Annotated in this window: 46 protein-coding genes and 3 tRNA genes (2 of these 49 cut by a window edge); 25 read left to right on the forward strand and 24 right to left on the reverse strand. The window is 46.9% G+C overall.

All coding sequences use genetic code 11. The annotated features are described in order from the left end of the window. From P3T48_RS04405 to P3T48_RS04460, 12 genes are all read left to right on the forward strand, one after another. On the forward strand, positions 1–653 hold the 3' portion of the coding sequence (locus P3T48_RS04405) for a hypothetical protein (RefSeq protein ID WP_276505790.1). Its footprint begins 547 nt before the window's first position; only the last 653 of its 1,200 coding nucleotides appear in the window; the start codon falls outside the window, past its left edge; its stop codon occupies positions 651–653. A gap of 180 nt (positions 654–833) precedes the next feature. Next, the gene (ileS, locus tag P3T48_RS04410; RefSeq protein WP_276505791.1) at positions 834–4,445 is read left to right on the forward strand and encodes an isoleucine--tRNA ligase; all 3,612 of its coding nucleotides are present in this window, start codon (positions 834–836) and stop codon (positions 4,443–4,445) included. A gap of 34 nt (positions 4,446–4,479) precedes the next feature. Further along, complete coding sequence (locus P3T48_RS04415) at positions 4,480–4,863, forward strand: TraR/DksA family transcriptional regulator (RefSeq protein ID WP_022251627.1); 384 nt, start codon at positions 4,480–4,482, stop codon at positions 4,861–4,863. 172 nt (positions 4,864–5,035) lie between these two features. Beyond that, the gene (locus P3T48_RS04420; protein WP_276505792.1) at positions 5,036–5,740 is read left to right on the forward strand and encodes a lipoprotein signal peptidase; all 705 of its coding nucleotides are present in this window, start codon (positions 5,036–5,038) and stop codon (positions 5,738–5,740) included. Then, positions 5,737–6,771, forward strand: a complete 1,035-nt coding sequence (locus tag P3T48_RS04425; RefSeq protein WP_276505793.1) for a DUF4296 domain-containing protein — start codon at positions 5,737–5,739, stop codon at positions 6,769–6,771. Before P3T48_RS04420 ends, P3T48_RS04425 begins: the two co-directional genes overlap by 4 nt. A gap of 41 nt (positions 6,772–6,812) precedes the next feature. Beyond that, a complete protein-coding gene (locus tag P3T48_RS04430; RefSeq protein ID WP_276505794.1) occupies positions 6,813–7,028 on the forward strand; it encodes a hypothetical protein in 216 nt (71 codons plus the stop codon). 79 nt (positions 7,029–7,107) lie between these two features. Further along, the gene (gene nadC / locus P3T48_RS04435) at positions 7,108–7,959 is read left to right on the forward strand and encodes a carboxylating nicotinate-nucleotide diphosphorylase (protein ID WP_276505795.1); all 852 of its coding nucleotides are present in this window, start codon (positions 7,108–7,110) and stop codon (positions 7,957–7,959) included. A gap of 135 nt (positions 7,960–8,094) precedes the next feature. Continuing rightward, complete coding sequence (locus P3T48_RS04440; RefSeq protein WP_276505796.1) at positions 8,095–9,747, forward strand: dipeptidase; 1,653 nt, start codon at positions 8,095–8,097, stop codon at positions 9,745–9,747. 201 nt (positions 9,748–9,948) lie between these two features. Then, the gene (locus tag P3T48_RS04445; protein ID WP_276505797.1) at positions 9,949–11,238 is read left to right on the forward strand and encodes a serpin family protein; all 1,290 of its coding nucleotides are present in this window, start codon (positions 9,949–9,951) and stop codon (positions 11,236–11,238) included. Between the two features lie 108 nt (positions 11,239–11,346). Next, positions 11,347–11,434: transfer RNA gene (locus P3T48_RS04450), tRNA-Ser, on the forward strand. Positions 11,435–11,461: 27 nt separating this feature from the next. Next, positions 11,462–11,533 (forward strand) — tRNA-Glu (locus P3T48_RS04455). Positions 11,534–11,594: 61 nt separating this feature from the next. Continuing rightward, positions 11,595–11,666: transfer RNA gene (locus P3T48_RS04460), tRNA-Glu, on the forward strand. Positions 11,667–11,714: 48 nt separating this feature from the next. Here P3T48_RS04460 and P3T48_RS04465 read toward each other — a convergent pair. The 18 genes from P3T48_RS04465 to P3T48_RS04550 all read right to left on the reverse strand — a co-directional run bounded on the left by P3T48_RS04465 (position 11,715) and on the right by P3T48_RS04550 (position 36,084). After that, positions 11,715–13,703: a fructose-1,6-bisphosphatase gene (locus P3T48_RS04465; RefSeq protein WP_276505798.1), complete on the reverse strand. Its 1,989-nt coding sequence runs from the start codon at positions 13,701–13,703 to the stop codon at positions 11,715–11,717. A 228-nt stretch (positions 13,704–13,931) separates the two neighbouring features. After that, on the reverse strand, positions 13,932–14,735 hold the full coding sequence (locus tag P3T48_RS04470) for a hypothetical protein (RefSeq protein WP_276505799.1): 804 nt from the start codon (positions 14,733–14,735) through the stop codon (positions 13,932–13,934). An 18-nt stretch (positions 14,736–14,753) separates the two neighbouring features. Beyond that, a complete protein-coding gene (locus tag P3T48_RS04475; protein ID WP_276505800.1) occupies positions 14,754–15,533 on the reverse strand; it encodes a porin family protein in 780 nt (259 codons plus the stop codon). A 4-nt stretch (positions 15,534–15,537) separates the two neighbouring features. Continuing rightward, positions 15,538–16,695 carry a PCMD domain-containing protein gene (locus P3T48_RS04480; protein WP_276505801.1) on the reverse strand — a complete coding sequence of 386 codons (1,158 nt, stop codon included), beginning with the start codon at positions 16,693–16,695 and terminating at the stop codon, positions 15,538–15,540. 180 nt (positions 16,696–16,875) lie between these two features. Beyond that, positions 16,876–18,357 (reverse strand): hypothetical protein, encoded by a 1,482-nt coding sequence (locus P3T48_RS04485; RefSeq protein ID WP_276505802.1) that lies wholly within the window; start codon positions 18,355–18,357, stop codon positions 16,876–16,878. 574 nt (positions 18,358–18,931) lie between these two features. Then, on the reverse strand, positions 18,932–20,716 hold the full coding sequence (gene rpsA / locus P3T48_RS04490; RefSeq protein WP_022252750.1) for a 30S ribosomal protein S1: 1,785 nt from the start codon (positions 20,714–20,716) through the stop codon (positions 18,932–18,934). 216 nt (positions 20,717–20,932) lie between these two features. Continuing rightward, positions 20,933–22,495 carry an endonuclease gene (locus P3T48_RS04495; protein ID WP_276505803.1) on the reverse strand — a complete coding sequence of 521 codons (1,563 nt, stop codon included), beginning with the start codon at positions 22,493–22,495 and terminating at the stop codon, positions 20,933–20,935. A gap of 246 nt (positions 22,496–22,741) precedes the next feature. Next, positions 22,742–23,185 carry a ribose 5-phosphate isomerase B gene (gene rpiB / locus P3T48_RS04500; protein WP_022252752.1) on the reverse strand — a complete coding sequence of 148 codons (444 nt, stop codon included), beginning with the start codon at positions 23,183–23,185 and terminating at the stop codon, positions 22,742–22,744. 21 nt (positions 23,186–23,206) lie between these two features. After that, positions 23,207–25,225 (reverse strand): transketolase family protein, encoded by a 2,019-nt coding sequence (locus P3T48_RS04505; RefSeq protein WP_276505804.1) that lies wholly within the window; start codon positions 25,223–25,225, stop codon positions 23,207–23,209. Positions 25,226–25,403: 178 nt separating this feature from the next. Continuing rightward, the gene (locus P3T48_RS04510) at positions 25,404–26,111 is read right to left on the reverse strand and encodes an L-ribulose-5-phosphate 4-epimerase (protein ID WP_276505805.1); all 708 of its coding nucleotides are present in this window, start codon (positions 26,109–26,111) and stop codon (positions 25,404–25,406) included. A gap of 100 nt (positions 26,112–26,211) precedes the next feature. Continuing rightward, positions 26,212–26,892, reverse strand: coding sequence for an NUDIX hydrolase (locus P3T48_RS04515; protein WP_276505807.1), 681 nt, complete (start codon positions 26,890–26,892; stop codon positions 26,212–26,214). Positions 26,893–27,208: 316 nt separating this feature from the next. Continuing rightward, positions 27,209–28,369 carry a galactokinase gene (galK, locus tag P3T48_RS04520; RefSeq protein WP_022252757.1) on the reverse strand — a complete coding sequence of 387 codons (1,161 nt, stop codon included), beginning with the start codon at positions 28,367–28,369 and terminating at the stop codon, positions 27,209–27,211. Positions 28,370–28,466: 97 nt separating this feature from the next. Beyond that, positions 28,467–29,792 (reverse strand): MFS transporter, encoded by a 1,326-nt coding sequence (locus tag P3T48_RS04525; protein ID WP_276505808.1) that lies wholly within the window; start codon positions 29,790–29,792, stop codon positions 28,467–28,469. A 206-nt stretch (positions 29,793–29,998) separates the two neighbouring features. Then, a complete protein-coding gene (locus P3T48_RS04530; RefSeq protein WP_022252759.1) occupies positions 29,999–31,084 on the reverse strand; it encodes an aldose epimerase family protein in 1,086 nt (361 codons plus the stop codon). 119 nt (positions 31,085–31,203) lie between these two features. Further along, positions 31,204–32,484: a bifunctional folylpolyglutamate synthase/dihydrofolate synthase gene (locus P3T48_RS04535; RefSeq protein WP_276505809.1), complete on the reverse strand. Its 1,281-nt coding sequence runs from the start codon at positions 32,482–32,484 to the stop codon at positions 31,204–31,206. Positions 32,485–32,587: 103 nt separating this feature from the next. Beyond that, on the reverse strand, positions 32,588–33,736 hold the full coding sequence (gene dnaJ, locus P3T48_RS04540) for a molecular chaperone DnaJ (protein WP_158463967.1): 1,149 nt from the start codon (positions 33,734–33,736) through the stop codon (positions 32,588–32,590). A gap of 40 nt (positions 33,737–33,776) precedes the next feature. Then, positions 33,777–34,367, reverse strand: coding sequence for a nucleotide exchange factor GrpE (locus P3T48_RS04545; RefSeq protein WP_443217168.1), 591 nt, complete (start codon positions 34,365–34,367; stop codon positions 33,777–33,779). 100 nt (positions 34,368–34,467) lie between these two features. Further along, positions 34,468–36,084 (reverse strand): ABC-F family ATP-binding cassette domain-containing protein, encoded by a 1,617-nt coding sequence (locus P3T48_RS04550; protein WP_276505811.1) that lies wholly within the window; start codon positions 36,082–36,084, stop codon positions 34,468–34,470. 177 nt (positions 36,085–36,261) lie between these two features. Here P3T48_RS04550 and P3T48_RS04555 point away from each other — a divergent pair, with 177 nt between their 5' ends. Together P3T48_RS04555 and P3T48_RS04560 are read left to right on the forward strand one after the other, a co-directional pair. After that, positions 36,262–37,194, forward strand: a complete 933-nt coding sequence (locus P3T48_RS04555; RefSeq protein WP_276505812.1) for an RluA family pseudouridine synthase — start codon at positions 36,262–36,264, stop codon at positions 37,192–37,194. Between the two features lie 16 nt (positions 37,195–37,210). Beyond that, complete coding sequence (locus P3T48_RS04560; protein WP_276505813.1) at positions 37,211–37,360, forward strand: sulfate transporter; 150 nt, start codon at positions 37,211–37,213, stop codon at positions 37,358–37,360. Positions 37,361–37,464: 104 nt separating this feature from the next. Here the strand turns inward: P3T48_RS04560 and P3T48_RS04565 are convergent, their stop codons facing one another. Continuing rightward, entirely contained in the window at positions 37,465–38,382 is a 918-nt protein-coding gene (locus P3T48_RS04565) for a DMT family transporter (protein ID WP_276505814.1), read from the reverse strand. A gap of 33 nt (positions 38,383–38,415) precedes the next feature. Beyond that, complete coding sequence (gene truA, locus P3T48_RS04570) at positions 38,416–39,153, reverse strand: tRNA pseudouridine(38-40) synthase TruA (protein ID WP_276505815.1); 738 nt, start codon at positions 39,151–39,153, stop codon at positions 38,416–38,418. A 191-nt stretch (positions 39,154–39,344) separates the two neighbouring features. On the opposite strand from truA, the gene dapA reads away from it, so the two are divergent. After that, entirely contained in the window at positions 39,345–40,232 is an 888-nt protein-coding gene (dapA, locus tag P3T48_RS04575) for a 4-hydroxy-tetrahydrodipicolinate synthase (RefSeq protein WP_022252768.1), read from the forward strand. Positions 40,233–40,358: 126 nt separating this feature from the next. Next, positions 40,359–41,246, forward strand: coding sequence for an AraC family transcriptional regulator (locus tag P3T48_RS04580; protein WP_276505816.1), 888 nt, complete (start codon positions 40,359–40,361; stop codon positions 41,244–41,246). A 268-nt stretch (positions 41,247–41,514) separates the two neighbouring features. On the opposite strand, the gene uxaC is transcribed toward P3T48_RS04580, so the two are convergent. Both uxaC and P3T48_RS04590 read right to left on the reverse strand, forming a co-directional pair. Beyond that, positions 41,515–42,918 (reverse strand): glucuronate isomerase, encoded by a 1,404-nt coding sequence (gene uxaC / locus P3T48_RS04585; RefSeq protein ID WP_022252770.1) that lies wholly within the window; start codon positions 42,916–42,918, stop codon positions 41,515–41,517. A 566-nt stretch (positions 42,919–43,484) separates the two neighbouring features. Beyond that, positions 43,485–44,597 (reverse strand): DegT/DnrJ/EryC1/StrS family aminotransferase, encoded by a 1,113-nt coding sequence (locus P3T48_RS04590; RefSeq protein ID WP_276505817.1) that lies wholly within the window; start codon positions 44,595–44,597, stop codon positions 43,485–43,487. 175 nt (positions 44,598–44,772) lie between these two features. Here P3T48_RS04590 and P3T48_RS04595 point away from each other — a divergent pair, with 175 nt between their 5' ends. After that, positions 44,773–46,005 (forward strand): type IX secretion system plug protein, encoded by a 1,233-nt coding sequence (locus P3T48_RS04595; RefSeq protein WP_276505876.1) that lies wholly within the window; start codon positions 44,773–44,775, stop codon positions 46,003–46,005. Positions 46,006–46,071: 66 nt separating this feature from the next. On the opposite strand, the gene P3T48_RS04600 is transcribed toward P3T48_RS04595, so the two are convergent. Together P3T48_RS04600 and P3T48_RS04605 are read right to left on the reverse strand one after the other, a co-directional pair. Continuing rightward, complete coding sequence (locus P3T48_RS04600) at positions 46,072–47,436, reverse strand: PFL family protein (RefSeq protein WP_022252773.1); 1,365 nt, start codon at positions 47,434–47,436, stop codon at positions 46,072–46,074. A gap of 117 nt (positions 47,437–47,553) precedes the next feature. Continuing rightward, a complete protein-coding gene (locus tag P3T48_RS04605) occupies positions 47,554–47,826 on the reverse strand; it encodes an ACT domain-containing protein (RefSeq protein WP_276505818.1) in 273 nt (90 codons plus the stop codon). A gap of 180 nt (positions 47,827–48,006) precedes the next feature. On the opposite strand from P3T48_RS04605, the gene P3T48_RS04610 reads away from it, so the two are divergent. The 8 genes from P3T48_RS04610 to P3T48_RS04645 form a co-directional block, all read left to right on the forward strand. Continuing rightward, positions 48,007–48,411 (forward strand): DUF6769 family protein, encoded by a 405-nt coding sequence (locus P3T48_RS04610; protein ID WP_276505819.1) that lies wholly within the window; start codon positions 48,007–48,009, stop codon positions 48,409–48,411. 126 nt (positions 48,412–48,537) lie between these two features. After that, positions 48,538–49,725, forward strand: a complete 1,188-nt coding sequence (locus tag P3T48_RS04615) for an efflux RND transporter periplasmic adaptor subunit (protein WP_276505820.1) — start codon at positions 48,538–48,540, stop codon at positions 49,723–49,725. 26 nt (positions 49,726–49,751) lie between these two features. Further along, positions 49,752–52,937: an efflux RND transporter permease subunit gene (locus tag P3T48_RS04620; RefSeq protein WP_276505821.1), complete on the forward strand. Its 3,186-nt coding sequence runs from the start codon at positions 49,752–49,754 to the stop codon at positions 52,935–52,937. Positions 52,938–52,985: 48 nt separating this feature from the next. Beyond that, positions 52,986–54,227, forward strand: coding sequence for a TolC family protein (locus P3T48_RS04625; RefSeq protein ID WP_158463981.1), 1,242 nt, complete (start codon positions 52,986–52,988; stop codon positions 54,225–54,227). Positions 54,228–54,415: 188 nt separating this feature from the next. Next, entirely contained in the window at positions 54,416–55,453 is a 1,038-nt protein-coding gene (galE, locus tag P3T48_RS04630; protein WP_158463982.1) for a UDP-glucose 4-epimerase GalE, read from the forward strand. 112 nt (positions 55,454–55,565) lie between these two features. Next, entirely contained in the window at positions 55,566–55,880 is a 315-nt protein-coding gene (locus tag P3T48_RS04635; RefSeq protein ID WP_217758149.1) for a T9SS type A sorting domain-containing protein, read from the forward strand. Next, positions 55,849–57,408, forward strand: coding sequence for a L,D-transpeptidase family protein (locus tag P3T48_RS04640; protein ID WP_276505822.1), 1,560 nt, complete (start codon positions 55,849–55,851; stop codon positions 57,406–57,408). The genes P3T48_RS04635 and P3T48_RS04640 overlap by 32 nt, the downstream gene beginning before the upstream one ends. A 15-nt stretch (positions 57,409–57,423) precedes the next feature. After that, positions 57,424–57,671 carry the 5' portion of an RNA polymerase sigma factor gene (locus P3T48_RS04645; RefSeq protein ID WP_443217165.1) on the forward strand. Its footprint extends 298 nt past the window's final position, so 248 of the gene's 546 nt are visible here — the first part of the coding sequence; it begins with the start codon at positions 57,424–57,426; its stop codon lies off the right edge, out of view.

A 57,671-nucleotide genomic window follows, 5' to 3' on the forward strand; every position in this document is an offset into this window, starting at 1 on the left:
TGGGTCAGGTGGCTCTCTTCGCCGCTCGTTATGCTTATCAGGCTAAGGACATCAAGCGCTGCGAGAAGTATTGCGACATCGCTATGAAGGATCCTGAGCAGGCTAAGGATGCTCTCAACCTGAAGCTCTACGTGATGAAAGACGCCTTGAAGAATCATGCTGACTCTCTGGCTTACGTCGAGAAGTTGAAGGCTCTCTATGTCAACGACGAGAATAATGATGTGATTCTGGACGGTCTGAACAGCATGTACTCTTCATTGAAGATGGAGAAGGAGCAGGTCGAGTTGCTCGACGGTGCTATCGCCAAGAATCCAAACAACTTCGTAGCTTTGGCCGACAAAGGTATGTATTATATCAGCAAGAACGATGCCGACAAGGCTATCGAATGCCTGAACAAGGCGCTTGCTGTACAGCCTGACAACGTGGTAGTGATGACTTATCTCGGTGCCTGCCTCAACGTGAAGGCTTCTAACCTTAGCAAGGAAGAGGGTAAGGCTGTTTACGAGGAGTCTATCAAGCACCTCGATAAGGCTAAGGAACTCGATCCAAACAAGGAGAAGGCCAACTGGGGCTACAACCGCTTCCAGGCTTATTATGGTCTCTACGGTCCTAACGACGCCAAGACAAAGGCTGCCGAGGAGGAGAGCCACTAAAAAATGACGAAAAAGCGATAAAATCGCTCTGAAACCGTGATATTTACCTCGCGTTATATCTTTTTGGGATATGGCGCGAGGTTTTGTTTTGTAAAAAAATCATATTAGATTTGGGAGGAACATATTTTTTTTGTAACTTTGCGCGCAAAAGAAAATAAACAATATAATATATAAGGTAATATGGCTAAGAAATTTGCCGAACACAATGGTCTCAACTTGACAAAGACCAACAATGACGTACTTGCAGAGTGGGAGAAGAATGATATCTTCCACAAGTCTATTGACGAGCGTGAAGGCTGCCCTCAGTTTATCTTCTTTGAGGGACCTCCATCTGCTAATGGCCACCCTGGTATTCACCACGTGCTGGCGCGTAGTATCAAGGATACGTTCAACAGATACAAGACGATGAAGGGATTCCAGGTTCACCGCAAGGCTGGATGGGATACTCACGGACTTCCTGTTGAGCTTGGTGTCGAGAAGGAACTCGGCATCACCAAGAAGGATATCGACAACAAGGCTTCTGAGAAGTATATCTCTACAGAGGACTATAACCATAAGTGTCGTGAGAATGTGATGAAGTTTACTGCCGAATGGCGTGAACTGACCGAGAAAATGGGTTACTTCGTGGATCTCGATCATCCTTACATCACTTACGATAACAAGTATATCGAGACACTTTGGTGGCTCCTCAAGCAGCTCTACAACAAGGGTCTGCTCTACAAGGGTTACACCATCCAGCCATACTCTCCAGGCGCAGGTACAGGTTTGAGTTCTCACGAGTTGAACCAGCCTGGTTGCTATCGCGATGTTAAGGACCTCACCACCACTGCTCAGTTCCTCATCAAGGATCCTAAGGCTGAGTGGACCAAGTGGGGCAAGCCATACTTCATCGCATGGACCACTACACCTTGGACTTTGCCATCAAACGTGGCTCTCTGTGTAGGTCCTAAGATCGACTATGTAGCTATCGAGACCTACAACCTCTACAATGGCGAGCCTATGACACTCGTGATGGCTGAGGCGCTGGTAGGTTCATATCTGAAGGCTGACCAGGAGTGCAAGGAGGGCAATCTCCTTCCATTCGACAAGGAGAAGAAGCAGTGCCCATGGCGTGTTATCGACCACATGAAGGGTACCGACCTCGAAGGCATGCACTATGAGCAGCTCCTGCCATGGGTAAAGCCATGCGAGAAGGTAGATGCTTTCGCTCCAGCTTTCGTTACAGAATATGCAGCAGCTCATCCTGAGAAAGTATTCGCTTCTGAGGATGGTCGCGATAAGTTCGTAGAGATGGATAGCGAGGCTTTCCGCGTGATCCTCGGCGACTACGTTACTACCGATGACGGTACAGGTATCGTTCACATCGCTCCTACATTTGGTGCTGATGATGCCAAGGTGGCTAAGGATGCCAACATCCCTGCGCTCTACCTTATTAATAAGAAAGGCGAGACCCGCCCTATGGTTGACCTCCAGGGTAAGTTCTATCTCATCGAAGACCTCGATGCCAACTTCGTAAGCGCTTGCGTCAACAAGGAGGCATACGCTCATCACGCAGGCGACTACGTGAAGAATGCCTACGATCCACAGTTTAATGTGGATGGTGTCTGGGATAAGAAGGCTTCTGATAAGGCTGAAGACCTGAATATCGTACTCTGCTACGAGTTGAAGCAGGAGGGCAAGGCATTCAAGAGCGAGAAGCACGTGCACAACTATCCTCACTGCTGGCGTACCGACAAGCCTATCCTCTACTACCCATTGGATAGCTGGTTTATCAAGGATACCGCCCGCAAGGAGCGCATGGTAGAACTCAACAAGACCATCAACTGGCAACCTGAGAGCACCGGTACCGGCCGTTTCGGCAACTGGCTCGAGAATCTGAACGACTGGAACCTTTCACGTTCCCGCTTCTGGGGTACTCCATTGCCTATCTGGCGTGATGAGAACCGTGGCGAGAAGTGCATCGGCAGCCTTGAGGAGCTCTATGCTGAAATCGAGAAGTCTGTGGCTGCCGGTATCATGCAGAGCAACCCATTGAAGGAGAATGGTTTCGTTCCTGGCGACTACAGTCAGGAGAACTATGATAAGATAGACCTCCACCGTCCATACGTTGACAAGATTGTATTGGTTAACGAGGAGGGCAAGCCAATGTATCGTGAGAGCGACCTCATCGATGTTTGGTTCGATTCTGGTTCAATGCCTTACGCCCAGCTACACTACCCATTCGAGGGAGAGATGGCCCGTGGCACAGAGGCTGACCGCGATGCACTCATCCACAGCACCTACGAGGGATATGCTATTCCTCCTAAGTTCTATCCTGCCGACTTCATCAACGAGGGCGTGGATCAGACCCGTGGATGGTTCTTCACCCTGCATGCCATCGCTACCATGGTATTCGACAGCGTAGCCTTCAAGAACGTCATCTCTTCTGGTCTCGTTCTCGATGCCAAGGGCAACAAGATGAGTAAGCACGTGGGCAACGTGACCAACCCATTCGAGATGATCGACAAGTATGGTGCCGACCCTGTTCGTTTCTATATGATGACCAACAGCGAGCCTTGGGACAACCTCAAGTTCGATCCTAATGGTGTGGACGAGACCCGTCGCAAGTTCTTCGGTACCTTATATAATACCTACAGCTTCTTCGCCCTCTATGCTAATGTAGATGGTTTCGATGCTGAGGCTGCTCAGGTGCCATTCGAGAAGCGCCCAGAGATTGACCGCTGGATTCTCTCTTCACTCAATACCCTCATCAAGGGCGTTGACAGAGAGTTGGCTGGTTACGATCCAACCCGTGCAGGACGTCTCATCGATGCTTTCGTCAACGATGACCTCTCCAACTGGTATGTTCGTCTGAACCGTAAACGTTTCTGGGGTAAGGAGATGAGCGAGGATAAGCTCAGCGCTTACCAGACTCTCTATACCTGTCTGATGACAGTGGCTAAGCTCTTGGCACCATTCGCTCCTTTCTATGCTGACGAGTTGTATCACGACTTGGGCGGCGAGTTGGAGAGTGTGCATCTCGACAAGTACCCTGTAGCCGATGAGGCTGCTATCGATGCCGACCTGGAGGAGCGTATGGCCATCGCCCAGAAGATTACTTCTATGGTATTGGCATTGCGCCGTAAGGTGAACATCAAGGTTCGTCAGCCACTGCAGCAGATCATGATTCCTGCCGTAGATGATGTACAGAAGGCACACATCGAGGCAGTAGCCGGACTGTTGAAAAACGAGGTGAACGTGAAGGAGGTTAACTTCATTGAGGGGCAGGGCATTCTCGTGAAGAAGGTGAAGTGTAACTTCAGAGTGATGGGTAAGAAGTTCGGCAAGCTGATGAAGGGTGTTGCAGCCCAGATGTCAGCGCTCGACCAGGACCAGATTGCAGCCTTCGAGAAGGCAGGCAACATCACACTGAACGTTGACGGACAGGAAGCCGTGGTAGAGGTAGCCGACGTGGAGATTATCTCAGAGGATATCCCAGGATGGCTCGTATCTAACGAGGGCAATCTGACCGTAGCGCTTGAGGTAGAGTTGGCCCCTGAATTGAAGAAGGAGGGTATGGCCCGTGAGCTGATCAACCGTATCCAGAACCTCCGCAAGGAGACAGGTCTTGAGATTACCGACCGCATCAAGGTGACTGTGGCTCCTAACGAGGAGACCAATGCTGCCATAGAGGCTTTCGGCGACTACATCAAGACACAGGTGTTGGCTGACTCTATCCTGATAGCAGAAAATAATGGATCAGAAACTGAGTTCGACGAGTTCAAGCTCAATATTCTGGTAGAGAAAAATTAATCATACATTTTTATTAACTTAATACTTAATATCTATGGCAAGCGAAAAGAAAAGATACAGTGATGAGGAGCTCGAGGAGTTCCGCGACATCATAAACGAGAAACTGAAAGTGGCACGAGCCAATTATGAGGAAATGATGGCACAGCTCAATCATTCAAACAGTAATGACATCATTGATACATCACCCACCTACAAGGCTTTGGAGGAGGGTAGTGAGGCTCAGAGCAAAGAGGAGATTATCCAGATGGCACAGCGCCAGCAGAAATTCATCTTGGGGTTGGAGGCCGCTCTCATTCGCATCAAGAACAAAACTTACGGTATAGACCGTGAGACAGGAGAGTTGATTCCTAAAGAGCGTCTCCGGGCTGTTCCGCATGCTACGTTGAGTGTCGCTTCTAAGCAAGCCAGAAAGCATTAACTCAACTTTCGCAAACAGGGAAGTAAAAAAAGTTAAAGGAGTTAGACAAATGCTTTAGAGCACTTGAAATAAAACATCAAGGCTATTGGCTATAACTTCTAACGATTGAAGGGAGTGATAACTTCTTTAACTTTTATAACTTCTGAACTTGCCAAAGTTCAATTATTAATAAATGAAGCAATGTAAAATTCATACAGGATGGCTCGTCACGGCAATGGTGGTGATATTGCTGGTTATTGACCAGATAATCAAGCTATATATCAAAACCCACTTTTACCTTGGTGAGTCTGTTCGTGTTACAGACTGGTTCTTTATAGATTTCGTGGAGAACAATGGTATGGCATGGGGCATGTCGTTTATCAACAAGCTCACGCTGAGTTTGGTTCGTACTGTTGCCATCATTGTCCTGCTGTGCTATCTGCGCAACATCATCAAGGCCGGAACCCATCGCCTGCTGTATATCTATATGGTGGCGCTGGTTACCACGGGTGCCATTGGCAATATGATAGACTCTATGTTCTATGGTCTCATATTCACTCCTTCCGAACCTTTCTATGTAGCCAAATTTGTACCTTTTGGTCAAGGTTACTCAGCATTTATGATGGGTAAGGTGGTCGATATGTTCCGTTTTCCTTTCTTCACCTTTACATGGCCTTCGTGGTTCCCGTTTTGTGGAGGAAGCGAGTTTACGTTCTTCGATCCGGTATTCAACTTTGCCGACGCTTGTGTCACGGTAGGTATCGTCTCTCTCTTGCTCTTCTGTCGTAAGGAGTTGGAGGCTTTAGGTAAGAAGGAGGAGGTTACGGACAAGAAGGAAGAAACTTCGGATAAGAATAAGGAGAATTTAGACACGAAGAATGAGGAGGAAAAGGCATGATGAAAATGAAGCAGACTCTGTGGGTATTGGCTCTCTTGATGTCGGCATGCTGTATGTCGCTTACGGGGTGTAAGCCCAGCCTGCCCGATGACGTATTGTCGCAGGGCAAGATGGAGGATATTCTTTATGACTATCATCTCGCCTTGGCCATGGTTCAGAATGAGGGTGGCGATGAGACGCAGCGCTTTATCTACAAGGATGCCGTGCTGCGAAAGCATGATGTGACATCGGCAGAGTTCGACTCTTCTATGGTTTACTACATGCGCCATACCGACAAGATGTACACCATCTACAAGAACCTTAGCGACCGGCTCAACGATGAGGCTGTGTCGTTGGGTGCAGATGCCAGCGACCAGAGCCGCTTTGGCGATTTGGCTTCTTCGGGCGACACTACCAACATCTGGCGTGGTGCGCAATCATTGGTGTTCATGACAGCCAAGCCACTCAACTATTATAATTTCGAGGTGAAGGCAGACACGTCTTTCCATAAGGGTGACTGTATCATGCTCGATTTTGAGTCGCATTTCATTTATCAGGATGGTATACGTGACGGACTGGCTGTTTTGGCGGTTCAGTTCAGTAACGACAGTATCGCCTCGCAGGTAGTTCATGTACAGAGTTCTCAGCATTACTCCATGCAGGTGGAGGATCGTGATACGCTTGGTATCAAGAGTGTCAAGGGATTCTTCTTGCTCAACAGTGGTGACTTCTCCAACGACTTCAGTTCGGCAACAACGCTCAAACTGATGTTTCTGGATCATATCCGCATGATCAAGATGCACAAGAAGCCAGTACAGCCCGTTAATGTATCATCGGGTAATGCCGACAGGTTTGACAAGGACAGTATGGGTAAGCCCGGCGTCAATACTCCGGCAGAAACTGTGAAACCGGCTGATGAGTCGGTTTCTTCAAAGACAGTTTCCCGCAAGGCCGACATGCCTCTGAAGCCAACTCCTGCTGTCAACAGAAAGCTTATCGCTCCTCGAGAACTAAAGAAAATAGAGAAGGTGGATGTCAAGGCTATCAAATAGGTAGCTGTTCAAATGTCAGCCAATCAAACGGAAGTGAGAGAATGAAGAGATATGCAGCTCATCAGATCGTCCTGGAAGATGGAACGGCCATAGAACAAGGAATCGTTGAGTTGTCCGACAGGGGTGTTGTGGCAAGGACTTTTCCCTTTTGGCACGAACAGCCCATGACAGAATGGCTTGGAGGCGTGATAGAAGTCAAGGCTGACGAAGCCGGACGCCTCAGAGCTTATCATCATGGACATCGATTGGGAGTATAGAGATTTCACTCCTTCACTCCTCTTATCCGGTAGTTCAATTATAAACAAAGAGTAATCAATAAAACTAAAACGATAGATTATGTTAAGCGTAGATCAGTTAGAAGACAAATTGATAGACTTGGCTTTCGCTGAGGATATTGGTGACGGTGACCATACCACTCTCTGCTGTATTCCAGAGGATGCTATGGGTAAGAGCCATCTGCTCATCAAGGAAGATGGCATCTTGGCAGGTGTGGAAGTAGCCAAGAAAGTGTTTGCACGTTTCGACCCAACCATGAAGGTGGAGGTGCTCATGCAGGACGGTACTCCTGTCAAGAAGGGTGATATCGCCATGGTGGTAGAGGGAAAAATCCGTTCTTTGCTTCAGACAGAGCGACTGATGCTCAACATCATGCAGCGCATGAGTGGTATTGCTACTATGACAGCCAAGTATGTGAAGCGTCTGGAGGGAACAAAGACACATGTTCTCGATACCCGTAAGACCACACCAGGTTTGCGTATGCTTGAGAAGCAGGCTGTGAAGATAGGTGGAGGAATGAATCATCGTATCGGTCTCTTCGATATGATACTTCTCAAGGATAATCATGTCGATTTCGCTGGTGGTATCGACAACGCTATCGACCGTTGTCATGCTTACTTGAAGGAGAAGGGACTCAACCTGAAGATAGAGATTGAGGTTCGCAGCTTCGACGAACTCGACCAGGTGTTGAAGCACGGTGGTGTCAACCGTATCATGCTCGACAACTTCTCTGTGCCTGATACCAAGAAGGCAGTGGACATCATCGCCGGCAAGTACGAGACGGAGTCATCAGGCGGCATTACTTACGACACCATCCGCGACTATGCCGAGCAGGGAGTTGACTTTATCTCTGTGGGTGCGCTTACCCATAGCGTGAAGGGATTGGACATGAGTTTCAAGGCCTGCGAGTAAGTAATTGAAGATTTAGAGTGAAGAAGAACGAAGAGGGAGGACTCTTTATGCTTTTCTTTTTGTTCTATAGTACAATATTCTTGAGGAGTTGGGAGTTTTTCCTAACTCCTTATATATATAATAAGGTGTAATTTTATGAATAAAATTTTTGCTTCGGCCTTGATGGCTGCAGCTTTGGTGGGCGGTGTCTCAGAGGCAGATGCCTGCACCAATTTCATTGTGGGCAAGAAGGCATCTGCAGATGGTTCTGTGCTCTGTTCTTACAGTGCTGACGATTATGGTATGTTCCAGAGCCTTTGTCATTATCCAGCTGCCAAGCATGCCAAGGGAACCATGCGCAAGGTGTACGACTGGGATACCAACAAGTATCATGGCGAAATACCAGAGGCGCCAGAGACCTATAATGTAATAGGTAATATCAATGAGTGGCAGGTTACCATTGGCGAGACTACCTATGGCGGTCGCGAGGAGATGGTCGACTCTACAGGTGTTCTCGATTATGGATCGCTTATCTATATTGCCTTGCAGCGTTCCAAGACAGCCCGCGAGGCTATCAAGGTGATGACTACATTGGCCAATACCTATGGTTACAACTCAGAGGGTGAGACCTTCACTATCTGCGATCCCAACGAAGCTTGGATCATGGAGATGATGGGCAAGGGAGCCGGCAGTAAGGGAGTAGTATGGGTGGCTCAGCGTATTCCTGATGATGCCATCTGTGCTCATGCCAACCAGAGTCGTATCGGTAAGTTCAACATGAAGGATAAGCATAATGTGATGTATGCCAAGGATGTGGTGGATTTTGCACGCAGCAAGGGCTGGTATAAAGGCAAGGATGCCGACTTCTCTTGGAAGATGGCTTATGCCAAGCCCGATTTCTCGGGTCGTCGCTTCTGTGATGCGCGTGCCTGGGCTTTCTTCAATCATTTCAAGGACATGAGCCGTTACCTGCCTTGGGCGCTTGGCAAGAATCCTCAGGCAGAGGACATGCCTCTCTGGATAGTACCCGACCGCAAGGTGAGTGTACAGGATATGGAGGCTTGCATGCGCGATCATTATGAGGGCACTCCGCTTTCGGTAGCCGATGGTGACGACTTGGGTGGCGGTATCTGGCAGATGCCTTATCGTCCTACACCACTTTCATTCAAGGTGGATGGCAAGCAGTGCTTCAACGAGCGTCCTACAAGCACACAGCAGAGTGGCTTCGTCTATGTAAGTCAGATGCGCTCTTGGTTGCCTCGCGAGATTGGCGGTGTGCTCTGGTTTGGCAACGATGATGCCAACATGGTGGCTTTCACACCTGTTTATTGCAGCTCTACCATTCAGCCAGAGTGCTACAACACACCTGGTGCCGACGCTGTTACCTTCAGTGACAAGAACGCCTATTGGGTTTGCAATATGACAAGCAATATGGTTTATCCTCGTTACAGCCAGCTGTTCCCTTCATTGAAGGAGGTGCGCGACAGTCTTGACAATAGTTATTTTGCCGCCCAGAAAGAGGTGGAGGCAAAGGCACAGGAACTCTATGCGCAGAATCCTCAGCAGGCAGTCAAGTATCTCAACGATTATGGCATCGAGAAGGCTCAGCAGATGCTGACACGTTGGAAGCAGCTCTTCCAATTCATGGTGGTGAAATACAACGACATGATCATCAAGCCTACCGACAAGGATGGTAACTTCGTACGTACCAAGGAGGGACTGGGTGCTCGTCCTGTACGCCCTGGCTATCCTGAGAAATATGCCAAGGAGCTCATCAAGCAGACTGGAGATAAGTTTGTTGAAAAGTAAAAAAGTAAAAAGGTAAAAAAGTAAAAAGGTAAAAAAGTGCCTTGCTGCCTTTTAAAGGTAAAAAAAAAGGTAAAAGAGTAGGAGGGTGGTGCTCATTCTTCTACTCTTTTTTGTTAATGTCGGTTAAAAGCCACGGGTGGCGTGCAATGATTTTGTCATAGTGGTGTTTAATCAGGTAAAAACAACAAATAAGAGATTATAATGATGAACAAGAAAATGACAACAGTGGCTCTCGCAGCTATGGCAATGGCGCTGACCACATCTTGCAGCACAAGCAAGAAAGCACAAAACCAGGTGCATGAAGGCACCACCAGTTTGGAAGCTTCTAAAGGTAACGCGGAGAATATGGATCCGGAATATCTCGTTCTTTCTGATGCTCAGGAGGCATTCGTCAAGAAGAACAATCAGTTTGCACTCAATTTCTTCTCGCAGGTGGCTGGTTTCGACTCCAAGGTCATCTCGCCGCTGAGTCTCACCTACCTCATGGGCATGCTTGCCAATGGTGCCGACGGACAGACACAGCAGGAGATACTGAAGGCTTTGGGATGTGAGGGTGATATGACTCTCGACGAGTTGAACGCTTTCAGTCGCAGCATGATGCAGTATGCTGCTAAGGCTGACCCTTCTACCACAGTCAATATTGCCAACTATATCGCGCTCAACAAGCATTATGTTTTGAAGAATGAGTTCGCCAAGACGGTGTCTGCCAACTATCAGGCAGGCATAGAGTCGCTTGACTTCAGTAGTAGCAAGACTACAGCCCATATCAACGACTGGTGTAAGAAGCATACCGACGGCATGATTCCTACTATTATCGATCAGGTGGACGCCAATGCCATCTCGTACATCATGAACGCCATCTACTTTAATGGCAGCTGGGAGAAGAAGTTCAAGAAGAGCGAAACCAAGCTGGAGAACTTCAGGGGCTATACTCGCGACATCAAGCGCGTGAACATGATGCACCGTGCGGGCAAGTATTTCTTTGCCGACAATCAACTGTTCTCGGCCATCAACCTTCCTTATGGCAATGGAGCCTATGCGATGACCGTCTTGCTGCCACATGAGGGCAAGTCTATCGACGAGATGATGAAATCGCTTGATGCAGAGAAACTGGCTGCTGTCAGCGGACAGATGGAAGAGTGTGTGGTAGACCTTAAGTTGCCACGTTTCACCACCGAACTGGAACTCCCGCTCAATGAGATCGTCAGCAACTTGGGTGCTCCAAGCATGTTTGATTCTGGTAAGGCCAACTTCAGTAAGTTTGCCGAGGGCAATGTCTTTGTATCCAAGATGCTCCAGAAGGCAAAGATTGAGGTGAGCGAAGAGGGAACCAAGGCTGCAGCCGTAACTGCTGCCACCGTCATGATGACTTCCTTGCAGCCCGAACCACGTAGAGTAGTGTTCCATGCTGACCATCCTTTCGTCTATATGATAACCGATGTTCGCAGCGGCTCTATCTACTTCATAGGCCAGTTTACAGGCGAAAATTAGAATATTTGAAAAATAATTGCCGAAAAATTTGGTGGAATGAAATAAAAGCGTTACCTTTGCACTCGCATTTGAGAAATGATGCTTGAGTTCGGTTAACGAGTCCGACAAGGAAGGTTGGGTGAGTGGCTGAAACCACCAGTTTGCTAAACTGACGTGCGGGTTTACCGTACCGGGGGTTCGAATCCCCCACCTTCCGCAAGCTGATTTTCGTGAGTGCAATTTTGGTCGATTCATCTAATGGTTAGGATACAAGATTCTCAATCTTGGCATAGGGGTTCGATTCCCCTATCGACTACAGTGTTTTTCATGGTATTCGCCTACATCAGTCGTGAGACCCGTGCAGGCTTTTTTATTGAGGTCGATTCATCTAATGGTTAGGATACAAGATTCTCAATCTTGGCATAGGGGTTCGATTCCCCTATCGACTACATAACAACAATCCGCTGCAAATCGATGATTTGCAGCGGATTTCTTTATTATTTCTTTCTTTCCGATTCTTTCACGAAGCCATGTCTATAGGCATACAGCAGTTCTTCCAGATCGGCAATTTGCTTGCGCAACTCCCTGCCTATGTCGGTATCTGCCACGAGCATGCGTCGGTTCGACATTTCCACAATCTGTGTGGTGCTCTTGATGTCGGTGCCTCGCAGGATGGCATCCTCTGTACTGGTGAAGGGTTCGTGCTGTACCAACTGGAAACCGCGGGAGTGATAAACCAAGGTGTAGCCGGCAATACCCGTCTCGTTGTGGTATGCTTTCGAGAAACCTCCGTCTATCACCATCAGCTTGCCATTGGCTTTGATGGGATTCTCGCCCTTGGTGGTGCGTACGGGCACGTGTCCGTTGATGATATGGCGGTTAGGACCAGTCACTCCAAAGGCATCCATGATATGGTCGATGACTTGCTCGTCGTCACGCAAGAGGAAGTAATAGCCTTTCTCCTCCTTATGGGTTTCTTTGTCGTTGATGAAGTAGCGCTCAAAGGTAGCCATCTTGCTCTTGTCGAAGAGAGGACTGTCAGGACCGCACCATAGGTAGATGAAGTAGTCGATGGCGTATTCGCGCTCTTTAGGGTCGGAGTCAGCCTGAAAGGCTGTGCGTATCTGCATGCCAGTCTGGTGCATGAGGTCGCGGCCTGCGAACTTCTTGCCAGGGAATATCTCTACCTCTTTCAGCGAACCGTCCTCATTGAGTGGGCACGATGCGTGGAAGAGCAGGTTGTCGTTGATGATGGTGTACATGCAGCCGTGCTGCAGCATTACCTTGATGTGCTTGTGCAGTTTTTCGCATACCATGAACGAGTGGTGCAACTTTGCCATCAGCAACTCTTCTTCTGACGAGAGTTCGTAGGGAGAGGCGGGGTTGATGGTAGGGAAGTGGCACGATGTCATGGGGTAGATCTTACCGTCTATCTCTATTTCCTTTTTCTCATAGTTGATGTGTTCGAAGAGTCGGCGCTTGTCCATCTTCCATTCGGGATGCTTTGCGATGAGTTGTCCCTCTATCTTAAACTGGATGATGGCAATGGCTTTGTGCATCTGGGATGTCAGGCGCTTGGTCTTCTCGTCTATGGCAGCTGCGCCACCACTCATCTTGGGCATAAATTCTGCACATTCATCATCCTTGTAGGCCTCCATGGCAAAAGTAGCCAGGGGGATAAGGTTGATGCCGTAGCCTTCTTCCAAGGTGGAGAGGTTGGCATAGCGCAGGCTCAGACGGATCACATTGCAAATGCAGGCATCATTACCTGCGGCAGCTCCCATCCAGAGTACATCGTGGTTGCCCCATTGTATATCCCAACTGTGATAGTGGCGCATCTTGTCGAGGATGATGTGGGCTCCAGGTCCACGGTCGTAGATATCGCCCAGGATGTGCAGCTGGTCTATGGCAAGCCGCTGTATCACATTGGCTATGGCGATGATGAAGTCGTCGGCACGTCCTGTCGATATGATGGTGTCGACGATGACGTTGACATAAGCTGTCTTGTCGTGGTCTTCGGTATGTTCGTGCAGGAGTTCCTGTATGATGTAAGAGAAGTCGCAGGGTAGCGACTTTCTCACCTTCGAGCGGGTGTATTTGCTCGACACATCACGACATACTGCCACCAACTGGTGCAGTGTGATGTGGTACCAGTCGTTGATGTCTGATTCGTTTTGCTTTACCAGTTCCAGTTTCTGCTCTGGGTAGTAGATGAGTGTGCAGAGTTCGCGTTTTTCAGCTTCGCGCAAGGTGTTGCCGAAGAGCTCGTTCACCTTTCGCTTGATGTTTCCCGATGCGTTTTTCAGTACATGTAGGAAAGCCTCGTATTCGCCGTGGATATCAGCCAGGAAGTGTTCTGTGCCTTTAGGAAGGTTGAGAATGGCTTGCAGGTTGATAATCTCTGTGCTGGCTTCTGCCACTGTCGGGAACGATTGTGCCAATAGTTGCAGATAACGCATATCTTTGTTTATGTCGTAATGTTTCATTCGCTGATAAAGTTTAGTTCTACATATCTTTTGCAAAGTTAGCTTAAAATTCAGACTTTACAAAGTTTTTACTGAAAAAAGTGTTTCTGACAATAGTTATGTAACTGAATTTTCGCAAGTTCTAAACTTGCTAAAGATCAAATCAGATTGATATATACAACAAACGGGAGACAAACGAAACCTGTTCGTTTGTCTCCCGCTATATTTATTTGAGAGTAGGGGATGTGATTACTGCATCAGTTCCAAGCCTGCCTCAAATTTTGTAGTCTTGTTCATAACGTCCTTTGCTGAATTTACAATAGCCTTGATCATTATAACAGTACTATTTGTTTCAGCATCAGTGTTGCCGAGGCGATCCAACATAGCCTTGAGTGTCTGGTTGTCTAACAAAGAAGTGGCGAATGTCTTATCAACGAAGAAGTATGCCTTGGTGTTGTTAGCACTCCAACGAATATTGACAGGAATACCGTCTTTGAATATTTTGAGTACTTCAGTGAGGGCTGCTTTCTCGTCAGCCTCCATACCTTCTGTTACCTTGGCTGTATTGAGGAAAACAAGAATCTTGTTGTTGTTTACCTTCTTGTAGGTAGCATAGTCTGATGCGGTCTTCCAACCATTGTTAGCAGTAGAAGTGGTTGCTGCATCCTTGTACACTGCTACAATCTGGCCATTAGACTTGAACTCTACGCTTTTGAGAACTGATGGCAAATTTGCGTTGCCCATATTCTCGGCAAGTTGCTTAATGGTGGCAACAGGAAGTTGCATTTTATTTTCGCCTTCACCCCACTCGAGGCTTGTTCCTTCAGGGCAATCCCAAGTTACCTGGACTGAGCCTGTGTATTTTACGGCATCGTCAGGGTTAGTGGTTACATTGCCTGACTCGTCATACATTACTGTAGGCTCAAGGCTCCATACGTGTTCCAACTCGGTGAAGCCACCATTTTCGCCATCACCATTGTCATCACTGCCACACGCTGTGAAACTTATTGTGCAGAGTGCTGCCAATAAGAAATAGAATAGATTTTTCTTCATTTTCTTCTAAGTTTAAAATTATTTTAATTGATAAATAATGCCTATAGTTCCGTAGATGGGGTAGAGAGGTTGTTCGATAACATCAAAGTCTTTTTTGAATATCTCCGAGAGACCCCATGTCAGTCCTACCGAAGCTCCCCATCGTTTGGTGATATACCAGTCGGCACCTGCATCGATACCAAACTGCCAGTTACGCATGTCTGTAGAGAAATCATAGTCACCACGCGAACCGTCGCCATTGCCAAGTTCTACTTTCTGTCCTGTTGGGTCGTCTTTAGGATGTCCATCCTCTCTTACACGGATGTAACCATTGTAGGCGTAACCGCTGAACTTGTGTGAGGTGACATACGAGAAGTAAGGACCTAACTTGACACGTACCTTTTTGCTGATATCGTAGGTGGCTTGTACGGGGATCGTAGCAAGACTTTGGTCTACTTTGGTTACTACACTTCCGGTAAACATACCTTCCAACTCCTCGTTGCCACGTGTTATCTTCATGTGGTAGTTCTTGACGGTAGCATCTGTTTTCATGCCTTTGTTCTCGAAATGAAGTCCAAACATGATTCCCCATTTGTCGGTAAAGGGATGATGGGCGTCTACACCAAGCGTGAAGTTGGGACGGATGCTGTAGCTGTCGAGTGAACGGATAGAAGCGGGCATGCCAACTGGTGCTGTTCCGCCCAGATTATAACCAAATCTGGCATAATAGTTATAGTTGTGCAACAGTTTGATAGCATTCCATGCATGGCTGTTTATGACAACCAGCAGGAAAAGAAATGATAATGTATATTTTTTCATTTGATTAGTTGGCATCTTCACATTTTACAATAATTTTGTCTACCCATAGTGTACTGCCTATTGCTCCTTGGAAAATGGCTCCGTCCACACTTGATGAGCATACAACGGCCAGACTATAACCGCCATTGGTAAGCTTCTCGGCATCTATATTTTTCTTGTAGTTGAATGGGATATTGAAGTATGTCCATTCTTCTGTCTTTCCGATGTTTGGCAAGATGGCAATGGCTACAATTTGTGGACTCGTCTGCACGTCATCACCATGCAGGACGACTGCCTTTCCATTCTTGTCGTGATTGTCGTATAAAACAGCATAGATGGTTCCTTCATCAATACGGTCTTTTATTTCCTTCATGCTGCGGTTGGTGAACTTTTCTCCAGGAAGATATTTGTAATAACCGCTAAAGTAGATGGGCTTGGTCTTAAAACTGAATGGCAAACCAAAGTGTGTGGCCTTCATTGCATCCTTAAGTGCATTGGAGGCATCGAATGTTCCTATGAAAAGGTTGCCTGCTGCTATTGGCATTTTTACCATGTCGGCAAGCGAACTGGTGCGACGGGTTGTCAACTTGACACAGTTCTTATGTTCTTCACCGTCTGAGGTAGGTACTGTTGGGTACTCGTCCCAATTAGCGCTGCCGTTGCTTATCTTAAAGCCAGGATTTCCTGTTGCCCAGTTGCGGAGTTCCTTTCCGTCTACCTTATCGTACCAAACGAAGTATTTGCTGTCATTGCTCAACTTGTAGTTGGAGAAATCGCATACTTTTGCTCCTTCTATTTCTTGCAACACGTCAAAATATACCTTGTAAGTACGGCTCCATTTTCCGTTTTCAGAAGTTACCGTGTACTCTACAGGATTGGAAGGGTCTGAAAAATCGTGTACACTGCCATTCTCTGGAGAGATGGTTGCTCCTTCGGTCAATTTGAATTGAGGAGCTATAGCTGTCAGGTCGGCACTGGAGCGCACGGTAAAGTGAATCTCTTTGTCGTCTGATGGTACATCTACTTGTGCATCAGAGGCATAGAAAAACATGGTTTTATAATCATCTGTGGTGATGTAAGCCTGTTCTATATCGCACTCAGCATTCTCGGGCTCATCTTTGAAACAAGAAGTAAGCGATATGCTGAGTAGCATGGAGGCTACTGCTAATTTGATTAATCTCATATAAATTAAACTTGTAATATATCGCGTGCAAAGTTACGATAAAAAAAGCTACTAACCAAATGTTTTCTAAAAATTTCTCAAAAATGAGGACTATAGATGAAAGTAAGTTTATTTATGCCTATATCGAACAAGGGATGCAAAGCTAATTGCATCCCTTGCTTCTCAAACGTATATGGTGTCTTATTTGTTGATGTACTTCTTACCATTCTTAATGATAATGCCCTTGTAGCTGTTGGAAACTTGCTGTCCTGCAAGATTGTACAGGGTAGATGATGTAGCGTTGCTGTCGCTTTTGATGTTGAAGATACCTGTAGCAGTCTTATCTGTGATGGCAACCTCGAAACAGTTGGATTTCTGCAAATCGTTAGAGGTAATGGTTATATACAGGGTTGACTTTCCTGTTTCGCTTTCGTTGGTTTTCAGAACCTTGCTGATGTATGCTCCCTCACCGTCTGAGGCGATGCTGAAGTCTGCTTCGTTTGCCTTACCCTCAATCTCGATAGCAGTTTTGTTGTCTGTAAACGAGAGGTTGGTATTCTTATACTGGGCTGATTTCAGACCTGAGTTGTATATCATTGCGATATCGTCTACATAGATAACATCCAGATTTTTCTTATCAGAACTTGCCTTACCTGCTTCTGCGTTGGTAGAAATCGTTACGAGCACACCCTTAGGGGTATTTTTGTTTGCGTATTCAAATGGGATGTTGAGTTCCTGCCATGCAAAATTATTGCTCTTAATCTGCGCGTTTGCTGCTCGTGCAATGACATTTTTCTTGTAATCATCTTTTTCTGGATCTTGTACTTTGTCATTTGCAAGAATTGCCTTCACAGTGGCGTTAGGGTAGTCTTTGACATTGCCTTTGAACTTCACCCATACCGTCATGGCATCTGGCTTGGTGGTGAAAATGGGGTAGAAGGGATCTCCATTGCCATCTTTGTCTGTTGCAGCAAAGTCCATCGTTGAGTTGTTGGCAGTATTGTTGGCTGTGGTGCTACCTGCATATAGGCGACCTGTCGTCATGGTTCCGTTGGCTGGTTGTTTGATAAAACCTAAAACACTTAATATGTCTGATTGTACCTTCACGCAATTAGTACCAGAATGCTTTTCTTTAGACTCTATAAAGGTATTGTTAGCTTTGCCAGCAGTACCACTTAGACTGCCTGTACAAGTCTTGAAAGAGTGCCATCCGTTAGGTTCTTTTGTACCTGACGCATCATGAAAGTTCTCGAACCCAGCATTTGGCAACTGTCCTAACTCGTCTGCTTTATCACCAATCATGGCGATATAGTTGTTGCCATTGATTGTCAAATTGAGAATGCCGCGGAATTTGCTGTTGCGTACCTCACCACGGAAGTTGGCAGCAACCTTTTCTCCTCCAATAGTGATATATTGTGGCTCTGAGGTGGCATAGACCATGGTGCCATCGCTATAGCCATTAATAACCTGAAGATTGGTAAGTTCTACATTGCCGAGGTCAGTGTTGTCGTATTTCAACCCATTGATAGAAAATGTATTTCCATTAATAAAGACAGTAGTATTACTCTTCTCAATGTTAGTACTGATGTTGGATTTGATGGCCATAGAACAATCTTTAAAATCTGTGGCCATGATGCTAAGAGATGATAGCATCAGTGAAACTATTGTATATAACTTTTTCATATTCTAAAATTGTATTTCTCTCAAATTTATGTTCCAAATTTTTCGCCTGCAAAGTTACGACAAAAACTGAGATTGTGCAAATGTTTTTCAAGAAAAAGATGCATTTGGAGTAAAAAGATCCATAAAATAGGAGTTTATTATATGTTTGATAATCAAATGGATAACAAGATTCTTGTTTAAAGGAAAAAGGATGTTTAAAGGAAAAAGGTAACTACTCAGCACACCCTATAGCCATAAAGTAGTAATTTTAATACTATTCAACTAAAATCGTTAAACCACACAACTAAAATCGTTAAACCACCTTAAAATCTCTGTTCAAAGCTTTTGAACAGAGATTTTATAGGCTAAAGAAAACATTTATATAGTATGTCTTGAATTTTAGCAAGCTCGGAAATTATAGTAGTTGGAGAAGTTTATCACTCTCTTCGGCATTGAAAGTGATGGTCAATAGCCTTAAAGGAATGAATATATGATTGGGATAAAAAAAAGGACCAGTTCTCGGAAGAGAACCGGTCCTTGGTATTTATAAGTGATATCTATTATGATTCAACTTATGCAGAAGACAGGCTGATGATTAAGCCTTGCCCTCCATCTGAGCCTTGAGCTTAGCAAGAGCATCGATGTCACCGAGAGAAGTACCAGCTGCTACGTTGTTGATAGCTGCTGCCTCGTTCTTGCGTGCACCACCGTTGTTGTGCTTGCGTGGAGCTGTTGTCTTAACATCGTCCTTGCCCTCCTCGAATGTACGAGAGTGAGAGAGGATGATACGCTTAGTCTCCTTAACGAATTCGATTACCTTGAAGTCGAGCTCCTCGCCCTTCTTAGCCTGGCTGCCGTCTTCCTTAACGAGGTGCTTTGGAGTAGCGAAGCCTTCACCACCCTCAGCGAGTGTGATAACGGCACCCTTGTCCATCAACTCTGTGATAGTACCCTTGTGTACAGAACCTGGAGTGTAGATTGCCTCATACTCATCCCATGGGTTCTTCTCCAACTGCTTGTGGCCGAGGCTCAAACGACGGTTCTCCTTGTCGATTTCGAGAACTACTACGTCGATAGGAGCACCTACTGTTGTGAACTCAGATGGGTGCTTAACCTTCTTGGTCCAAGAGAGGTCAGAGATGTGGATCAAACCATCAACACCTTCCTCGAGCTCTACGAAGATACCGAAGTTAGTGAAGTTGCGTACCTTAGCTGTGTGCTTGCTGCCTACAGGATATTTCACCTCGATGGTCTCCCATGGGTCTTCCTTCAGCTGCTTGATACCCAAGCTCATCTTACGCTCAGCGCGGTCGAGAGTCAAGATAACTGCCTCTACCTCGTCGCCAACCTTCATGAAGTCCTGAGCTGAACGCAAGTGCTGGCTCCAAGACATCTCAGATACGTGGATAAGACCCTCTACACCAGGAGCGATCTCTACGAAAGCACCGTAGTCAGCCATAACGACTACCTTACCCTTCACGTGGTCGCCCACCTTCAGGTTAGCATCGAGAGCATCCCATGGATGTGGAGTGAGCTGCTTCAGACCAAGAGCGATACGCTTCTTCTCCTCATCGAAGTCGAGGATAACAACGTTGATCTTCTGGTCGAGAGCTACAACCTCGTGTGGATCGCTTACGCGGCCCCAAGAGAGGTCTGTGATGTGGATCAATCCGTCTACGCCACCGAGGTCAACGAATACACCGTAAGAAGTGATGTTCTTAACGGTACCTTCGAGGATCTGACCCTTCTCGAGCTTGCTGATGATCTCTTTACGCTGTGCCTCCAACTCCTGCTCGATAAGAGCCTTGTGAGAAACAACAACGTTGCGGAACTCCTGGTTGATCTTTACAACCTTGAACTCCATTGTCTTGCCTACGAATACGTCGTAGTCGCGTATAGGGTGAACGTCGATCTGGCTTCCTGGCAAGAAAGCTTCGATACCGAAAACGTCAACAATCATGCCACCCTTAGTGCGGCACTTGATGTAACCCTGGATAACCTCCTCGTTGTCGAGAGCTGCGTTAACACGCTCCCAAGACTTGCTCAAGCGAGCCTTCTTGTGAGAAAGTACCAACTGACCCTTAGCGTCCTCCTGGTTCTCTACGTAAACCTCAACCTTGTCGCCTACCTTGAGGTCTGGGTTGTAACGGAACTCAGAAGCTGGGATGATACCGTCGCTCTTGTAACCGATGTTTACGATAACTTCCTTCTTGTCGGCAGCGATAACTGTACCTTCTACTACCTGGTGCTCGCTTACCTTGTTAAGGGTTTCGTCATAGGCCTTCTCGAGGTCCTCTTTGCTGACGTTTGCGTTGCCGCCATTCTCGAACTCGTCCCAATTGAAGTCGTCCAATGGCTTTACGTTCTTTAAATCTGACATAAAAATAATAATTAAATTTTAAATTAATAAAGTTAGACTTTATGTGAATAAATATAAATCGGGCGCAAAATTACTCATTTTCTGTGAATTAGAGCAATCTTGCGCCCGATATTGTTGTCGCTTTATGTTTTTTTAACTTCTTGTATGGAACCTTATGGTTCTTTTAGCCTTTATACCTTAATATATAATAAGGTGTAGCTGTCCTTAGCATCGAGTTTATCTGATTCTCATCTTTATCACCTTGCTGTTTTGGCGTATGATGACGATGCTGTTGGCATTGGTTTGCGAAGGAGTCAACTTTCTTCCGTCGATGCTGTAAACATCGTAAGGCTTAGAGAAGTCGATGAAGTCTTTTGGCTCTGTTGTCGTTTCCTTAATGCCTGTCGAATTCTTGGTTCCTGTGATGGTGGCCTTCTTGATTTCCCAGGTGCAGCACATATTGTCATCACTGGTGTAACGGAAGAATATTGTTGACTTTGTTCCACAGTAGTGGGACAGGTCGAATGTGAAATCATAGAATATCCAATAGTTTGATTCTTTAACCTTAAAGTCTGACAATGGCGAGATATCTACAGCACCATCTTCTGGTTCTACACTTCTTACTAAGATAGAGAGATAGTCCAGTGCTTTGCTGTCTGCAAAGTTGACAGCCTGACTGATGGTGAGCTTAGCATCATCATAGTCGGTTAAGTCTACCTCTGGTAGCGAAAGAGTTGCTTCTGCTTCGTATTTGCTACCATTATTATAAGCTGTTCCCTTCCATCCATATTGAGGGTCACATTTCCATATTTGAGGATTAGGACTGCTATTGCTTACGATGTTCTCCTTGCATCCGCCATCATTTGAGGTGAAGGTGGCTTGATAGACATTCACCTCGGTAGCGTCAGGGTTGGGGTCTGGGTCGATAGAGCCACCGCCTCCGCCTTCGCCATTCACGTAGCTTGAAGATTTGACTGTAGTCTCAGGATTGAAGGCTGTGTTGGTGCTGTCGCCCCATACATATTCCATCAAGTTAGGGAAGTCAACGTAAGGATTTCGGTTTTTCTGAATCTTAGCTACATCATTGTTGCGTTTGATCTCTAAAGCATCTGGCTTGTCGGCCTTAGCCCACTGGATATAGAGCTTGTATGCCCATTCTTTAAGAGTGGGGTAGGTGTTATTATATAGTGAGTTTTTGCCTTCAGAGGTCCATTTGTTGGCATAATCCTCGTAAGCTGTTACGATGTACATATATCCACGGGCAAAGTCTCCTTTCCATTCGTCGGCAGGCTCCCATAAAGATAGTCCATTAGCTCCGCTTCCTACTTTGGTAGCACCATTGGTGTTGGTCACTTTCGTAACCACACCCATGCCTCGGTTGCCCTTACTGGAGTTTATCCTTTGCTCGCAAGGCATAATATTGAATAAGTCCTTTTTTAGATTACAATCTCCTTTGCCCCACCAGCTTTGTGCAAAGGAGTGTTCTATATTCATACCACTGATACTGGAACCGCGTCTGCCGTATTTCTGCCAACTATTTCTGGGTGAATATCGGTCTATGCAATAGCCGTCATCAGTAACATCAGTAACATAGAATCCCCACCACGTACTTTGGTCGCCAGAACCATACTCAAGTACTTTGGCATTTTTGATGATTTTCCATATAGCCGTCTTCAGTTCAGCGCCTTTTTTGCCTTTGAGTGAACTGTAATAGCCTTCGGGAATCTGTGCCAGCATAGGGAGTGCCGGCATTACACTTACCAAGAAAGCAAGTGACAAACGTAGTAATTTTTTTCTCATATAATTAATCGTTATTATATTGTTTTGGCGCAAAGTTACAAAATCTTTTTATAAGTTCCAACTTTTTGCACAAGATTTTGATGGCGTATATGCTATTGTCATGATAATGTTATGGGTTGATAGTAAACTTGTAAAAAAGTCTGGCAACAAGAGCTGTACCTCGAAGGGATGATAAACAAAAAAATGATGCATAAGCCACCATGTGACTCATACATCATTTTCTAAATTCATTTCTCTGTTCAGAGGTTATTTCTGCAGAGGTATTTTCTTGACGCGACGCTCGTGACGGCCACCCTCAAAGGTAGCTTTGAAGAACTCGTCGAGGATAGCCTCGGCAGTCTTGTTGTCAATGAAACGTCCAGGAAGCACGATGACATTGGCATCATTGTGCTGGCGGATAAGTTGGGCGATATCCTTGTTCCAAGCCAAGCCCGCACGTACACCTTGGTGCTTGTTAAGAGTCATAGCCATACCTTCACCGCTGCCGCAGATACCGATACCAGGATAGACATCTCCATTCTCAATGCCTTCTGCCAAAGCATGGGCAAAATCAGGATAGTCTACGCTTTCGTCGCTATATGTGCCATAATCCTTAACAGGATAACCCTTCTTTTCTAAATACTGCAAAACGAATTGCTTCATTGGAAAACCTGCGTGGTCGCTGGCCAATCCTACTGTCTTTACTTCCATAATCATTACGTTTTAAGTTATTTACTCTGCCAAGAATGCCTTCACTTGCTTGTAGACATTCTCGCCTGTATATCCCAATTTCTCATCGAGCACCTTGTATGGGGCAGAGAAGCCAAAGCTCTCCAAGCCGAATACCTTGCCGTTGGCACCAACCAGTCCCTCGAGTGTGACAGGCAAACCTGCTGTCATACCGAAGATCTTGGCGTTCTTAGGCAATACGCTCTCCTGATATTCCTTGCTCTGGCTGCGGAACAAGCCCTCTGAAGGAGCACTTACCACGCGTACCTTGATACCGTCCTTGCGCAAAGCCTCAGTACCAGCCTCCAATGTAGAAACCTCAGAACCGCTTGCTACAAGGATAACATCTGGATTCTCGTCGCTGCCAGCCACGATATAGGCACCCTTGGCTGCCTGCTCGTAGTTGTTGCCCTCTGGCAGTTTGGCTATGCCCTGGCGAGAGAAGATGAGCGCTGTAGGAGTATCGATGTTCTCCATAGCGAGCTTCCAGCAAACTGTTGTCTCGTCGGCATCAGCTGGGCGGAATACGCGTACACTGTCCTTGCCGGCATGGTTCTTCAACTTTTCCATCAAGCGAATCTGTGCCTCCTGCTCTACAGGCTCGTGGGTAGGTCCGTCCTCACCCACACGGAATGCATCGTGAGTCCAGATGAACTTGACAGGAACCTGCATCAAGGCTGCGATACGAATAGCTGGTTTCATATAGTCGGAGAATACAAAGAATGTACCCATTGCTGCTATCACGCCACCGTGAAGCATCATACCGATACACATATCAGCCATGGTAAGTTCGGCTACACCAGCCTGGAAGAAAGCTCCAGAGAAGTCACCACGTACCATGCTCTTGGTCTTCTTGAGGAAGCCGTCGGTCTTGTCGGAGTTAGAGAGGTCGGCAGAAGCGCAGATCATATTAGGAACCTGTTCTGCCAAAACACCCAAACAAGCAGCAGATGCTGCACGGGTGGCAGAACCTGCCTTCTGTTCTATCTTGCTCCAGTCTACCTTTGGAGCCTTGCCAGAGAACCATTCATCCATCTGGGCGCTCTTCTCAGGGTTGGCCTTGCGCCATTCTGCCTCGGCAGCCTTACGCTCGGCAACAATCTTCTTCAACTCCTCGGCACGCTTGGCGTAGAGTTCTTTTACATCGTCGAAGATAACGAATGGATTCTCAGGGTCTCCACCGAGGTGCTTGATAGTATTGGTATAGGCATCTCCACCGAGAGGAGCGCCATGAGTATTGATGCAAGCCTCATAGCTTGTACCATCGGCACGCAAGGCTCCCTTGCCCATCACGGTTTTACCAATGATAAGGGTAGGACGCTCCTGCTCCTGCTGAGCTGCTGTGAGGGCTTCACGAATCTGAGCTACGTCGTTGCCATTAATCTTGATGACATTCCATCCCCATGCCTTATACTTCATCTCGGTGTTTTCGGTCATCACAACGCCACACTCTGTAGAGAGCTGGATATCGTTGGAGTCGTAGAACATGATGAGGTTGTTCAAACCCAGGTTGCCTGCAATACGGCCTACACCCTGAGAGATTTCCTCCTCTACGGCACCATCAGAGATGTATGCATAGATTTTGTGCTGCATCATGGTAGAGCCCAAACGTGCCTCAAGGAACTTCTCGGCTACGGCAGCACCAGCTGCAATGGCATGTCCCTGACCCAATGGACCGCTTGAGTTCTCAATGCCACGAGCTACATCGAGCTCTGGATGTCCTGGAGTTACAGAACCCCACTGACGGAATTGCTGAAGGTCGTCCAAGGTAAAGAAGCCACGCATGGCCAAACCTGCATAGAGCATAGGGCTCATGTGACCAGGATCGAGGAAGAAACGGTCGCGGCCTGTCCATGTTGGGTCTGATGGGTCGTATACCAAGAACTCAGAGAAGAGTACGTTGATGAAGTCTGCACCACCCATAGCACCACCTGGGTGACCAGAGTTAGCTTTTTCTACCATAGAAGCAGCCAGAATACGGATATTATCGGCTGCATGATTCATAACTTTAATGTCGTTCATAAACACAAATTGTATTAAATATTTTGTATGGTCTTACTTGTGATTTTGAATTTTTCCACAAATATACTATTTTATTTTTAAAACAACAATAGATTTTGCCGGAATTTTCACTTTTAGCGCTTTTTTACTTATTTTGGCATCCTTGAATACGGAAGGCTTGACGTTTTGAGGGTGTTGTTTAGTTTATTAGTTTTTTTTTCTGTCCGTAGTATGCATTGGGCCCATGTTTGCGGCTGAAGTGCTTCTCTACGAGCAGAGGGTTCATGGTGGTATTCTTGTTTACCGTGAAAGAGATGAACGCCATCTTGGCAACCTGTTCTGCCACTACTGCATGATAAACAGCCTCGTCGGCATCCTTGCCCCAAGTGAAAGGACCATGGTTCTTTACCAATACGCCTGGGGTATGAACAGGATTGATGTTTCCCTTCTTGAAGCGGTCTACAATAACCACTCCTGTATTGTGTTCGTATTCTGCCATCTGGTCGGCAGTCATATCGTCGGTGCAAGGTATGCAGTCGTGAAAATAGTCGGCATGAGTGGTGCCGATATTAGGGAGGTCCAAACCTGCCTGAGCCCAGGCTGTGGCATAGGTGGAGTGGGTGTGTACGACACCTCCCAATTCAGGGAAAGCACGATATAATACCAGGTGGGTAGGAGTGTCGGATGAAGGGTTGAGATCGCCTTCCACTACCTTTCCTGTGGCTAAGTCAACTACCACCATGTCGCTTGCCTTCATTGTTTCGTAACTCACTCCTGATGGTTTGATGACAACAAGACCTTTCTCGCGGTCGATTGCGCTCACATTGCCCCAGGTGAAGAGAACGAGGTGATGCTTCACAAGGTCAAGATTGGCCTTGAATACTTTTTCTTTTAATTCTTCTAACATCGTTTCTTATGTTTTTTTATTGAAATATCGTAAATTATTGAGTTAGGGAGTTGGGTTAAGGAGTTTAGACAATTCTCTTTTTATCCAAGCAAATAAAGGTTTACTTGAGTTTAAACGAAGGATCCTGTGCGTAAGCTTTCTTGTTGAAGCGATAGAGAGCAGCTCCGCGTCGTGAGCCAGCTTTGTCTATCAGTTCGGTCTTTTCTATGAAGTCGATATCCTTGATACGTTTACGGAAGTTGCGCTTGTCAATCTCTTCGTCCATCACCGCCTCGAAAACATGTTGCAGTTGGGTGAGGGTAAACAGATTGGGCAGAAGTTTGAAACTCAAAGGTTCTGTGTTGATGCGTCGGCGTATCTGGCTGATGGCATCTTGTATCATCTGGTTGTGGTCGGCGTAGAGCTGGGGCAAGTCCTTAAGGCTTACCCATTCCAAACCATGTCGTTCTCTGAGCTTGTCGTCATAGTCTACCACATTGATGAGGGTACAATAGGCAACCGATATAACTCGTTCGCCCGGGTCACGGTCTATATTGCCGAATGCTCCTACCTGTCTGATGTATAGGTTTTTCATACCTGTCAGGTCGAGAATGACACGGTTGGCAGCTTCTTCGAGGCTTTCGTGTTGTCCTACGAATCCACCATAGAGGGACCATTCGTCTCTTCCTGGGTCCATCTTGCGTTTACCTATTAATACTTGAAGGTTCTTTCCGTCAAAACCGAAGATGATGCAGTCAACAGCGACGAAGACTTTAGTATATTCTTTATAAAATTGAGTCATGTTTATAATAATATGTTATGATTCTATGGAATTCTTGTCTGGCACACTGAGTGATACTACACGACATTTTAAGGTACTGTATTAGTTGCCATTTTGTCTTGGGTGTAAAATTACATTAATTATTTTAAAGTTGTATCATTTTTGCTAAAGTATTTTTCAGGTAAAGTGTGTCTTTAACACTATTTGTATAAAATAAAAGAGCAAGTCCTTGTTTTATTAAAGAACTTGCTCTTATTTGAGTGATATAATCGTTAATTATAAAATCTTGATATAATCGCTATATATAATAATGTATTTATTTGAAAAGTAGTTGTTGTTAGCAAACCTTGTGTGATCCTTCAGAGATGATGACAGGATAAACTTCAGGTTCATGACCATATTTGGCTGCAAATTTAGCTTTTGTATCTGCAATGAACTTATCGTAGATGTCATCCTTTACAAGGTTGATGGTACAGCCTCCGAAGCCACCACCCATAATACGGCAGCCTGTTACACCATTCTCTTTGGCTACGTCATTCAGGAAGTCAAGTTCCTCACAACTAACCTCGTATTCTTTGCTCAGACCATAGTGTGTCTCGTACATCTTCTGACCAACAGTTTCGTAGTCACCTTTCTCAAGAGCATCGCATACTGCCAGCACGCGGTCTTTTTCGCCCAATACGAAATGAGCACGGCTGTAGTCTTCTTCGCCCACTTCTGCACGGACCTCTTCAAGTTGTTCCCATGTGCAGTCGCGCAAGGTCTCAAACTTGGCTTCAGGATGTTTGGCAGCAATATGCTTTACCACGTTCTCGCAAGAGTTACGACGGTCGTTGTATGGTGATCCCGCCAACTCGTGTTTTACCTTAGAGTTGACCAGACAGAGTTTGTAGCCCTTTGGTTCGAATGGGAAGTACTCAAATTCGCGGCTATTGCAGTCGAGACGCATGAGTTTGCCTTCCTTTCCGAATACGCTGGCAAACTGGTCCATGATACCGCAGTTGACACCTACATATTTATGTTCTGTAGCCTGACCTGCCAAGACAAGATCCCACTTAGAAATCTTGTTGTCACCAAACAAGTCGTTCAAGGCAAAGGCGAAACAACTCTCAAGAGCAGCAGAAGAAGACATACCAGCACCGAGAGGCACATCACCATAGAAGGCCGCATTGAAGCCTTTCACATCTACGCCCAAAGCCTTCATTTCCTGACATACACCATAGATATAGCGTGCCCATGAAGCACGTGGACCCTCTGGGTCGTCTACCTTGAACTCCACACGGTCCTTCAAGTCGATAGAGTAGAGCATGACAGTGTTAGTTCCGTTAGGACGGATTTCAGCCATGATACCTTTGTCTACTGCACCGGGGAAAACGAATCCTCCATTATAATCAGTATGCTCACCAATCAGGTTGATACGACCTGGTGACATATAAATGTTTCCAGTTTTGCCGTCGAAATGCTTAATGAAGCGGCTTCTTACTTTTTCAATATCCATAATCAGTTAAGTTTTTTTAGTTGTTTATTAAAGATTTGTCGGTTATATAAAAGCCCTAAGGCATTAAAAACCTCAGGGCTATCATATTTCGTAGTTTTTATTCTACAGGAATATCCTTGTTGACATTCTTGCAGCCAGCTACAGCATAGAACAGCATGTATGCCATACAGATGAGAGGCACAATATAACTTGTCATATAGCCTCCATTATCAGCGATGAAGTTCTGTACCAATGGAATTAATCCACCACCTACTACCATCATCATGAAGATACCAGAAGCCTGGGCGGTATATTTACCAAGGCCCTCGGTAGCAAGATTGAAGATACATGCCCACATGATGGATGTGCAGAGACCGCAGAGAACCAGGAACATGGCAGCAATAGGTACGGTTACCATCTGGAAGGAAGTACCAGTGAATACAGGCATTTCAACCGTTGTAGACTTACCCAAAAGAACTGCGAGAAGGATGAAAATGATGCCGGCACTATTGGCAAAAATCATCATCTGGCGACTTGATACCTTATCAGCGATAAAGCTCGAGCAGAGACGGCCTACCAACATCAAGAGCCAGTAGGTACCTGCTACGAATCCACCGATAGCGGCAGCATTAGCCAATACGACTCCGTTGATCAAACCACCGCCATTGGCTGTAGTGTCAGAGATGTAGAAATTCAATGTACCAGGAATACCTACTTCAACGCCTACATATACGAAGATGGCGAGAACACCAAGGTTGAAGTGACGGAATGCCCAAGGTGAGTGCTCGAATACAGTCTTGTCTGTAGTCTTGCCCATCTCTGGATCCTGAATAGGAATGAAGATCAAGATGAAGAAGGCTGCTGCGAATACAGCAAGGGCGATGTAAAGTACCAGATTTACGTCTACCATCTTTGTGTTGGCTGTTACAGTTCCGATAAGTGCACCTACGAGCATAGGAGTTAAAGTACCAGACAAACTGTTGAGTGTACCTCCTATGAGGTTCAACTGGTTACCACGATTGCCACCGCCACCGAGAAGGTTCAGCATAGGATTCACTACTGTATTCAGAATACATACAGCGAAACCAGAGATGAACGCTCCGAAGAGGTAAACGGCGAAACCAGAGATATCGGCACCGAACTTACCAGAAATGAACTGGATGAATACGCCTACAAAACCAGTAGCAATACCTGTGAGGGCTGTCTTCTTGTAACCAATCTTGGTGAGCAACTTGCCTGCGGGTATACCCATGAAGAGATAAGCTAAGAAGTTCATGGCGTTACCCAACATACCTATCATGTTGGCACTACCGCTGTCGGCGAATACATTTTTCCAGATGACTCCGATAGGAGCTGCCAGGTTCGTAACAAACGAAATCATAGCGTAAAGAAACATCATCGTGATGATGGCGATGATATTACCATTTTTGTTTTGGCTTTCCATTTTTAATTGTTTGATAGTTGATATTGTTATTATTTAATTATTCCGGGTTTGTTCTCATCGTAAAAAAGAATACAGCTCTATATTATAATCTATATTAAGAATGTTATTCAAGAATATGATTTTCTTTAGGAATTGTGGTTGCTTTTTCAAACGAGAAAATGGAGCAGACGCTTTTCGAGTACCTGCTCCATATATATAATAAGGTGTTATTTCTCTACACCAAACTTATAAATAGTTTTCTGTGTGTAGGTGTCGCCTGGTTTCAAGCGGCAACTTGGGAAGTATGGATGGTTAGGTGTGTCAGGGAACTTCTGTGCCTCGAAGCAAACAGCGCTACGGCGTGGGAATGTGGCGCCATGCTGACCAGAGATACCAGTCAGGAAGTTGCCTGTATACATCTGCAAGCCTGGTTCGGTGGTGTAAACCTCCATTGTGCGGCAACTGACAGGATCCTTGATCTTTGCTGCGAAACTCAACTCGCCTTCCTCTTTCTTATTGAGAACGAAGTTGTGGTCGTAGCCCTGTCCGTTCTTTATCTGTTCGTTGTCGGCATCGATGTCCTGACCTATGGTCTTTGGAGTACGGAAATCGAAAGGAGTACCCTCTACCTTGAGAATTTCGCCGGTAGGGATAGAAACCTTGTCTATAGGGAGATAATAGTCTGCGTTTACCTGACAGATAATGTTGTCGATAGTAGGTGTTGGGTTGGCAATTCCCTGAATAGAGAAGAATGCGTGGTGTGTCAGGTTGACAATTGTCAACTTGTTGGTTGTTGCCTGATACTTGATGACAAGCTCATCGTCATCTGTCAAAGTATAAGCCACCCATACGTTCAACTCACCGGTAAAACCTTCTTCGCCATAAGGACTTGCATATTTGAGAACTACAGCATTGCTGCTTACCTGCATGGCATCCCATACGTGTGCATGAAATCCTGTAGGACCGCCATGAAGATGGTTAGGACCGTCATTGCGAGCCAACTGGTATTCTTTGCCATGGAGTGTGAACTTGCCATCCTTGATGCGGTTTCCGTAGCGGCCAATAAGTACGCTCAGGAAAGGCTCAGGAGAATTGATGACATCCTGTATGTTGTCATGTCCTTGAATAAGATTGGCGTAATTTCCGTCCTTGTCGGGCATCATGATGGCTACAATGGCGCCTCCATAATTGGTTACGGCAACCTCATTACCGTTACTGTTTTTCAGTACGAACAAGTCTGTCTGCTTGCCATTGACTGTGGTCTGAAAATCTTCTCTTTTCAGACCGCACTTATTTGCTGGTTCTGTATTCATAATATCCCAATTGTTTAGTTATTCGAATGTTTTAAAGTTACATACTGCAAAGTAAATAAAAAAAAATGATTACAACAAATTTTTTTGCAACTTATTTGATTTAAAAAAACTAAAATATATTATGCCAGCAAATCGGCTACCACATAGCTCGAACCTCCCACGAAGATGAAGTCGGTATTCTTTGCTTCTCTTTTTGCAGCTTCAAATGCTTCTTTTACAGACAGATATGTGTTGCCAGTGAGATCATGTTCCTGTGCCATCTTGCATAGCTTTTCCACGGGTATAGCCCTCTTTGTTGAGGCTTGTGTCCAGTAGTAGGTTGTGTCTGTTTTAGGAAGCAACTCCAGTACACTTGAAACATCTTTGTCGTCCACCATTCCGAAGACGATATGTCGGTGTGTGCATGGTTGTTTTTCGATTTGTTGGCTTAGAAATTTCCATCCAGCCACGTTGTGTCCTGTATCGCAGATGACAAGAGGTTTGTCGTTCAGTTTTTCCCAACGTCCGCGCAGTCCTGTCGTCTCGCATACGTTGGCAAATCCTTTTAGGATGGCTTCTTTGCCGACGATGCCTTTGTCGAGCAGGATAGATATGGCGCAAAGTATGGTTCTTGCATTTTCTTCCTGATAGATTCCCCGGAGTTCCATCTCTATAGGTCCGAAAGTATGGGTGCCTAACACGTGACGACCTTCCGCAGTTGTTGTAACGGTGTCGTTGCTGAAGGCAGATTCCTCTGAGAAGATGACGGGCGCCTTTCTTTCCTTTCCTATGGTTTCGAACACAGGACGGGTTTCAGTGGTGGTGGTTCCTATCACTACGGGCACATCTTCCTTGATGATGCCAGCCTTCTCAAAAGCTATTTTCTCAAGGGTGTCGCCAAGTAGTTGGGTGTGGTCGTAGCTGATGTTTGTGATGATGGACAGGATGGGGGTGATGATGTTTGTACAGTCGAGGCGTCCTCCCAATCCCACTTCTATGACGGCATAGTCTACCTGTTGTTCTTTGAAATACTTGAAAGCCAGGGCTGTGGTTAGTTCAAAGAAGGATGGATGCAAGGGCTCGAAGAAGGAACGTTCCTCTTCTACAAAGTCTACCACATATTGTTCGGGAATGCATTCGCCGTTGATGCGTATTCTCTCGCGAAAATCTACCAGGTGTGGCGAGGTGTAGAGTCCTACTTTGTATCCTTGTGCCTGAAGGATGGCAGCAATGGTGTGTGAGCAGGAGCCTTTGCCGTTGGTTCCTGCCACATGGATGGTTTTGAAATACTGATGGGGATGACCGAAGTGCTCATCCAGGGCATGTGTGGTTTGCAGTCCGGGTTTGTATGCTGTGGCGCCTACCTTTTCGAAAACGGGAGTTCTCGTAAACAGATATTCTGTCGTTTCTTTGTAGTTCATATATGTGTATATATAATAGGTGTGTGTCTTCATTAATGATAAAGAGCAATCCTGTTCTTCTTGTTTTGGAGAAGAGGATTGCTCTTAGTTTTATTTTGAAAAATTACTTGAACAGATTTTTCAAACTGTCGAAGAGCGTCTTCTTCGTAGCATTGTCTGCCTTGAAGTTCTCGCTGTCCTTCAGTTTCTTAATCAGTTCTTTCTCTTCCTTGGTAAGTGTCTTGGGGACATAGACGGTTACGTTGCAGATGATGTCTCCCTTGCCATATCCGTAGCCTTTTACGGCTGGCAGCCCTTTTCCGCGCAGGCGAATCTGCTTGCCAGGCTGTGTGCCAGGCTCAATCTTGACAGTGGTCTTGCCCTCTATGGTAGGAACATCTACCTCGCCTCCCAAAGTAGCAGTGGCAAAATCGAGAACCAGGTTGTAGTAGAGGTTCTGTCCGTCGCGCTCGAAGGTGTCGTTGCTTTCCTCGCTGATGAGGACCTGTATATCTCCGGGGTATCCGTTACGTTTTCCGGCATTTCCCTTTCCTGCTACGGTGAGTACCATTCCGTCCTGAACTCCGGCAGGAATGTTGATTTCCACTACCTCGTCGCCTTTTACAACACCATCGCCGCCACAGGTCTTACACTTGTTCTTGATAACAGTGCCTTCTCCGTGACAGGTAGGGCAGGCGGCTTGAGTCTGCATCATGCCAAAGATGGAGCGAACGCTCTTGATGGTATAGCCTGTTCCATGACAAGTGTTGCAAGTTTCGGGCTTGGCTCCACCTTCACTTCCTGTACCCTGACAGTCGGGGCACTTCAGGTCTTTATGAACTTTAAACTTTTTGGTGACACCGTTGGCAACTTCCTTCAAATTGAGTTTTACCTTGATTCTCAGGTCGCTTCCCTGGTGCATTTGTGGCTGTGCGCTGCCTCCGAAGCCGAAGCCTCCGCCTCCATGTCCGCCAAAGATATCGCCGAACATAGAGAAGATGTCGTCCATGTTCATGCCTGCGCCGCCTCCGAATCCTCCGAATCCACCTTGTGGACCATTGAATCCAAACTGGTCATACTGCTGTCTCTTTTGAGGGTCGCGCAGTACGTCGTAAGCCTCGGCGGCTTCCTTGAACTTTTCCTCTGCCTCCTTATTGTTAGGATTGCGGTCAGGGTGATATTTGATGGCTATCTTTCGGTAAGCCTTCTTGATTTCATCGTCGGATGCCGACTTGTCGACGCCAAGCACCTCGTAATAGTCTCTCTTAGCCATTTGCTAATGTTGAATTCTTTATGTTTTATTTATTCTTGTTCTATTGTCCTACGGCAACTTTAGCGTGGCGTATTACTTTGTCGTTGAGTGTGTAGCCGGTCTGGATGCAGTCTATAACCTTTCCTTTCTTGTCATCGCCCATACCGGGCACCATGGCAACAGCCTCGTGATAGTCTACATCGAAATCTTTGTCCTGTGTCTCGATCTTCTTGACACCAAGGCTTTCGAGGGCTTTGCTGAATTTATTGAAAATCATCTGTACACCTTCCTTGATGACTTTAGGATCCTCGCTCTTGTCGGCGATGGCACGTTCAAAGTCGTCCAGGATAGGCAGGATGGCAGCGATTGTCTTCTCACCGCCATTGAGGATGAGGTCTGCTTTCTCCTTCAGGGTGCGCTTGCGGTAGTTTTCAAATTCGGCAGTCTTGTAGAGCAACTGTTTTTTGAGTGATTCTACTTCCTGTTCTGCCTTGGCGAGAGGATCAAGTTCTTCGGTTTCTTTCTCTTTACCGTCATCGGCTGACAGGTTGTCAGTCTGAGCCTGTTCTGCCTGCTTTTCTGTCTGCTGCTCGTCAACCTTCTCGTTGGCGTTGGAATCTTCTATCTTGATTTCTTTTTCTTTAGACATAATGAATGTTGTTTTTTTGTTTAACACGTTTTGTGGCGTGTGTTGCAAAAAACATGCCAACCTACTTGTTCCTTTCGAAATGGTGGGGTTGGCATGTTGTTTCTTATACGTTGTACATCTTGGCTTTCTGCTCCTTGATAGCCTCGTCGTAGATGTACTCATCGTACGACATGAGCTTGTCGATGGTGCCCGATGGGGTCAGCTCGATGATGCGGTTGGCTACCGTGTTGATGAACTCGTGGTCGTGGCTGGCGAATAGCACATTTCCCTTGAAGCCTATCAGGTTGTTGTTGAAAGCCTGAATGCTTTCCAGGTCCAGATGGTTGGTAGGTGTGTCGAGAATCAGACAGTTGGCGTTCTGCAGCTGCATACGAGCTATCATACATCTCATCTTCTCGCCTCCCGAGAGCACGTTTACCTTCTTCAAAACCTCCTCACCGCTGAAGAGCATACGACCTAAGTAACCCTTCATGGCCACCTCGTTGCCCGGACCGTACTGGCTGAGCCAGTCTACCAGGTTCTTGTCGCTCTGGAAGAATTCGGTGTTGTCGAGTGGGAGATAGGCTGTTGTGATGGTTACGCCCCACTTGTATTCTCCTGCGTCAGCCTTTCTGTTGCCATTGATGATTTCGAAGAGGGCGGTCATGGCCTTGGGGTTATGAGAGAGGAATACCACCTTCTCGTCTTTCTCGATGTTGAAGTTTACGTTGTCGAAGAGAACTGTTCCATCCTCGTCGACAGCTTTCAAACCTTCCACCTCAAGAATCTGGTTGCCAGGCTCGCGGTCCATCTGGAAGATGATGCCTGGGTACTTACGGCTTGAAGGACGAATCTCCTCGACGTTGAGCTTCTCGAGCATCTTCTTGCGGGATGTGGTCTGCTTACTCTTAGCCACGTTGGCAGAGAATCGGCGGATGAACTCTTCCAACTGCTTTTTCTTTTCCTCAGCCTTCATCTTCTGGTTCTGAGCCTGGCGCAGAGCCAACTGTGAACTCTCGTACCAGAAAGAGTAGTTTCCGGCAAACATGGTTATCTTGCCGAAGTCGATATCTACGGTCTGTGTGCTCACAGCATCGAGGAAGTGACGGTCGTGAGAAACCACCAATACGGTTTGCTCCACGTTGCTCAGATATTCCTCCAACCATTCCACGGTGTCGAGGTCGAGGTCATTGGTAGGCTCATCGAGCAACAGGTTGTCTGGGTTTCCGAAGAGGGCTTTTGCCAGCATGACACGTACCTTCTCTGTATTTGAAAGCTCGCCTACGAGCTTGTTGTGCTTGTCTTCCTGTACACCAAGGTTCTGAAGCAGCTGGGCAGCATTGCTCTCAGCCTCCCATCCGTTCATCTCGGCAAACTTCAACTCCAAGTCGGCAGCACGGTTGCCGTCTTCCTCGGTCATCTCTTCCTTAGAGTAGAGGCGCTCGCGCTCCTTCATGTTTTCCCAAAGAGGCTGGTGACCCATCAGAACGGTGTCCATGACGCGGAACTCATCATATTTGAAGTGGTCCTGCTCCAATACCGAGAGGCGCTCGCCTGGTCCTAATTCCACGCTTCCCTTGTTGGGCTCCAGATCTCCGCTGATGGCGCGAAGGAAGGTTGACTTACCGGCACCGTTGGCACCAATAATACCATAAATGTTACCGTGAGTGAACTTGAGGTTTACGTCCTTATAGAGGACTCTCTTTCCAAATTGTATCGCTAAATTGGTTACAGTTATCATTAACTTAAAAGTTTATTGTATGTTATTTTCAAATTTGGATGCAAAGGTACAAAAAATATTTGTAAATCAGAAATTTAGTGATGAAAAGGACTTAATATTTAGTTAAAAACATAGATATTTTTTGTCAATCGAACAAAAAGGCATAAATTTGTAGACCAAAAACGATTTACAACTGATATGCGACAAGAAAACAATAAGTGGCAGAAGCGCGCTGACAGGGGAGGGTTTGGAGTCCCCAATGAGTATGACCATTATGTGGTCAGCAAGCCTGCGCCTCTGTTGGAATGGCTGTTGGAAAACGTCAAGAGTTCGAGCAAGACCAAAATCAAGCAGATACTGCAAGGCCGTGGCATCCGTGTGGACGGCAAGACGATCACCAAGTTCGACTATCCTCTGAGACCCGGCATGAAGATTGCCGTCAGCAAGTCGAAGAAGAACCAGGAAACCTTCAAGAGCAAGTATCTCAAGATTGTTTACGAAGACCGGTATTTGGTGGTGGTGGAAAAGCAGATCGGCATACTGAGTATGGCGGCAGGACATTCATCGCTCAATGTGAAGACCGTGCTCGACGACTACTTCCACAAAACCCGTCAGAACTGTCAGGCTCATGTGGTGCATCGACTCGACCGTGATACCAGCGGATTGATGATTTATGCCAAGGACAAGCAGACCGAACTTGCCTTGGAGGATGACTGGCATCACAACGTATACGACCGCCGCTATGTGGCTTTGGTGTCGGGCGAGATGGAGGAAGATGAAGGAACTATAGCCAACTGGCTGAAGGACAATAAGGCATATATTACTTATAGCAGTGATACGGACAATGGCGGCAAATATGCTGTCACTCACTATCATACGCTTCAGCGCTCAACTGATTATTCTCTTGTAGAATTTAAATTGGAGACGGGGCGTAAGAACCAGATACGTGTTCATACTGCCGATATGGGACATCCTGTATGTGGCGATATCAAATATGGAAATGGAGATGATCCTTGTCATCGCTTGTGTCTTCATGCCTATGTGCTTTGCTTCTATCATCCCGTTACGCATCAGCCCATGGAGTTTGAAACTCCTATCCCACCAGAATTTCGCCGAGCTTTGAAATCATAACATCTAAAGAAAAGACATGAATCATTTTGAATATTACGTTTTTGCTCTCATCGTGCTGATTGTGGGCTTCCTGATAGTGAAGAAAGTTGCTACCTGCTTGTTCAAGACAGTAGTAACTGTCATCGTGCTTGCCATCTTGGCCGGCATTTATTTCCTGACAAGCTGAAAAAACGAAGCCGGCTTCGTTCGCCAACGAAGTAGCTTGCGATAGTCAACGAAGCTGCTTGCGATGGTCAACGAAGCCGGCTTCGTTTTTTCCTTTTACTACAACTACTTACTTCCGAAGTATAAGAAGAGCATACCGATGAGCACCAACAACAGGTCGACAAACTTGGCCTTGAGGTTTTTCTCGTGGAAGAGGGCAGCTCCGAAGAGGAAGCTTACGATGACGCTTCCTCGTCTCACCATGCTCACGATGCTGATCATGGCTCCCGGCAGACTCAGCGCATAGAAGTACACGAAGTCGGCAGCACTCAGGAAGATGCTGATAAAGATGATGGACCAGTGCCAGCGGAAAGGGGTTGTCTTGTGGCGTGCCGGCCACCATAGAATCATCATCATGAATCCCATCATGACTAACTGGTAGATGTTGTACCAGCTCTGCACAATCATGCGGTCAAGTCCCACACCTCCGTTCTCGGGCGGAGCCATGAGGTATTTGTCATACAGTCCGCTGATGGCTCCCAATACGGCAGCCAGGACGATAAAGTATATCCATTTGTCGTGCTTGAAGTCGATACCTTCCTTTTTTCCGCTTTTCGACAGCATGAGGAATGAAACTACTGCTAAGATGACACCTATCCATTGGTACAGGTTGAGTACCTCGCCATATACAAGCATGGCTCCCACGAGTGTCATCACAGGACGTGTGGCGTTGATAGGTCCCACAATGGTAAGGGGCAGATGCTTCATACCGAAGTAGCCGAAAGTCCAGCTGCTCAGCACGATAAAGCTTTTCAGAATGATGTATTTGTGTACTTCCCATCCGCCAGAGGCGACATGGAAGATTGTTCCGTCGAGTGCATTCGTCGTATAGCTCGTCACGATAAAAGGAATGAAGATGAGCGACGAGAAGAGCGTGTTGAGAAACAGTACCGGAATAACTGCGTTACCTGAAAGAGCCTTTTTCTTGAAGGCGTCATAAAATCCCAGCAAGGTGGCTGAGAGAAATGCTAAAATTAACCACATATTATATCATGAATTCTTTTTACCCTTTTGTCTTTACAAGTCGTATCTCACCTCCTCCAAGAAGAGGGCGTGTCCTGGCATACTCTCGCCTGCATCGCTGCGGGTTCCGTTGTGCAGGATGTCGAGAAACTGACTTTCGCTTATTTTCCCTCTTCCCACATCAATCAGCGTACCCACTACTGCACGCACCATGTTGCGGAGAAAGCGGTTGGCGGTTATCTCAAAATACCAGGTAGAGGGTGAGGTCTGTACCCATTGGGCTTGTGTCACCTCGCAGAGGGTTGTCTTGTTGTCGCCACCCGCCTTGCAGAAGGCAGCATAGTCTTTGTGGTGCAGAAAGTGGCGTGCCGCCTGGTTCATCCTGTCGAAGTCGAGCGGAAAGTTCATCTGCAACGAGTAGTGGCGCTCGAAGGGATCCTTGCACGTATGTATATAATAATGATAGGTACGCGAGGAGGCAGAGAAGCGCGCATGCATGTCGTCGGCTACCCGTTTGATGTCTTTTACGGCAATATCTCTTGGCAGAATGCGGTTCAGACGATAGGTGAGCTGTGGGGTGTCAAGTTCTTCGCCTTCCCAGTCGAAGTGGGCAGCCATCTTTCTGGCGTGTACTCCCGTGTCTGTTCGTCCTGCACCCACAACCTCCATGTCGCGTCGTAAAAGAGTAGACAGAGCTTTTTGCAACTCCTGCTGTACAGAGTTGGCGTTGGGTTGGATCTGCCAACCATGATAATTGGTTCCGTCGTAACCGAAGAAAATAAAGTATCTCATTTTACTGCCCTTGAATTCTCACATGCATTTTTTGCTTCAATCGGCTGCAAAATTAATAAAAAACTACGAAATATGCGAAAATAGTACCGATTATTTTGCAAAATGATATAATCTTGAAAGAAAAACACAAATTTGTTTTGCAAATTGACAATTAAATTGTATTTTTGCCAACGATTTTGTATTAATAGATTATGGCACAGAATATATTCAAAGGCTTAGGTATAGCCCTGATTACCCCATTCAAGACCGACGGAACAGTTGACTATCAGTCGCTGAAGAAACTGGTTGAGTTTCAAATAGACAATGGTGCAGACTTCCTCTGTATCCTTGCAACTACAGGTGAGGCTCCTTGTCTCACCCAGGATGAGAAAAATAAGATTACCGAGTTGGTGAAAGAGGTGAACCATGGACGAGTTAAGATATTGAAATATTGCGGTGGCAACAATACTGCAGCCGTGGTGGAAGAAATCAAGTCTACTGACTGGAGTGGTATTGATGGTATCTTGAGCATTTGTCCTTATTACAACAAGCCTTCTCAGGAAGGACTCTATCAGCATTTCAAGGCTATTGCGCAGGTTAGTCCATTGCCTATCGTTCTTTATAATGTGCCTGGTCGCACAGGCATCAATATGAAGCCGGAGACAACCTGTCGCATCGCCCGTGACTTCCCCAACGTAGTAGCCATCAAGGAGGCCAGTGGAAGTTTGGAGCAGGTGGATGAGATTATCAAGAACAAGCCTGATAACTTTGATGTCATCAGTGGCGATGATGCACTTACCTTCTCTATGGTGGCAAGCGGTGCTGCAGGTGTTATCTCGGTTATCGGTAATGCGCTGCCCAAGGCCTTCAGCCGTATGATACGGCTCGAGTTCCGTGGCGAGTATGAGCCAGCGCGCAAGATTCATCATGCCTTTACCGAGTTGTACAGTCTTCTCTTTGTGGATGGCAACCCTGCCGGTGTAAAGGCGCTGCTCAATGATATGGGCTTTATCGAGAACGAACTGCGCCTGCCGTTGGTTCCTACCCGTATTGCTACCAAGCAGAAGATGAGTGACATATTGAAAGACCTTCGCATTTAAGCGATGAGATATTCTCAAAACGCGGGTCTGATGTTGTGAATGGCCGCATGATGGAGCTTCTCACAATATCAGACTCGTACTTTTTCCTACTTTACCGCACTTAAATCCAAATCTATTATTTAAAATATGTCAGAAGAAAGAAGAATCATTCATGAAATCACGCCTTTGATGGGTAAGGATGTCCTCTACATTGCCGACAGGCACAAGATGGAGTTTACTTATCCCATTCATAATCATTCAGTTTTTGAGCTCAACTTTGTGGAGAATGCTCAGGGAGTGCGCCGTATCGTAGGCGACTCGCAGGAGGTAATAGGCGAGTATGACCTTTGTCTTATCACCTCTGCCGAACTGGAACATGTATGGGAGCAGAATGAGTGCAAGAGCGAGGATATTCGCGAGATAACCATACAGTTCGATTTCAGTATGGGCGATGAGACCCTCTTTGGCCGCAATCCTTACTCCAGCATTACCCGTATGATGCAGGAGGCACGCAAGGGTTTGGTGTTCCCCATGAAGGCTATTATGAAGGTTTACAGTCTTCTCGACACTCTCAGCAGCATTAAGGATGGATTTTATGCCGTGCAGCAGTTTCTTACCATTCTCTATGAACTGTCACGTTGTGACAATGCACGTACGTTGGCTTCCAGCAGCTATGCCAAGGTCAAGGTAGAGGACGACAGCCGTCGCATCCTGAAGGTAAAGAACTATATATCCAAGAACTATATGGACGACCTGCGCTTGCCGATGCTCGCCGATTTGGCTGGTATGAGTCCAAGCGCTTTCAGTCGGTTCTTCAAGCTGCATACAGGGCGTAACATCAGCGAGTATATCATCGACCTTCGTCTGGGTTATGCTGCCCGTATGCTGGTTGATACTGCCAAGTCGATCAGTGAGATTGGCTTCGATTGCGGTTTCAACAATCTCAGCAATTTCAACCGTATTTTCAAGAAGAAGAAAGGCTGCTCGCCTACTGAGTTCCGCGAAAACTATCACAAGACCAGAATTATTGTTTAGGTAGAGAAGTTAGAGAAGTTAGAGAAGTTAGAGAAGTTAAAGAAGTTATCACTCCCTTTGGTCGTTAGAAGTTAAAGCCAACAGCCTTTAAGGGATGTATATTTAGCTGTAAAGCATATGGCTTTAACTTCTTTAACTTCTATAACTTCTCTAATTTCTTTAACACCTCCATTTGCGGTACCCTGTTATCATAAGAGGATAAAAAAAATGATGCCTGTCTCGACAAACGAGGCAGGCATCATGCTTTTTTAGTAGGGTTACTACTTTATTAATAGAACTTGAAGTAGTTGCGTGCGTTGTTGTAAGAGATATCCTCTACCATGCGTGAGAGGCTCTCCATATCGTTAGGCAGCAAACCCTTCTCAACATCGTTGCCAAGCAGGTTGCAGAGCAAACGACGGAAGTACTCGTGACGTGGATAGCTCAGGAAAGAGCGAGAGTCGGTCAGCATACCTACGAATCGGCTCAACAGGCCGAGAACAGAGAGGGCGTTCATCTGGCGTGTCATACCATCGAGCTGATCGTTGAACCACCAACCTGAACCAAACTGAATCTTGCCTGGGCAAGAACCGTCCTGGAAGTTGCCAAGCATTGTGGCAATCACCTCGTTGGCACATGGGTTCAGTGTATAGAGGATAGTACGTGTGAGCTTGCCTTCCATGTTCAACTCGTTGAGGAAGTGGCTCATAGCCTTGGCTGTAGTGAACTCACCGATAGAGTCGAAACCGGTATCAGCACCCAGCTTGTTGTACATCAATGTATTGTTGTCGCGGATAGCACCATAGTGGTACTGCTGTGTCCAGTCGGCAGCATAATCCATCTCGGCACATACCTTCAGGAAGGCGTGCTTGTACTGGCGAATCTCGATAGCAGAAAGCTGCTGACCGCGCATAGCCTTGGCGAAGATGGTCTCAATCTGAGAGTCTGTATATGGCTCATCGTAGAACTCCTCGATACCATGGTCGCTCAACTTGCAGCCATTCTCGGTGAAGAAGTCGTGACGCTTCTGCAGGGCATCAACCATATCCTGGAAGGTAGTAACGGTAACACCTGCTACCTCGCCCAACTTGTTCATGTACTCAGCGTAGTCTGGCTTTTCGATGTTCATGGCCTTGTCAGGACGCCATGCAGGAATCATCTTGATCTCGAAACCGCTCTCGCGAGTCTGCTTGTGATAACGCAAGTCATCAATTGGATCGTCTGTAGTACATACGCACTCTACATGGTAGCGGCGCATAAATCCACGTGCTGTATACTCTGGCTGCTGCAACTTCTCGTTACACTCGTCGTAGATTTCGCGTGCTGTCTTAGGGCTCAACTGTTTGTCGATACCGAAAGCTGTCTTGAGCTCAAGGTGTGTCCAGTGGTACAAAGGATTACGGAATGTATAAGGTACTGTCTCTGCCCACTTCTCAAACTTCTCCCAGTCGCTTGTATCAGTACCTGTGCAGAAACGCTCATCTACACCATTGGTACGCATGGCACGCCACTTGTAGTGGTCGCCGCCCAACCAAAGCTCTGTGATGCTCTTGAACTGATGATCATTGGCAACCATCTCAGGGATGAGGTGACAGTGATAGTCGATGATAGGCATTTTAGCCGCATGATTGTGATACAAATCCTGCGCAGTTTTGGTGTCGAGCAGGAAGTTTTCATCCATAAATTGTTTCATAATTGTAATTTAGTTTTTTAAGATTTGCTTATTCGACTTGCAAATATACATTATTTTTTTGCAATCCACCAAAAAAATACGTAATTATTAGGTTTATTTTACTAAAACGATTACGTAATGTACGTGAGTCGGGTGAGAAGAGGAGTCTTTCAATCACACAGGTCTGCGTAGTTTTTGTTTCTATTTTCTATCATTCCGTGTTTCTCTATGCTTGTAAGCCAAAAAATATAGTCAGAATCCTTCTGTATAATTTTTCATCTATAGGCGTTACTTAACTTTGAAAAAAATATTTCCCAGTTAGGAAATTTTTTTTTCTCAGTTGGGTAGATTCTTTTTTCCAGTTAGTCCATGGTTTTGGGGCAATTATTGAATAAATATGCTGTATAATTATTCTTTTGTTTGCTTGGTTACTTAACATACTTACGATAGTTAAGTAATGAGTCCACTTTAAAAAGTCATTTTTACGAAAATCGGCTATTGATTATTGATAAGTTACAAAGACATAAAATGCGATTTTCGACTTTTTCAAGTGGGCTCAGTTCGGTAATAATAAAAAAGAGGTAGCTTTATTGAAAACTGTTGATAGTTTCCGCTATATACTTAGTCTCTTCCGAAGTCATCATCTGATGGCAGGGCAGACTGAGTTCCTGTTGGTGGATGCGTTCGGTGATGGGCAGGGAAAGCTTGTTCCATGTTTTGTAGCAGGCTTGCTGATGGGGCGGGATGGGGTAATGAATCATCGTACCTATGCCATGCTTGCTTAGGTAAGTCTGCAGTTCGTCGCGCTTCTCGCAGAAGACGGGGAAGATGTGAACCACGTTTCGACTCCAGTCGTCATACATCTGATGGGGAACCTTGACCTTGGGATTGTTGATGAGCGAGAGATACTCTTTGGCACGTTGGCGGCGAGCCTCGTTGAGTAAGTCGAGGTGGCGAAGCTTTGCCGTAAGGACGGCAGCCTGCATCTCGTCCATGCGCGAGTTGGTGCCCACGTATGGAAAGACATATTTACGGCTGCTGCCATAGTTGCCCAAGGCTCTCACAACCTCAGCCAACTCATGGTCGTCGGTAGTCACAGCTCCTGCATCGCCCAAGGCACCAAGGTTCTTGCCTGGATAGAAACTGTGGGCTGCCGCATTGCCTAAAGAACCTGTCTTTCTGTTGCCATACATGCATCCATGCGCCTGTGCGTTGTCCTCGAAGAGCAACAGGTTATGCTGCTGACAGAAACGCTCTATCGCCTCGGTCATGGCACATCTGCCGTACAGATGGACTGTCATTACCGCCTTGGTGCGAGGTGTAAGAACCTGATGGAGCTGACGGTCATCGATCTGTAAGGTCTCCCATCTTGGTTCTACGAGTATGGGTTTCAACCGGCATTCTGTGATGGCAAGAATGGTGGCGATATAGGTGTTGGCAGGTACGATGATCTCGTCGCCCTCATGCAGTCGGCCCAGTTCCATTTCGCCTCTGAGCATCAGTTTCAGAGCATCCAGTCCGTTTCCGCACGGTATGCAGTACTGCGTGCCGATATACTGGGCGTAAGCCTCAGCAAACTGCTGGTTGGCTTTGCCCTGCAGATACCATCCGCTCTCCACCACCTGATGGATGGCATCAAGGATGTCTTGTTGTAAAGGACTGTTGATGTCCTTGAGGTTGAGATAATCGATGTGTTGCATAGATATTTTTGTTGACTTTGCAAAGATATTGCAAAGATACATATTTTCTTTGAGTTGCGGGCATTGTTGGCCATAAAAAATCAGATGTTTTTATGGCTTGTGTATGGCTGGTTGAAAACTTTTGCTTATCTTTGCGCCTATGAAGCATAAAAATCTTTTCAGCCTCTTGTGCCGTATGGTGTGGCTATGGGTGGCAGGTGTGATAGCTATGCCAGTCGTGGCACAGCGTCATGTGATTTATAATCAGCGTATTGCCAGTCTGCAGGTAGTGGCAGGACAGCGATGGCAGGAAATGCCCGTTGCCCAGCTTGGCGAGCCTGTGCACATCGATTTCGATGACATGACCCACGACTATGAACGTTATTCCTACAAGATAGAACATTGTGAAGCCGACTGGTTGGAGTCGCGTGAGATCTTTACCAGCGATTTCCTACAGGGATTCAATGGCGAACTAACCATCGACAACTACGAACAGTCGCTCAACACCAATCATCTCTATACGCACTACAGTCTTACCATTCCCAACGAGCATTGCCGGCTGACGATGAGCGGCAACTACAAGTTGTCGGTCTTTTCCGATGATGATGACAGCCATCCTGTTTTCACTGCCTGCTTTATGTTGGTGGACCCACAGATGAAGGTTTCCATGTCGGTGACGGGAAACACAGATATTGATATTTATCACAGTCATCAGCAGGTGGCGATGGCGATAGACTATGGTGAGGTGAGAGTGACCGATCCTGCCCGACAGCTGAAGACCATCGTACTGCAGAACGGCAGATGGGATAATGCTGTGACAGCACCGCGTGCGGAGTATGTGAATACCGAAGGGCAGAGTTGGAAGCATTGCCGACAGTTGATATTCGACGGTGGCAACGAGTATCACAAGTTCGAGATGCTGGACCTCAGTCATACCACCATGGGGCTCGACAGCATCTTCTGGGACGGAAGCGAGGCACATGCCTATGTGATGGCAGACCTGCCGCGTCCCAACTATGTATACGACGAATCGGCGAACGGAGCTTTCTATATTCGCAACAGCGACAACATTGACAACACTTTTACTTCGGATTACGCCTGGGTGCACTTCTTGTTGCAGGCGCCTCGTCAGCAGGGTGATGTGTATCTGAACGGAGCTTGGACTCAGGACAGTTTTCTGCCTCCTTACCTAATGGAATACAACGAAGCAGCTAAGGCATACGAGGGTGCCGTCCTGTTGAAGCAGGGCTACTACAGTTATCGCTATGTGGTGGTGAATGCCGATGGTACTACAAAACCCGTAACCACTGAGGGCAGTTTCTATCAAACGAGAAACAAGTATCAGGTGTTAGTATATTATAAAGGTGTAGGCGACCGTACCGACCGCTTGTTAGGATATGGCGAAGTAATGGTAAAAGTAGAAAGTTAAAGGAGATTTCTTAGAAGTCAAAGGAGTTAAGGAGTTAACTCCTTTGACTTCTATTACTCCTTGTCTTTAGTTCTTGAAACTGTGGATAGGTGCAGGAATGCGTCCGACACGATTGACGAATGCAGAACAGCTGAACGAGTTGACAGGCATGATAGGTGCATGACCTAACAAACCACCAAAGTCAACACAGTCGCCCACCTTCATTCCTATGACAGGAATGACACGTACGGCAGTAGTCTTCTGGTTGATCATACCGATGGCAGCCTCGTCGGCGATAATTCCTGAAATCGTTGTAGCAGGCGTGTCGCCAGGAATAGCTATCATGTCAAGACCCACAGAGCAGACACAAGTCATCGCCTCCAGTTTCTCGATGGTAAGGGCACCAGCCTCTACAGCATCGATCATACCCTGATCCTCGCTGACAGGGATAAAGGCACCGCTCAGACCGCCTACGTACGAAGATGCCATGATGCCGCCCTTCTTCACCTGGTCGTTGAGCAGGGCAAGAGCAGCAGTAGTGCCAGGAGCACCAGGATGCTCAAGACCAATCTCCTTCAGAATATCTGCCACGCTGTCGCCAATGGCAGGAGTAGGAGCCAATGAGAGGTCGATGATGCCGAAAGGAACACCCAGTCGATGAGAAGCCTCTTTGGCTACTAATTGTCCTACACGTGTAATCTTGAAGGCAGTGCGCTTGATGGTTTCGCAAAGCACCTCGAAACTCTCACCACGAACACTCTCCAAGGCATATTTCACTACACCAGGTCCGCTGACTCCCACGCTTACTACAGCATCAGCCTCGCTCACGCCGTGGAAGGCACCAGCCATAAAGGGGTTGTCGTCTGGAGCATTGCAGAGTACAACGAGTTTGGCACAACCCAAAGAACCCTTTTCCTTGGTATTCTCGGCAGTATCCTTTACGATTTCACCCATCAGGCGAACCGCATCCATATTAATACCGGTCTTGGTAGAGCCCACATTGATAGAACTGCATACAAAATCGGTCTGCGCCAAAGCCTGAGGAATAGAGCGTATCAAGAGTTCATCGCTCTTGCTCATTCCCTTGGAAACGATGGCAGAGTAACCACCCAGGAAGTTGACACCCAACTCTTTGGCACACTTGTCCAAAGTCTTGGCAATCTTCACGTAGTCGTCTGTTGTCTTGCAGGCAGAGCCACCCACCAGGGCAATAGGAGTAACAGAGATGCGCTTGTTGACGATAGGCACACCAAACTCCTTGGAAATATCCTCGCCCGTCTTCACCAAGTTCTTGGCCAGTCGGGTAATCTTCTTGTATATGTTGTCGCAGAGTACGTCCACCTCAGTCGCAGCACAGTCCAACAGGTTGATACCCATTGTGATGGTGCGCACGTCGAGATTTTCCTTCTCTATCATCTTGTTGGTTTCAATAACCTCAGAAATATTGATCATCTTATTATAGTCTTATTTCACTTAGATACATTAAATTTTCCTTTGACGAAGAAAAGTCTTTTCTTCACAGAATAGTCTGTCGTCTTACCGCTTAGCATCGGCAGACTTAGATAGCAATTAGATTCTGTGCATCATGTCGAAGATTTCCTCGCGCTGGCATTTCACCTGAACGCCCATGTCTTCGCCAATCTTTTTGAGTTCGTCGGCAATGTCTTCGAAAGATTTCTTCATTTTAGTCATATCGACAATCATCATCATGTTGAAATAATCCTGCACGATGGTCTGTGAGATGTCGAGAATGTTGATGTCGTTTTCTGCAAGATAAGTACACACTTTGGCAATGATACCTACTGTATCCTTACCTACCACTGTAATAATCGTTCTGTTCATGAATGAATTCCTTTTTTAAAATGGGTTTAAATTGTCTGGCAAAAGTACAATATTCTTGCCAAATAACCAAATAAATGGTAGAAAATCAATAAAAACAAACTCGTTTTGCCATAAAAAATGTTTTTATCTTCGTCAAATCGGATATTTCATTTATCTTTGCAAAATCTATGCATTAAGATTATGAAACGACGACTATACATATTCTCCATTTGGATTGCCACGATGGGTATGCTTCTCTCGACGGTGATGCTTCATCATCATCATTATGAGCGTATCTGTATGGTTGTGGAGGTGTGTAGTCAGGACGGAAGTCTGAATGATGAGCATACTGAGCATCATGATACTGAGCACGAAGGCTGCCAGGTGAAGCAGATGCATCATTTCATAGTCAAGAACCGGGTGGTGAAGTCTGCCGTCAAAAAGCTTCTTGATGCCCATCATCTGCAGGTCTTTGTTCTTCCTGCAGAAGCGCGTTTCTTCTGTCTTTCTGCCTGTGTGGCAACAGAGTGGCAGGCTCTCACCTTGCCTTTGTCCGAAGAATCGTGTTCTGCTTTTAGCAGGCGCGGACCTCCCTTGTTCTCTTAATTGTTTTTTATATACAGACCCATGTTGCCCTTTGCAGTTTGAAGTAAAGGTATGATAGGGGCTTGTGTTGATGTCTTTGCTGCATGCAAGGGCATATTAAAGTTCAATAATTAACAATCAAGAGAAATGATAAAAAGAATTTTGATAGTAGTGGCAGCAACCGCTGTCGCCATCTTGTGCTTCACCCTATGGCAGAAGTCGCAAGTAGAGAATCCACATGCCGACGAGCATGAACATGAGGAACATGTGGATGTGGAAAATATCCTGTTGAACGAGAAACAGATCAAGGCCGTCGACCTGAAGTGGGGGAATGTGGAAACACGAGAGCTTGATGCCACGATACAGGTCAATGGAGCCCTGGTGCTTCGTGCTCAAAACATCGGAATGGTTACCTCACTGATGGGTGGCGTGGTGAAGAATGTTTACGTGAAGGAAGGACAGCAAGTCGTTAAAGGCCAGATTGTTGCTGCGATAGAGAATACTGATGTTCTTTCTTTGCAGCGGGAATACTTTACCACTTATCAGGAGTGTGAGTCTGCCCGACAGGAGATGGAACGCCAGAAGTTGTTGGCTTCCAATGGCGCTGGGGTGAAGAAGAATATGCAGATGGCACGGAAAGATTATCAAGTGGCTCGTGCCAGTATGGTGGGTATTGCCCGTCAGTTGCAGCAGATTGGCATTTCTGCAGCATCGGTAGCCAAGGGCCATTTCACTACTGTCTTCCCCTTGCGTGCTCCGGTGAGCGGTACGGTGAGTGAGCTGACAGCCTCGTTGGGAAGTTATGCCGACATGCAGACTCCTCTGATGAAGATCAGCAACAACAAGGCTGTGGAATGCGACCTCAACGTATTTGAGAAAGACCTGGGCAAGATAAAGAATGGCAACCGCGTGTTCCTTTCCCTTACCAATCAGCCAGGAGTGAAGTTGACAGGCAAGGTATACGGCATGAACGAAAGCTTCAACAAGGGCACGAAGAGTGTGGCGGTGCATGTAAAACTCGATGCGGCACCAGGCGCCAAACTCTTTGACGGCATGTATGTGTCGGGACAGATAGCCACCGGGCGACAGATGTGTTTTGCCCTGCCCAATAAAGCTATCGTGAGTGCAGAAGGCAAGCAGTATGTTTTTGCCCTCAATCATGAACCAAAGAACGGAGAGTACAGTTTCTCGCGCCATGAGGTGACGACAGGTGTCTGCACGGATGGATATACAGAGGTAGCCCTCTGCAAGCATATCAAGGAAGGACTGAAGATAGTTACCGACAATGCTTTCTATCTGGCTTCGATGACGGGTGAGCATGGTGATGAACACTAAGTATGATAGAATAAACACACATCACTATGTTTCAGAAACTTATCACATATTCGATACACCATAAGATGGTGGTCGGAATCCTGACTGTGGTTTTGGCAGTATGGGGCATCTGGTCGTTGGTGCATCTTCCTTTCGACTCTACCCCCGATATTACCAATAATCAGGTGCAGGTCATCACGCAGGCCCCTTCGCTTGGAGCCAAGGAGGTGGAACAGTATATAACCAGTCCGATAGAGATGGCGCTTGCCAACATTCCCCGTCAGGAAGAACGCAGAAGTATTTCGCGCAGCGGCTTGTCGGTAGTGACACTTGTCTTTGATGATGGTGCCGATATCTATTGGGCGCGTTCGCAAATCAGTCAGGTGCTCGAGGCTGTTGCCAAGGAGTTGCCTGCCAATGCCGATACCGAATTAGGGCCTATAGCTACAGGCTTGGGTGAGATATTCCACTATACTGTACGACCCGAGAAAGGTTATGAGGACCGCTATTCTCTCACCCAGTTGCGCACCATTCAGGACTGGATAGTACGCAAGCAGTTGGCAGGAACGCCAGGTGTGGCAGAGGTTAGCGGATGGGGAGGCTACGTCAAGCAGTATGAGGTGGCTGTAGACACAGACCAGTTGAATGCCAACGGCCTTACCATCAGCGACCTGTTTGATGCCCTGCAGCGCAACAATGCCAATACCGGCGGAAGCTATATCGAGCAGAACTCCAATCAGTATTACATCCGTGGACTGGGTGTGGTAAAATCGTTCGACGATATTGCCAACATCACCGTCAAGACAATAGAAGGAACTCCTGTCAGAATCAAGGATGTGGCAAAGGTGCAGGAAGGACACGCCACCCGTTTCGGAGCCGTGACAAGAAACGGCGAGGGTGAAGTGGTGGCAGGTATCGCCATCATGCTGAAGGGTGAGAACTTCCAGCAGGTTATCAAGAACGTGAAGGAGCGTATCAATCAGATACAGAAGTCTCTGCCCGAAGGTGTGGTGATAGAACCCTTTATCGACCGCACCAACTTGGTGGAGCGAGTGGAGGGAACCATTGCCCATAACCTGATAGCAGGCGGACTCATTGTTATCTTCGTATTGGTTCTCTTCTTGGGCAACTGGCGTGCCGGTCTGGTAGTGGCGAGTGTCATTCCGCTGAGTATGCTCTTTGCCTTTGCTCTGATGAAAGCCTTTGGTGTGGATGGCAACCTGATGAGTCTAGGAGCCATCGACTTCGGAATGATAGTCGATTCGGCGGTTATCATCGTCGAGGCTGTGGTGACACATATCAACAGGGGCGATTTCTCGCAGCCTGGCGTGCGTGCTGCCTATATAGCCCGACATACGGCAGGAGGTGGTTTCGCCCTTACCCATGCAGAGATGGATGCAGAGGTGCATTATTCCGCCTCGCGTATCAGACAGAGTGCAGCTTTTGGTGAGATTATCATCATGATCGTGTACATTCCGCTGATGACGCTTGTCGGTATCGAGGGAAAGATGTTCCGTCCCATGGCGTTCACCGTGTTCTTTGCCATCTTGGGTGCTTTCATCCTTTCGCTTACCTATGTGCCCATGGCGAGCAGTCTGTTCCTGAGTCGTAAGGTACACACGAAGGCTACTTTCTCCGACCGGATGATCAGTCGGCTTCAGACCTGGTATCGTCCTGTGTTGGAATGGGTGTTGCGCCGTCGCAAGGATGTGATTACCGCTGCCGTGGCACTTTGTTGCGTGAGTGTGGTGGGACTCAAGTTCTTGGGAGGTGAGTTTATTCCAAGTCTCGACGAGGGTGACTTTGCTGTGGAGATGAGTATGGCGCAGGGTACGTCGCTCTCTCAGATGGTGGAAACCTGCACCAAGGCAGAGAAACTCCTGAAGTCTGAATATCCCGAGGTGAAGCAGGTGGTGAGTCGAATCGGTAGTGCGGAGATTCCTACCGACCCGATGCCCGTGGAGCGTGCCGACATCATGGTGGCTCTGAAGCCCAAGGCAGAATGGACTTCGGCAACGACCACCAGCGACCTGATGGAGAAGATGGAGGCTACGCTAAAGAATATTCCCGGTATGGAGGCTGAGTTCTCACAACCCATACAGATGCGTAACAATGAACTGCTTACGGGTATCAAGCAAGATGTGGCCATCAAGATTTTCGGCGACGACCTCAACACGCTTATCCAGCAGGCAGAGAAGGTGGGCAAGATGATCAGTTATGTGAGAGGTGTGAGCGGAGTCATGGTGGAACAGGTGGCAGGCTTACCTCAGATACAGGTGAGGTGCAACCATGAGCGCATGGCGGAGTATGGTGTCAGCGTGGACGATGTGAACCAGGTGCTTGAGATTGCTTTTGCCGGAGGAACAGCAGGAGTTGTGTTTGAGGGCGAGAGGAAGTTTGACATCGTGTTGCGACTCGACAAGGATGTGCGCACCATAGAGGCATTGCAGACGCTTGCCATCCCCGTGAGTGCAGGTCAACAGGAAGGCCCGGCTGCTGTGACTGTTCCTTTGAACCAGTTGGCTGATATCGTCTACGAAACGGCCCCAGCCCAGGTGTCGCATGAGGACGGTGCCCGTCGCATCTATGTGGGATTCAATGTGAAGGGACGCGATGTTCAGAGTACAGTCGATGAGATTCAGCACTTGCTCGACAGCAAGTTGCAGTTGCCCGACGGTTATTATTACACCTATGGCGGAGAGTTCAAGAACCTGCAGAGTGCCGTCAACCGTCTGATGATAGTTGTACCTTTGGCGCTTGTCATCATTCTCTTGCTGCTCTATGCCACGGTGAAGAGTGTCCGCGAGTCGCTCTTTGTTTTCTCTGCCATTCCTTTTGCAGCCATTGGTGGTGTGTGGGCGCTGTGGTTGCGCGACATGCCTTTCTCTATCTCGGCAGGAGTAGGCTTTATAGCACTCTTTGGCGTGTCTGTGCTCAACGGCATCGTACTTATCGGACAGATGAATCAGATGCAACGGGAGGGCGTGACCGATGTTCAGAAGCGCATCATAGACAGTTGTATGATCCGTCTTCGTCCTGTACTCATGACGGCGCTGGTGGCTTCCATGGGTTTCCTGCCTATGGCGCTCTCGCATGGTGATGGAGCTGAGGTGCAGAGACCTTTGGCTACTGTGGTCATAGGTGGACTTATCACCTCCACTTTGCTCACTCTCCTTGTCCTGCCTGCCATCTATAAGACGTTTACGAAGGGAAGTGAAGAATTAATGAAATGAAGAGTGAAAACTTCTAAACTCAGCGAAACTTGAGTAAAAATAAAAAATATGAAACGAATGAATATGATGATAATAGGACTCTGTGGTTTGGCTTTGCTGCCACAGACAGTCCTTTCGCAGACCCGAAAGGTGAGTCTGCAGGAATGTATTAATATGGCTCTGGAGAAGAATCCGCAGATGCAGGTTTCCAATAAATCAGTAGAACGTGCCAAGGCTCTGCAGGGGACGGCATGGGAGATAGACAAGACCGAACTCTCGCTGTCGCAAGATCCCACATCGGGCGGCAGTCCTGACAATGCTCTTTCCCTGTCGCAGAGTATCGAGTTTCCTACTTATTATATAGCACGCCACAAACAGTTGAAGGCCGAGACGCAAGCAGAGAGAAGTAAGGCTGCTGTGGTTCGCCTGTCGCTCGAGAATGATGTGAAGGCAGCTTATTATCAGGCTGTCTATCAGGCAGAAAAACTTCGCGTGTTGGAGAGTCAGGACAGTTTGCTGGCACAGTATCGCACGTTGGCAGAGAAGCGATACAAGGCAGGAGAGACCCGACAGTTGGAACTGCTTTCGGCAGAACGCCTGCAGCGCGAGAACAAGATGGAAGTGTTGGCGGCTCACAACGAGTTGGAGACAGTCCAGCTCTTGCTCTCACGTCTTGTCGGAAGCGTCGAGACGGTGGAGCCAAAGGAAGATTCGTTGCTTCCGCTCGACTGGAAGCAGGCCTCCTATAACTATAGTCAGACCCCCGACGGACAATATTCAGCCGACCGTCTGAAAGTTTCCGAACAGGCTGTACGTGTGGCAAAGAATGGTTTTGCCCCATCGCTCAGTCTTTCATTGCGCAACCAGCTCGTCATCAGTTCCTGGAATCCCTATGACCAGGACAGAAGCCGCTTTGACGGAGGCAACTTCATGGGCTTTGAGGTGGGAGTGGGCATCCCGCTCTTCTATGGTGCCACCCGTGCCAAGGTGAAGGCAGCCAGGAAGGAGCGCGAGATGATAGCCTTGGAGATAAAAGAACAGGAACAACTTCGCCAGCAGGAATATCTCTCAGCTTTGAGCCGAATGAATGCAGCCTATGTGAGATACACCTATTATAATGAGGAAGGCAGAGAGAGGTCGGACAAGATGGCAGAGCAGGGACTCTTGGAATACAGCCAGGGTGAGATTTCCTATCTGGAATACATGAATGTCCTGCAGGAAAGCATCGACCTGCGGCTCAAGCGTGCCTCAGCCCTCAACGATTACAACCAGTGTGTTCTGGTCATGGAGAAACTCTGTGGCAGACAGTGACACGCTTTGTGCCAAAATAGTGCAGCAAAACGTACTTCGTGGGGTTGTTTATCGTTCAATCGTGTGACGCTTATCGTGTAATATGATGAAAAATCCATTGAAATGCGATAAAAATTTGGTTGTTACGAAATCTTTTATTACTTTTGCCCTCAGAAATGTTTTGAAAAAATCAGCAAAAAACAATAGCGATGAAACAAACAATTTTGGTGACTGGTGGTACAGGCTTTATCGGAAGCCACACCACAGTGGAGTTGCAGCAGGCAGGCTACAACGTAGTGATAGTAGACAATCTGTCCAATTCTAAGATAGAAGTACTGGACGGTATTGAGAAGATAACAGGTGTGCGTCCTGCTTTCGAGCAGGTAGACTTGCGCGACAAGGCTGCCACAGAGGCTGTGTTCCAGAAATATCCCGATATACAAGGCATCATCCACTTTGCTGCCAGCAAGGCAGTAGGAGAGAGTGTGCAGAAACCATTGCTCTATTATCGCAACAATGTGGTTTCGCTCGTCAATCTGCTTGAGCTTATGCCTCAGTATCATGTCAAGGGCATCATCTTCTCGTCTTCCTGCACGGTATATGGACAACCCAAGCCAGAGAATCTGCCTGTCACCGAGGATGCTCCTCACCAGAAGGCTACTTCTCCTTATGGCAACACCAAGGAAATCAACGAGCAGATTATTGCCGACTATATCCACAGTGGAGCCAATGTGAAGAGTATCGTGCTGAGATATTTCAACCCTATAGGTGCACACCCCAGTGCAGAGATTGGCGAACTTCCTAACGGAGTGCCCAACAATCTCATTCCTTACGTCACACAGACAGCCATGGGCATCCGCAAGGAGTTGACCATCTTCGGTAATGACTATGATACTCCCGATGGTACATGTATACGCGACTATATTTATGTAGTCGACCTTGCCAAGGCTCATGTGGCAGCCATGGCCCGTGTGCTCGATCAGGAGACTGAACCAATAGAGTATTTCAACATCGGCACAGGCAAGGGTAACTCTACACTCGAAATCGTAGAGACCTTTGAGCGTGCCACAGGTGTGAAGCTCAACTGGAAGTATGGTCCTCGCCGTGAGGGCGATATCGAGAAGATATGGGGCGACTGTACCAAGGCCAATAAGGTGTTGGGATGGAAGGCTGAGGCCAATCTCGATGAGGTGCTTGCCTCTGCGTGGAAATGGCAGCAAAAACTGAGAGCTGACGGCATCATGTAATGCATAAGCGTTAAATATTCTGAAAAGTGAGAACTTTGGTCGGTGATAAAGGCCATAGTTCTCACTTTTTTATTAATTTTGCAAAAAGGAATATTTAAACACGTATACGTATATGAGAAGAATCTTACTTACTTTTTTGTTTGCACTAAGCTTGATGGCTGTCTTGCCACAGCGTATGAGCGCAGCTGCAAATATTGAAATTATAGATAATGACTTCCAGCAGATTACCGTAACGGTAACCAGCGCAGGGGTGTTGCATGTCACAGGAGCCAACGGTTATGTGCTGCAGGTTTATAATGTGCTTGGCGTAAGGGTTGCTTCTATCAAGGTGGAAGGCAACGACAAGCGTATAGACTTGCCGCTGAAGTCGGGCTGTTACATTGTCAAGGTAGGCAATGTGGTACGCAAGATTTCTATCAACCGATAGGTCTTTCTTCCTGGCATTGCTGTGGGCTATTGCCGTTTTTGCCCTTACTGGATGCCAGGAACATGAGCCTAATTCCAACAGGTGGGTGACTGTTGAGTCGTTCAGAGAGTTCTCTGAACCAGGACAGACCATCAATTCGCACCGTATACGCAATTTTATCGACAGCCTGATGAGGGCAGACAAGGATGCTACGACGGCAGATCATCGTACCCGCAGCTATTATATGAATGAAGGAAAGTTCTTGTGGATTGACCGCAAGGGCGTGGATGGTCGTGCCGATACCTTGCTCCACTGGCTAAGGGGAGTAGGCGATATGGGATTCTCTACCCGCCGTTTCTGTGTGGGGAGTCTGGAACAAGACCTTCGTTCTGTCCGCACGCTTCAGCTCGACAGTACGCAGCAGGGTAATGTCAATGCCGTATTGGCACGACTGGAATATCGGCTCACCAAGGCTTACTTCCGTTATGTGGCTGGTCAGCGTTTCGGTTTTACCAATCCCTCTTATCTCTTGAATCGTCTTGACACGATAGAGCCAAGTCGTTACGACTCTGTGAAACGTCCGGTTCGCTATCGTGGTCTCTTCGATATTCCTGTGGATCGTGTAGGTCGCGACTTCTTTCTCATGGCAGTACGCAAGGTGGAAGTCGACTCTTTGGGCGTTTTCCTCTCTGAGGTGCAGCCTCGCAGTGAGTTCTATCGAGCCCTGCAGAAACGGCTGACGGAGGTGCGGGGTGACAAGAACCTGCGTGCCAAGATACTCTGCAACATGGAACGTTGCCGGTGGAGGGAGAAAGATCCCATGCAGAACCATAGCAAGTATGTAGTGGTCAATATTCCTTCGATGCACCTCATGGCCATCGATCATCACGACACACTCTCCATGCGCATTGGTTTTGGCAGTCTGAAGACCAAGACTCCGCTGCTTACCAGCCGTATCAAGTATATGGAGGTAAACCCGCAATGGGTGATTCCACGAAGCATCATCGACAAGGATGTGGCGCATCATGCGGGCGACTGGCATTATTTCCACAGCCGCAACTACTATGTGGTGGACCGCAAGACGGGTAAGCCTGTTGACTTCTCACAGGTCAGCTTTTCTATGTTGCGCAATCATAACTACAGCGTAGTACAGCGAGGAGGCAAGGGCAACAGCTTGGGCCGGCTCATATTCCGGTTTGACAATAATTTCTCAGTCTTCCTTCACGATACCTCAAGTAAGGGAGTCTTCAGCCGTGAAGACCGCAGTGTTTCGCATGGTTGTGTGAGGGTAGAGAAACCCTACGAGCTTGGTGTCTTCCTGATGCACGAGAAGAACCAGCAACTCATGGACAAGTTGAAGTACTCGATGACAGCCGACAGTCTTGCCAACAGACGTATGATAGTGAGGAACATCAAGGTGGACCCTCAGGTGCCACTTTATATCACCTACCTCACCCTTTATCCGATGGCAGGTGGGCGCATGGCAGAGTATGCCGATATCTATGGCTTTGATAAGGTGATATACTCAGCATTGCAGCCTTATATATAATAAAAAACAAACAGAATGATGATAAGTGACAAGGAAATGACCGACATGATAGCCGATGCCCGCACCCGGCGTGAGGGTTTTGAGGCTCTTGTGCGCCAGTATAGCGAACCGCTGTACTGGAAGATTCGTCATATTGTCATCACTCATGAAGATGCCGATGATGTGTTGCAGAATGCTTTCCTGAAAATATGGAAGAGTCTTGATTCCTTTCAGGGCAAGTCTTCTCTTTCCACCTGGCTTTATCGCATCGCCATCAACGAGGC

The sequence above is a fragment of the Segatella intestinalis genome (assembly GCF_029348455.1).
Classification (GTDB): domain Bacteria; phylum Bacteroidota; class Bacteroidia; order Bacteroidales; family Bacteroidaceae; genus Prevotella.

What these genes read in the sequence shown, in the direction of transcription:
- P3T48_RS04495 (WP_276505803.1), bottom strand. Translation starts at nt 22,495, where the DNA reads ATGAGAAAAAAATTACTACGTTTGTCACTTGCTTTCTTGGTAAGTGTA.
- P3T48_RS04565 (WP_276505814.1), bottom strand. Translation starts at nt 38,382, where the DNA reads ATGTGGTTAATTTTAGCATTTCTCTCAGCCACCTTGCTGGGATTTTAT.
- P3T48_RS04470 (WP_276505799.1), bottom strand. Translation starts at nt 14,735, where the DNA reads ATGAAGAAAAATCTATTCTATTTCTTATTGGCAGCACTCTGCACAATA.
- P3T48_RS04465 (WP_276505798.1), bottom strand. Translation starts at nt 13,703, where the DNA reads ATGAAACATTACGACATAAACAAAGATATGCGTTATCTGCAACTATTG.
- P3T48_RS04525 (WP_276505808.1), bottom strand. Translation starts at nt 29,792, where the DNA reads ATGGAAAGCCAAAACAAAAATGGTAATATCATCGCCATCATCACGATG.
- P3T48_RS04475 (WP_276505800.1), bottom strand. Translation starts at nt 15,533, where the DNA reads ATGAAAAAATATACATTATCATTTCTTTTCCTGCTGGTTGTCATAAAC.
- P3T48_RS04515 (WP_276505807.1), bottom strand. Translation starts at nt 26,892, where the DNA reads ATGACTCAATTTTATAAAGAATATACTAAAGTCTTCGTCGCTGTTGAC.
- P3T48_RS04560 (WP_276505813.1), top strand. Translation starts at nt 37,211, where the DNA reads ATGAATCATTTTGAATATTACGTTTTTGCTCTCATCGTGCTGATTGTG.
- P3T48_RS04480 (WP_276505801.1), bottom strand. Translation starts at nt 16,695, where the DNA reads ATGAGATTAATCAAATTAGCAGTAGCCTCCATGCTACTCAGCATATCG.
- P3T48_RS04535 (WP_276505809.1), bottom strand. Translation starts at nt 32,484, where the DNA reads ATGAACTACAAAGAAACGACAGAATATCTGTTTACGAGAACTCCCGTT.
- P3T48_RS04605 (WP_276505818.1), bottom strand. Translation starts at nt 47,826, where the DNA reads ATGAACAGAACGATTATTACAGTGGTAGGTAAGGATACAGTAGGTATC.
- P3T48_RS04590 (WP_276505817.1), bottom strand. Translation starts at nt 44,597, where the DNA reads ATGCAACACATCGATTATCTCAACCTCAAGGACATCAACAGTCCTTTA.
- dnaJ (WP_158463967.1), bottom strand. Translation starts at nt 33,736, where the DNA reads ATGGCTAAGAGAGACTATTACGAGGTGCTTGGCGTCGACAAGTCGGCA.
- P3T48_RS04550 (WP_276505811.1), bottom strand. Translation starts at nt 36,084, where the DNA reads ATGATAACTGTAACCAATTTAGCGATACAATTTGGAAAGAGAGTCCTC.
- P3T48_RS04615 (WP_276505820.1), top strand. Translation starts at nt 48,538, where the DNA reads ATGATAAAAAGAATTTTGATAGTAGTGGCAGCAACCGCTGTCGCCATC.
- P3T48_RS04430 (WP_276505794.1), top strand. Translation starts at nt 6,813, where the DNA reads ATGAAGAGATATGCAGCTCATCAGATCGTCCTGGAAGATGGAACGGCC.
- galE (WP_158463982.1), top strand. Translation starts at nt 54,416, where the DNA reads ATGAAACAAACAATTTTGGTGACTGGTGGTACAGGCTTTATCGGAAGC.
- P3T48_RS04425 (WP_276505793.1), top strand. Translation starts at nt 5,737, where the DNA reads ATGATGAAAATGAAGCAGACTCTGTGGGTATTGGCTCTCTTGATGTCG.
- P3T48_RS04620 (WP_276505821.1), top strand. Translation starts at nt 49,752, where the DNA reads ATGTTTCAGAAACTTATCACATATTCGATACACCATAAGATGGTGGTC.
- rpiB (WP_022252752.1), bottom strand. Translation starts at nt 23,185, where the DNA reads ATGGAAGTAAAGACAGTAGGATTGGCCAGCGACCACGCAGGTTTTCCA.
- P3T48_RS04635 (WP_217758149.1), top strand. Translation starts at nt 55,566, where the DNA reads ATGAGAAGAATCTTACTTACTTTTTTGTTTGCACTAAGCTTGATGGCT.
- P3T48_RS04610 (WP_276505819.1), top strand. Translation starts at nt 48,007, where the DNA reads ATGAAACGACGACTATACATATTCTCCATTTGGATTGCCACGATGGGT.
- P3T48_RS04440 (WP_276505796.1), top strand. Translation starts at nt 8,095, where the DNA reads ATGAATAAAATTTTTGCTTCGGCCTTGATGGCTGCAGCTTTGGTGGGC.
- P3T48_RS04510 (WP_276505805.1), bottom strand. Translation starts at nt 26,111, where the DNA reads ATGTTAGAAGAATTAAAAGAAAAAGTATTCAAGGCCAATCTTGACCTT.
- P3T48_RS04580 (WP_276505816.1), top strand. Translation starts at nt 40,359, where the DNA reads ATGTCAGAAGAAAGAAGAATCATTCATGAAATCACGCCTTTGATGGGT.
- P3T48_RS04640 (WP_276505822.1), top strand. Translation starts at nt 55,849, where the DNA reads ATGTGGTACGCAAGATTTCTATCAACCGATAGGTCTTTCTTCCTGGCA.
- P3T48_RS04595 (WP_276505876.1), top strand. Translation starts at nt 44,773, where the DNA reads ATGGTGTGGCTATGGGTGGCAGGTGTGATAGCTATGCCAGTCGTGGCA.
- P3T48_RS04445 (WP_276505797.1), top strand. Translation starts at nt 9,949, where the DNA reads ATGATGAACAAGAAAATGACAACAGTGGCTCTCGCAGCTATGGCAATG.
- P3T48_RS04505 (WP_276505804.1), bottom strand. Translation starts at nt 25,225, where the DNA reads ATGAACGACATTAAAGTTATGAATCATGCAGCCGATAATATCCGTATT.
- P3T48_RS04415 (WP_022251627.1), top strand. Translation starts at nt 4,480, where the DNA reads ATGGCAAGCGAAAAGAAAAGATACAGTGATGAGGAGCTCGAGGAGTTC.
- truA (WP_276505815.1), bottom strand. Translation starts at nt 39,153, where the DNA reads ATGAGATACTTTATTTTCTTCGGTTACGACGGAACCAATTATCATGGT.
- P3T48_RS04420 (WP_276505792.1), top strand. Translation starts at nt 5,036, where the DNA reads ATGAAGCAATGTAAAATTCATACAGGATGGCTCGTCACGGCAATGGTG.
- P3T48_RS04625 (WP_158463981.1), top strand. Translation starts at nt 52,986, where the DNA reads ATGAAACGAATGAATATGATGATAATAGGACTCTGTGGTTTGGCTTTG.
- P3T48_RS04555 (WP_276505812.1), top strand. Translation starts at nt 36,262, where the DNA reads ATGCGACAAGAAAACAATAAGTGGCAGAAGCGCGCTGACAGGGGAGGG.
- galK (WP_022252757.1), bottom strand. Translation starts at nt 28,369, where the DNA reads ATGGATATTGAAAAAGTAAGAAGCCGCTTCATTAAGCATTTCGACGGC.
- P3T48_RS04485 (WP_276505802.1), bottom strand. Translation starts at nt 18,357, where the DNA reads ATGAAAAAGTTATATACAATAGTTTCACTGATGCTATCATCTCTTAGC.
- nadC (WP_276505795.1), top strand. Translation starts at nt 7,108, where the DNA reads ATGTTAAGCGTAGATCAGTTAGAAGACAAATTGATAGACTTGGCTTTC.
- P3T48_RS04600 (WP_022252773.1), bottom strand. Translation starts at nt 47,436, where the DNA reads ATGATCAATATTTCTGAGGTTATTGAAACCAACAAGATGATAGAGAAG.
- P3T48_RS04530 (WP_022252759.1), bottom strand. Translation starts at nt 31,084, where the DNA reads ATGAATACAGAACCAGCAAATAAGTGCGGTCTGAAAAGAGAAGATTTT.
- ileS (WP_276505791.1), top strand. Translation starts at nt 834, where the DNA reads ATGGCTAAGAAATTTGCCGAACACAATGGTCTCAACTTGACAAAGACC.
- rpsA (WP_022252750.1), bottom strand. Translation starts at nt 20,716, where the DNA reads ATGTCAGATTTAAAGAACGTAAAGCCATTGGACGACTTCAATTGGGAC.
- uxaC (WP_022252770.1), bottom strand. Translation starts at nt 42,918, where the DNA reads ATGAAACAATTTATGGATGAAAACTTCCTGCTCGACACCAAAACTGCG.
- dapA (WP_022252768.1), top strand. Translation starts at nt 39,345, where the DNA reads ATGGCACAGAATATATTCAAAGGCTTAGGTATAGCCCTGATTACCCCA.